This is a genomic window from uncultured Corynebacterium sp., from assembly GCF_902489365.1.
Classification (GTDB): Bacteria; Actinomycetota; Actinomycetes; order Mycobacteriales; family Mycobacteriaceae; genus Corynebacterium.
Genome location: NZ_CABTZR010000013.1, coordinates 1 through 44023, shown reverse-complemented (window position 1 = coordinate 44023; position 44023 = coordinate 1). Strand labels below are relative to the sequence as shown.

At 64.7% G+C, this 44023-nt stretch carries 40 protein-coding genes and 1 pseudogene; 16 read left to right on the top strand and 25 right to left on the bottom strand.

Going from position 1 to position 44023, the window contains the following annotated elements; translation table 11 throughout:
• From RDN59_RS03545 to guaA, 3 genes and pseudogenes are all read left to right on the top strand, one after another.
• The coding region (locus RDN59_RS03545; protein ID WP_308606635.1) for an IMP dehydrogenase at positions 1-739 on the top strand (739 nt) is incomplete at its 5' end.
• Between the two features lie 244 nt (positions 740-983).
• A pseudogene (locus RDN59_RS03540) lies at positions 984-1139 on the top strand (LysR family transcriptional regulator); the annotation flags it as partial.
• A 24-nt stretch (positions 1140-1163) separates the two neighbouring features.
• Positions 1164-2732: a glutamine-hydrolyzing GMP synthase gene (guaA, locus tag RDN59_RS03535; RefSeq protein WP_308606634.1), complete on the top strand. Its 1569-nt coding sequence runs from the start codon at positions 1164-1166 to the stop codon at positions 2730-2732.
• A gap of 327 nt (positions 2733-3059) precedes the next feature.
• Here guaA and RDN59_RS03530 read toward each other — a convergent pair whose 3' ends face one another.
• Genes RDN59_RS03530 through RDN59_RS03520 form a run of 3 tightly spaced genes read right to left on the bottom strand, consistent with a single transcriptional unit; the run spans position 3060 to position 6415 of the window.
• Positions 3060-4235 (bottom strand): HNH endonuclease signature motif containing protein, encoded by a 1176-nt coding sequence (locus RDN59_RS03530; RefSeq protein ID WP_308606633.1) that lies wholly within the window; start codon positions 4233-4235, stop codon positions 3060-3062.
• Positions 4236-4268: 33 nt separating this feature from the next.
• Positions 4269-5348 carry an aminotransferase class I/II-fold pyridoxal phosphate-dependent enzyme gene (locus RDN59_RS03525; protein ID WP_308606632.1) on the bottom strand — a complete coding sequence of 360 codons (1080 nt, stop codon included), beginning with the start codon at positions 5346-5348 and terminating at the stop codon, positions 4269-4271.
• Between the two features lie 11 nt (positions 5349-5359).
• Positions 5360-6415 carry a PspC domain-containing protein gene (locus tag RDN59_RS03520; protein ID WP_308606631.1) on the bottom strand — a complete coding sequence of 352 codons (1056 nt, stop codon included), beginning with the start codon at positions 6413-6415 and terminating at the stop codon, positions 5360-5362.
• Positions 6416-6528: 113 nt separating this feature from the next.
• Between RDN59_RS03520 and RDN59_RS03515 the strand changes: the two genes are divergently transcribed.
• Positions 6529-7677 (top strand): PspC domain-containing protein, encoded by a 1149-nt coding sequence (locus tag RDN59_RS03515; RefSeq protein WP_308606638.1) that lies wholly within the window; start codon positions 6529-6531, stop codon positions 7675-7677.
• A 2-nt stretch (positions 7678-7679) separates the two neighbouring features.
• Positions 7680-8333, top strand: coding sequence for a response regulator transcription factor (locus RDN59_RS03510; RefSeq protein ID WP_308606630.1), 654 nt, complete (start codon positions 7680-7682; stop codon positions 8331-8333).
• Positions 8334-8467: 134 nt separating this feature from the next.
• On the opposite strand, the gene RDN59_RS03505 is transcribed toward RDN59_RS03510, so the two are convergent.
• Positions 8468-8878: a hypothetical protein gene (locus RDN59_RS03505; RefSeq protein ID WP_308606629.1), complete on the bottom strand. Its 411-nt coding sequence runs from the start codon at positions 8876-8878 to the stop codon at positions 8468-8470.
• 59 nt (positions 8879-8937) lie between these two features.
• On the opposite strand from RDN59_RS03505, the gene RDN59_RS03500 reads away from it, so the two are divergent.
• Entirely contained in the window at positions 8938-9621 is a 684-nt protein-coding gene (locus RDN59_RS03500) for a hypothetical protein (RefSeq protein ID WP_308606627.1), read from the top strand.
• Positions 9618-11162, top strand: coding sequence for a DNA polymerase Y family protein (locus RDN59_RS03495; protein WP_308606625.1), 1545 nt, complete (start codon positions 9618-9620; stop codon positions 11160-11162). The genes RDN59_RS03500 and RDN59_RS03495 overlap by 4 nt, the downstream gene beginning before the upstream one ends.
• 5 nt (positions 11163-11167) lie before the next feature.
• Here the strand turns inward: RDN59_RS03495 and RDN59_RS03490 are convergent, their stop codons facing one another.
• Positions 11168-11821, bottom strand: a complete 654-nt coding sequence (locus RDN59_RS03490) for a hypothetical protein (RefSeq protein WP_308606624.1) — start codon at positions 11819-11821, stop codon at positions 11168-11170.
• Between the two features lie 98 nt (positions 11822-11919).
• On the opposite strand from RDN59_RS03490, the gene RDN59_RS03485 reads away from it, so the two are divergent.
• Positions 11920-12807 (top strand): sucrase ferredoxin, encoded by an 888-nt coding sequence (locus RDN59_RS03485; RefSeq protein WP_308606623.1) that lies wholly within the window; start codon positions 11920-11922, stop codon positions 12805-12807.
• On the opposite strand, the gene RDN59_RS03480 is transcribed toward RDN59_RS03485, so the two are convergent.
• Genes RDN59_RS03480 through RDN59_RS03470 form a run of 3 tightly spaced genes read right to left on the bottom strand, consistent with a single transcriptional unit; the run spans position 12794 to position 15516 of the window.
• On the bottom strand, positions 12794-13474 hold the full coding sequence (locus RDN59_RS03480; RefSeq protein WP_158381188.1) for a methionine ABC transporter permease: 681 nt from the start codon (positions 13472-13474) through the stop codon (positions 12794-12796). The genes RDN59_RS03485 and RDN59_RS03480 overlap by 14 nt on opposite strands.
• A complete protein-coding gene (locus RDN59_RS03475) occupies positions 13471-14610 on the bottom strand; it encodes a methionine ABC transporter ATP-binding protein (protein ID WP_374044577.1) in 1140 nt (379 codons plus the stop codon). Before RDN59_RS03475 ends, RDN59_RS03480 begins: the two co-directional genes overlap by 4 nt.
• A 15-nt stretch (positions 14611-14625) precedes the next feature.
• A complete protein-coding gene (locus tag RDN59_RS03470) occupies positions 14626-15516 on the bottom strand; it encodes a MetQ/NlpA family ABC transporter substrate-binding protein (protein WP_308606621.1) in 891 nt (296 codons plus the stop codon).
• A 164-nt stretch (positions 15517-15680) separates the two neighbouring features.
• Between RDN59_RS03470 and RDN59_RS03465 the strand changes: the two genes are divergently transcribed.
• A complete protein-coding gene (locus RDN59_RS03465; protein ID WP_308606620.1) occupies positions 15681-18818 on the top strand; it encodes an error-prone DNA polymerase in 3138 nt (1045 codons plus the stop codon).
• On the opposite strand, the gene RDN59_RS03460 is transcribed toward RDN59_RS03465, so the two are convergent.
• The 4 genes from RDN59_RS03460 to RDN59_RS03445 form a co-directional block, all read right to left on the bottom strand.
• On the bottom strand, positions 18815-19057 hold the full coding sequence (locus RDN59_RS03460) for a helix-turn-helix transcriptional regulator (RefSeq protein WP_308606619.1): 243 nt from the start codon (positions 19055-19057) through the stop codon (positions 18815-18817). The genes RDN59_RS03465 and RDN59_RS03460 overlap by 4 nt on opposite strands.
• Positions 19044-19592 carry a DUF2975 domain-containing protein gene (locus RDN59_RS03455; RefSeq protein ID WP_308606618.1) on the bottom strand — a complete coding sequence of 183 codons (549 nt, stop codon included), beginning with the start codon at positions 19590-19592 and terminating at the stop codon, positions 19044-19046. Before RDN59_RS03455 ends, RDN59_RS03460 begins: the two co-directional genes overlap by 14 nt.
• Positions 19593-19682: 90 nt before the next feature.
• The gene (locus RDN59_RS03450; protein WP_308606617.1) at positions 19683-20153 is read right to left on the bottom strand and encodes a hypothetical protein; all 471 of its coding nucleotides are present in this window, start codon (positions 20151-20153) and stop codon (positions 19683-19685) included.
• A 7-nt stretch (positions 20154-20160) separates the two neighbouring features.
• Complete coding sequence (locus tag RDN59_RS03445; protein WP_308606616.1) at positions 20161-20421, bottom strand: helix-turn-helix transcriptional regulator; 261 nt, start codon at positions 20419-20421, stop codon at positions 20161-20163.
• 58 nt (positions 20422-20479) lie between these two features.
• Between RDN59_RS03445 and RDN59_RS03440 the strand changes: the two genes are divergently transcribed.
• Both RDN59_RS03440 and RDN59_RS03435 read left to right on the top strand, forming a co-directional pair.
• Positions 20480-20929 (top strand): PH domain-containing protein, encoded by a 450-nt coding sequence (locus RDN59_RS03440; protein WP_308606615.1) that lies wholly within the window; start codon positions 20480-20482, stop codon positions 20927-20929.
• Positions 20926-22410 (top strand): PH domain-containing protein, encoded by a 1485-nt coding sequence (locus RDN59_RS03435; RefSeq protein ID WP_308606614.1) that lies wholly within the window; start codon positions 20926-20928, stop codon positions 22408-22410. The genes RDN59_RS03440 and RDN59_RS03435 overlap by 4 nt, the downstream gene beginning before the upstream one ends.
• Here the strand turns inward: RDN59_RS03435 and RDN59_RS03430 are convergent.
• The 5 genes from RDN59_RS03430 to RDN59_RS03410 all read right to left on the bottom strand — a co-directional run bounded on the left by RDN59_RS03430 (position 22388) and on the right by RDN59_RS03410 (position 27363).
• A complete protein-coding gene (locus RDN59_RS03430) occupies positions 22388-22651 on the bottom strand; it encodes a hypothetical protein (protein ID WP_308606613.1) in 264 nt (87 codons plus the stop codon). The genes RDN59_RS03435 and RDN59_RS03430 overlap by 23 nt on opposite strands.
• Positions 22651-24585, bottom strand: a complete 1935-nt coding sequence (gene feoB / locus RDN59_RS03425) for a ferrous iron transport protein B (protein WP_308606612.1) — start codon at positions 24583-24585, stop codon at positions 22651-22653. The genes RDN59_RS03430 and feoB overlap by 1 nt, the downstream gene beginning before the upstream one ends.
• A 3-nt stretch (positions 24586-24588) precedes the next feature.
• Positions 24589-24837 carry a FeoA family protein gene (locus RDN59_RS03420; RefSeq protein WP_308606611.1) on the bottom strand — a complete coding sequence of 83 codons (249 nt, stop codon included), beginning with the start codon at positions 24835-24837 and terminating at the stop codon, positions 24589-24591.
• Positions 24838-24973: 136 nt separating this feature from the next.
• Positions 24974-26845 (bottom strand): pyruvate kinase, encoded by a 1872-nt coding sequence (locus tag RDN59_RS03415; protein WP_308606610.1) that lies wholly within the window; start codon positions 26843-26845, stop codon positions 24974-24976.
• A gap of 47 nt (positions 26846-26892) precedes the next feature.
• Positions 26893-27363, bottom strand: coding sequence for a tRNA (cytidine(34)-2'-O)-methyltransferase (locus RDN59_RS03410; RefSeq protein WP_308606609.1), 471 nt, complete (start codon positions 27361-27363; stop codon positions 26893-26895).
• A gap of 24 nt (positions 27364-27387) precedes the next feature.
• On the opposite strand from RDN59_RS03410, the gene RDN59_RS03405 reads away from it, so the two are divergent.
• The gene (locus RDN59_RS03405) at positions 27388-28242 is read left to right on the top strand and encodes a bifunctional methylenetetrahydrofolate dehydrogenase/methenyltetrahydrofolate cyclohydrolase (RefSeq protein WP_308606608.1); all 855 of its coding nucleotides are present in this window, start codon (positions 27388-27390) and stop codon (positions 28240-28242) included.
• A gap of 132 nt (positions 28243-28374) precedes the next feature.
• A complete protein-coding gene (locus RDN59_RS03400; RefSeq protein WP_374044579.1) occupies positions 28375-28689 on the top strand; it encodes a DUF3017 domain-containing protein in 315 nt (104 codons plus the stop codon).
• A 10-nt stretch (positions 28690-28699) separates the two neighbouring features.
• Here RDN59_RS03400 and RDN59_RS03395 read toward each other — a convergent pair whose 3' ends face one another.
• The 4 genes from RDN59_RS03395 to RDN59_RS03380 all read right to left on the bottom strand — a co-directional run bounded on the left by RDN59_RS03395 (position 28700) and on the right by RDN59_RS03380 (position 33262).
• Positions 28700-29854: a homoserine O-acetyltransferase gene (locus RDN59_RS03395; protein ID WP_308606607.1), complete on the bottom strand. Its 1155-nt coding sequence runs from the start codon at positions 29852-29854 to the stop codon at positions 28700-28702.
• A complete protein-coding gene (locus RDN59_RS03390) occupies positions 29847-31166 on the bottom strand; it encodes an O-acetylhomoserine/O-acetylserine sulfhydrylase (protein WP_308606606.1) in 1320 nt (439 codons plus the stop codon). Before RDN59_RS03390 ends, RDN59_RS03395 begins: the two co-directional genes overlap by 8 nt.
• A 138-nt stretch (positions 31167-31304) precedes the next feature.
• Positions 31305-31919 carry an MBL fold metallo-hydrolase gene (locus RDN59_RS03385; RefSeq protein ID WP_308606605.1) on the bottom strand — a complete coding sequence of 205 codons (615 nt, stop codon included), beginning with the start codon at positions 31917-31919 and terminating at the stop codon, positions 31305-31307.
• Positions 31920-31963: 44 nt separating this feature from the next.
• Entirely contained in the window at positions 31964-33262 is a 1299-nt protein-coding gene (locus tag RDN59_RS03380; RefSeq protein ID WP_308606604.1) for a PLP-dependent aminotransferase family protein, read from the bottom strand.
• Positions 33263-33343: 81 nt separating this feature from the next.
• Here RDN59_RS03380 and pdxS point away from each other — a divergent pair, with 81 nt between their 5' ends.
• The 3 genes from pdxS (at position 33344) to ppc (ending at position 37789) form a co-directional block, all read left to right on the top strand.
• Positions 33344-34246, top strand: a complete 903-nt coding sequence (pdxS, locus tag RDN59_RS03375) for a pyridoxal 5'-phosphate synthase lyase subunit PdxS (RefSeq protein ID WP_308606603.1) — start codon at positions 33344-33346, stop codon at positions 34244-34246.
• 53 nt (positions 34247-34299) lie between these two features.
• Complete coding sequence (gene pdxT, locus RDN59_RS03370; RefSeq protein ID WP_374044578.1) at positions 34300-34989, top strand: pyridoxal 5'-phosphate synthase glutaminase subunit PdxT; 690 nt, start codon at positions 34300-34302, stop codon at positions 34987-34989.
• Between the two features lie 91 nt (positions 34990-35080).
• Complete coding sequence (ppc, locus tag RDN59_RS03365; protein ID WP_308606602.1) at positions 35081-37789, top strand: phosphoenolpyruvate carboxylase; 2709 nt, start codon at positions 35081-35083, stop codon at positions 37787-37789.
• Positions 37790-37932: 143 nt separating this feature from the next.
• On the opposite strand, the gene RDN59_RS03360 is transcribed toward ppc, so the two are convergent.
• From RDN59_RS03360 to RDN59_RS03345, 4 genes are all read right to left on the bottom strand, one after another.
• Positions 37933-38961: an HNH endonuclease signature motif containing protein gene (locus RDN59_RS03360; protein ID WP_308606598.1), complete on the bottom strand. Its 1029-nt coding sequence runs from the start codon at positions 38959-38961 to the stop codon at positions 37933-37935.
• An 82-nt stretch (positions 38962-39043) separates the two neighbouring features.
• Positions 39044-41077: a M3 family metallopeptidase gene (locus tag RDN59_RS03355; protein ID WP_308606596.1), complete on the bottom strand. Its 2034-nt coding sequence runs from the start codon at positions 41075-41077 to the stop codon at positions 39044-39046.
• A 30-nt stretch (positions 41078-41107) separates the two neighbouring features.
• Positions 41108-42478 carry a PepSY domain-containing protein gene (locus RDN59_RS03350; RefSeq protein WP_308606595.1) on the bottom strand — a complete coding sequence of 457 codons (1371 nt, stop codon included), beginning with the start codon at positions 42476-42478 and terminating at the stop codon, positions 41108-41110.
• Positions 42479-42869: 391 nt separating this feature from the next.
• Positions 42870-44023: NADP-dependent isocitrate dehydrogenase (locus RDN59_RS03345; RefSeq protein WP_308606594.1), on the bottom strand; the 1154-nt coding region annotated here is incomplete at its 5' end.

Here is a 44023-nt window from a genome sequence, read left to right as displayed (position 1 = left end):
CGCCCGGGAGCTGGCGCCCGTGGTTAGCAAGGCGGGGGCGGAGCTGCTGTTTACCCCCGGCCCCCTGTTTCCCGCCGAGCACGTGCAGACGGGCGGGGAGCCGCTCAACTTGAAGGAGTTCATCGGCTCGCTGGATACCCCGGTGGTGGCCGGCGGCGTGGCGGATTACACCACGGCGCTGCACCTCATGCGCGCGGGCGCGGCTGGCATCATCGTTGGCTCCGGCGTGAACACCAACCCGGAGACCGTGGGCATTGATATCCCCATGGCGACGACCATCGCGGATGTTGCGGCCGCACGCCGCGATTACCTGGATGAGACTGAGGGCCGCTACGTGCACGTGCTTGCCGACGGCGACATCTTCACCTCCGCAGACATCGCCAAGGCCATTGCCTGTGGCGCCGATGGCGTCGTCCTGGGACCAGTCTTGGCCCGCGCGGCGGAGGCTGGTGGCAAGGGCTGGTACTGGCCGTCCACGGCCGGCCACCCGCGTTTCCCGCGCGGCCTCATTGAGCCGATTGGCGTGGCCGATTCCCTCCTGGGCACCGGCACTTCCGGTGTTGACGCTTCTGGCACCGCCGAGGACGCTTCAGCGACCTCCCTCGAGGTCGTGCTCCACGGCCCGTCCAACGAGCCGCTGGGTGAGCTCAACTTGGTCGGTGGGCTTAAGCGCGCCATGGCCAAGTGCGGCTACACGGACCTGAAGTCCTTCCAGAAGGTGGGCCTGGCCGTTCGCTAGCTCCTGCTCGGCGCAGCTGCCCGTTGGAGCGCTACGCCGAGCATCACTTATTTTGCTGTTGCGTGGCTTGCGAGCCGGTGTTTTTTCTGACAGCGTGGGCGTAGTGCCACCTTGCGGAAAACCACGCACCCGCGCACAGCAAGAAGAAGACCCCTCGCAGGTCGAGGGGGTCTCCGTTTCCCAGCAGCTAGCACAGTGCGAGAAGGGCGTCGGCGTGGCGCTCTATGAAAAGGTCGGCCGGCGAGTGCGCGTAGATTTCTTGCCTGGTAATCCCACCCGCACGCTCTACACCGCGGTGCGCGCCGGGCGCGAGGGACACCCTGCCTTGCGGGCGTTTTGGGCGGCGTTGGGCAAGGCAGCTGCCACCGCTAAAGATTTTGGACCTCTCCCTGCGGTCTAGGGTTCGAGTTCTTGCGTTAAACTGATGACCGTGACTAACCCAAATACAACCCCGCGTCCTGTCCTCGTGGTGGACTTTGGCGCCCAGTACGCGCAGCTCATCGCCCGGCGCGTGCGTGAGGCCAACATCTACTCCGAGGTTGTCCCCAACTCTGCCTCGGTGGAGGACATCAAGGCCAAGAACCCGGCCGCGCTGATCCTCTCCGGTGGCCCGTCCTCCGTATATGCGGACGGCGCCCCCGCACTGAAGCCGGAGCTGCTCGAGCTCGGCGTCCCGGTCTTTGGCATCTGCTACGGTTTCCAGTCCATGACCCAAGCTCTGGGCGGCACCGTGGCCTCCACTGGTGCCCGCGAGTACGGCCGCACGGACATGACCGTGTCCGGCGGCGTGCTGCACAAGGGCCTCGAGGCCACGCACAAGGTGTGGATGTCCCACGGCGATTCGGTCTCTGAAGCTCCGGAGGGCTTTGAAGTCACCGCCTCTTCCGAGGGCGCTCCCGTGGCAGCCTTCGAGTGCCTGTCCAAGCAGATGGCCGGCGTGCAGTATCACCCGGAAGTTCTCCATTCGCCGCACGGCCAGGAGGTGCTCACGCGTTTCCTGACTGAGGTAGCAGGTTTGGAGCAGAACTGGACCGCAGAGAACATTGCGGAGCAGCTCATTAACGATGTGCGCGAGCAGATCGGCGAGGAAGGCCGCGCGATTTGTGGCCTGTCCGGTGGCGTGGATTCCGCCGTGGCCGCAGCCCTCGTGCAGCGTGCCATCGGTGACCGTTTGACCTGTGTTTTCGTCGACCACGGCCTGCTGCGCGCGGGTGAGCGTGAGCAGGTGGAGAAGGACTTCGTGGCGTCGACTGGCGCCAAGCTCATCACCGTGGATGAGCGCGAGGCCTTCCTTTCCAAGCTGGCCGGCGTGACCGAGCCGGAGGCTAAGCGTAAGGCCATCGGTGCGGAGTTCATCCGTTCCTTCGAGCGCGCCGTCGACCAGGCCCTGGACGGCCAGGATGCCGCGTTCTTGGTGCAGGGCACGCTGTACCCGGACGTGGTGGAGTCCGGCGGCGGTGACGGTACCGCGAACATTAAGTCCCACCACAACGTGGGCGGCCTGCCTGACGACGTCGAGTTCGAGCTCGTCGAGCCGCTGCGCCTGCTCTTCAAGGACGAGGTCCGTGCGGTAGGCCGTGAACTGGGCCTGCCGGAGGAGATTGTGGCGCGCCAGCCCTTCCCGGGCCCGGGCCTGGGTATCCGCATCATCGGTGAGGTCACCGAAGAGCGTCTTGAGACCTTGCGTCAGGCGGACCTCATCGCGCGTACGGAGCTGACCAACGCTGGCCTGGATGGCGAGATTTGGCAATGCCCGGTGGTGCTGCTTGCCGACGTCCACTCCGTCGGCGTCCAAGGCGATGGCCGCACCTACGGCCACCCAATCGTCCTGCGCCCAGTCTCCTCCGAGGACGCCATGACCGCGGACTGGACCCGCCTGCCGTACGACGTGCTGGAGAAGATCTCCACCCGCATCACCAACGAGGTCAAGGAAGTCAACCGCGTGGTGCTCGACGTGACGTCGAAGCCGCCGGGAACCATCGAGTGGGAGTAAACGCGAAGCAAAGCAAACTCCCAGACGCTGCGTAGCGCGGCCGTGCCCTAACTAACTGGGCGCGGCCGCGCTCCCGTTTTCCGCCCCTGGCACTCAGTTCCGCGGAATGGAGCTGAAGCTCCTGCGCGCCCGCCGCAGCCGCAGGCGTCAGCCGGCACCATACGGTTAACACGCATGCCGCTAGCGTGCCCGTTGCCAGTATCGACGGCGTTAGTACGCACGGCACAAGGGCACATACCTCTTTAACGCGCGCGCGAGTAGCCGCACGCCGAGCAAGTTTTCTCAGCGAGCGGCTGGTTAAAGCGGCTGTGTGATTAGGACGAAGCTCTACAGGTGGGATGAACCCGGTGGCGGGTCCGGAGGTTCGACGGAGGCCCCAGGGCCGTAGCCGTAAGGCGGTCCGGGCGAGCCGTATGTCGGCGGATCCGTGGATGTTCGAGCAGCCCTACTCTCTGGAGCATGATTAGCTGTACGTTTAGTAGCACGCGGCGGGTGGGCCGGGCTTTCGATGGGAATCGGCGGGCCCGCCCACGGCGGCAGGTAGTGCACGCGGCCATCGATGCGGTCGAGATGCCCGCGGCCGGTGGGCTTTTGCGGGTCATCGTCGTTGACCGCGTTGTGGTACGCGCACAGCGGCACCAAATTGGCCATGTTCGTCGGTCCGCCATCTTGGAAGCGGGTGAGGTGATGAATCTGCGAGTCCTCAGCAGGCGCGTTGCATCCCGGCCACGCGCACGTCGGGTGCTCCGCCGACAACGCGAGGCGCTGCTTTAAGTTGGCAAAGCGGCTCGCCATGTACAGGTTCACGGGGCCGTGATGGGGATGGACGAGGGTGATGAGGCCGACGTCGGCAAGCTTTTCGCGCACGAATTCCGCACCGGTCATCGTCGCCCCATTCGTCAGCTGCAGTTCGATCTCCTCGCCATCACCGTCGACGATGCGGTCGAGCTCATCTAAGCGCACGATGACGTTGGACTGCAGCTTCTGCCCGGAACCACCGCCGCCGCGGAACACGGTATGCGCCGCGGTGAGCAAGTCCTTGTCGGTGGTCTTCAGCACGGCCAGCAGCTTGGAAATATTGAGCGAGGAATCCGTAATACTCAGCGTGTGGTTGCGGCCCGCGCGCCGCGTCACCCGCACGCCCGGGGCGGGGTCCTTGGGCGGGCGCCACTCTTTGAGCTTTGCCTTCGCCACCATGGGGATTTTCTCCCGCGGGGTAGCGGCCAGCAGTTGGCGCAGCTCCCACGCTTTGCGGGCTTTGAGCCTGGAACAATAGCGCTCAATCTCAAGGAGCGTGAACACGTCGTGGCCCGTACGGCGTGCCTTGCGCTGCCGGGAGCGGAACATCGTGTCCCCGAAATACACCGCGTGTAGCCCCAGGAGCTTCTCCGCGAAATCCGGCCGCGCACCCATCTGAACCAGCTGCGCGCGCGTAACACCGGCGCATTGCTCGACCACGTCGAGCCCGCGCGCTAGTGCTTGAATGTAACCCCCCAGTTGCATAGCCCACAGCCTAAACCAGGTTGGGGAACCTCGCTACTTGAGCGCAGAAATCGCAGCGCAGAGCTTATCGACGTCCCCCTCCTCCGTCGACCACGCCGTACAGAATCGCACCACCCGCAGGCCTTTGTGCTCCTCGAAGAACTGGCACACGAAGTCCCGCGAGAGCTTCTCTTCCTGCTCGCGGGTTAGCAGAGCGAACTGCTGATTGGTGGGGGAGTCAAAGAGCATGTCGATACCGGCGGCGCGGAATGCCTCGGCGATGCGCTGGGCCTGGGCGTTGGCGCGGGCGCAGATCTGCTCGTAGAGGGTGATTTCTGCCGCGCTGGTTGCGTTTGATCCAGTCAACGCGCCGGTGGAGGGAGTAAGTGGGGTGCTGAAGAGGGCGGCGAATTGCGCGCCGAGCAGCCAACCTTTGGCCAGCAGGCCACCGTTTTGCTTCATCGCATTGCGAAAGCGCGGAGCACCCGCGGGGAAGACGATGGCTTCGCCGAAGAGGGCGCCGCATTTGGTGCCGCCGATGGTGAAGACGTCGACAAGCGCAGCCAGGTCCGGCAGGGTGATGTCCGCAGCGGACAGGCCGTAGCCGAGGCGGGCGCCGTCGACAAACAGGCCCAATTCGTACTCGTCGCAGACCGCGCGCAGGGCCACGAGCTCCGCGCGGGAGTAGGCGGTGCCGAACTCAGTGGGCTGCGTGATGTAGACCAGTGCGGGCTCCGGCATGTGTTCCTCCACCCCGGAGGAACGGTACTCCTCCATGCACGCGCGCACCTGCGCGGCGGTGATCTTTCCCAGCTGGTTCGGCAGCGTGATGACCTTGTGCCCGGTGTGCTCGATAGCACCCGTTTCATGGGTGGCGATGTGCCCGCTATCCGCCGCGATAACGCCCTCCCAGGGGCGCAGGCGGTGGGCGATGATGGTGGCATTGGCCTGCGTGCCACCGACCATAAAATGCACCTCGGCGTTCGGCGCCTGGCAGGCAGTGCGGATGTGTTCAGCAGCCGTGGCACAGAGCTCGTCGGCGCCATAGCCGGCATAAGCCCCACCCGCCTCCGCGATGGCTTCCAGGACGCGGGGGTGGGCGGTGCGGTGGTAGTCGTTGCCGAAGTGAATCATGGTGGGCCAGTTTAGCTGGTGACCGTGACTTCGCCGATGCCTGCGTCGATGTGAATGTTCAACAGCGCGTCAGGGTCCTGGCGTTCGGTGCAGTTGCTCTCGCCCAGGCCGTCATCGCAGGTCAGCGAGACAGGGACGTCCTTCGGGAGGATGACCTCGACGGCGCCGATTCCGGCGTCGACGGTGACGTCGTGCTCGTCTTTCAGGCCGTGAAGCTGGCTGAAGTCTACCGTCGATTCGCCGATGCCCAGGTCGTAGTATTCCTCGAGTTCATCTTCATGGGTAGGCGCGATGTCTTGCTCACCGACGTTAAAGCGGAAGCTGAAACCGGATTCGTCATCGGCCTCGGTAACGAAGGAGACCCCAAGGAAGGCGATCGTCAGGGCAGCGCCCACGGCGCCGAGGGCAATTGCACCCTCGATCCACTGCGAACCGCGCTTCTTTGTCGGTTCCTCCCGCGGGCCCGGCTCCGGCAGGTCCCAGGCATCGGGCACCACACCGAGCGGATCCCAGGACGGCGGGGTTCTACGCCCTGGCGGGAAGGGGTGGCCGTCTGCCGGGGTATAGGGGTTGAGGTTGACAGGTTCCTCGCGCACCGGCTGTTCGGCGGCCAACAGCCCGCTGGGCGGTAGTGGTTCGCGTTGGTGAAGGGCGTACCACGCCAGCGCCAACAGGCCGAAGGTGAGCGCAGCGGGCGGAAGGCCGGCGAGGAACTGTCCGCTCAAGAAAAGCGGGCCGGAGCTAAACGTAAGAAGGACGCCCACAATCAGAATCCAGCCGAGCTCTTGCTCCTCCTTGACACCATCCTTGCCCAAGGCCGCATCGAGCGGGCAGTAGGGCGAGCCGAAGCGCGGCATGAGCGCCCACGCGGCGAGGTAGGCGGCGATGCCGCCGCCGAAAGCGAGCGCTGCGACCACGAAGGCTACGCGCACAATCGTGGGGTCAAGCTGGTAGCGCACCGCGATGCCTTCGCAGACACCAGCGAGGTGAGCGTCACCGCCCTGTTTCTTGGGAAGGCGGACGGGGCGGGTCGTCCACATCTGGTTGAGTGTGCTGTTCTTCGTCATGCTTTTATGGTGCCGTGCGGGGCCTTGCGGCGGTATCGGTAATCGCCCTGATTTTTCGACCTCAGGGTTGTCCCTGATGTGCCCGAGGGGCGGTGCGTGGGACTATGGCTAGTATGACTTCGCCCTATGTCCCCGCCGAGAACGCGGCGCCTTATCCCGTGATGTCGCGCCCCCAGTCTGGCCGTGTGGTCGCCGGCGTGGCGGCGGGGCTGGCACAGAATCTTGGGGTCTCGGTGCTCTCGGTGCGCATCGCCTTGACCGCGTTGACCCTGCTGGGCGGGGTGGGGGCGATGGCCTATGCGGGGCTGTGGATCTTCACGCCCGCGCTTGACGACGCCCCCTCCGCCCGCCGCAGCCCCCTCTCCCTCGTTCTGGTGTTCCTGGCGCTGGCGGGTAGCGCGGTGGGTGTGCTGGGGGTGTCGGGGGCGTCGCTAAGCGTGGCGGTGCCGTTGGCGGTGGTGGCCATCGGCGCGGTGCTGGCGTGGTTGGCGTATGACCGCGGACTGAACACGCCGGTGGGCCTGGTTGCCGTGGCGGCGGGTGTCGTCTTGGTCATCGGTGGCGTCGTGGTGGCGGCGGTGACGTGGGAAAGCGGATCGGGTTCGGCGATCCTGGCCACGGCGCTGACGCTGGTGGGCTTTGGTGCGCTGGTGGTGCCGCTGGTGCTCAAGCTCTGGCGTTCGCTGTCGCAGGAGCAGGCGGCGAAGGCGGTTTCGGAGGAGCGCGCCGAGATTGCCGCCCGCTTGCACGATTCGGTGTTGCAGACGCTGGCGCTGATTCAGAAGCGGGCGGGGGATTCGCGTGAGGTGACGCGTTTGGCGCGCGCCCAGGAAAGGGAGCTGCGCGCCTGGCTTTTCGACGCCCCCTCCGCCGCCCCCACCACCTGCTTTGGTGCTCTCGAAGCTGCGTGCGGGGAGGTGGAGGACCTCTTTGACATGCGGGTATCCGCTGTGACGGTGGGTGAGGACACGGAGCTGACGGAGTCCGCGAAGCTGCTTATCCAGGCAGCGCGTGAGGCCATGGTGAATGCCGGCAAGCACGCAGGCGTGGACGTGGTGGATGTCTACGCGGAGTTGTTGGCGGGCGAGCTGAGTATCTTCGTGCGTGACCGCGGGGTGGGTTTCGATGTGGATCGCATTCCCGCTGATAGGCACGGGATTCGTGACAGTATTCGCGCGCGCGTAGAGGGATCTGGTGGGAGCGTGCGGATTTCCTCGACCCCGGGGGAGGGCACCGAGGTGGAGCTGGCGGTAGCGTTATGAGCATGGTGAAGGTCTTTTTGGTTGATGATCACTCCGTCTTTCGCGCGGGCGTGCGCGCCGAGTTGGCGGCGGCCCCGGAGATTGAGATTGTGGGCGATGCTGGCACTGTTGCGGAGGCGCTGGAGGGCATTGCGCGTACCTCGCCGGACGTGGTGCTTCTCGATGTCCACATGCCCGACGGTGGCGGTCTCGCCGTTATTAACGCGACGGCTAATCAGCCGTCGCGGCCGGTGTTTTTGGCGCTGAGCGTGTCGGATGCGGCGGAGGACGTGATTGCGCTGATTCGGGCGGGGGCGCGTGGCTACGTGACGAAAAATATTTCCGGCCCGGACCTAGCCGAGGCGGTGGTACAGGTCAATAGCGGGGATGCGTATTTCTCGCCGCGCCTAGCAGGCTTTGTCCTTGACGCTTTTGCCTCCGGCTCGCCCGCGCCGGAGCCGGAGGAGGGACAAGACCCAGCAGTGGATGCGCTCACGCGGCGCGAGCTAGAGGTCTTGCGGCTGCTCGCGCGCGGCTATACGTACCGCGAGATTGGCAAGCAGCTGTTTATTTCGGTGAAGACGGTGGAAACGCACGCCTCCAATATTTTGCGCAAGACCCAGCAGTCCAACCGCCATCAGCTCACGCGCTGGGCCACCTCGCGCGACCTGGCTTAAACAGCCTGGCCTAGGCGGGCCGGTAAGGCGCCGGCTCAGACGTCCCGGCACTAACCAGGAACGGGGGCCGGTAGAGGCAGTCGTCGTTCACACAGTTAGTCCGGCATAGGCGGGTTGGGTTTAGTCGGTTGGGTCTAGGCAGGGGGTGCGTAGGCGAGCTTGCGGGAGCCGTCGACGTGGGGAAAGAGCAGGAAGGCCGCGCCTGAAACGAGCACCCACACCAGCGCGCTGCCCCAGGCAGGCAGCGCGAGGAGCGGGGAGAGCATAACCATCAACCACAGCGCCATAAGCGGGATGAGCTGTGCGGCGTTGGGCAGCATGGTGACGTTGTGGCGCTGGGCATAATCGCGCAGGTCCGCGCGGTAGGGGTGCAGGAGTACGAGCGCGCAGGCCGCGAGGAGGAAGAGCAGGCTGAGCCCTAGCGCGAGGCCGAAGTGGATGCGGCTGGTCCCCACCGCCACGGCGGCGCCGGCCAAGGCGGATCCGCCGAGTCGCACCCACAGCGGGGTGGGGATTGGGGTGGTGTGCGCGCGGAGGGGATTCATGGCGCCTAACGCTACCAGCGCAATTGCGCGCGTCCGGAGAGAGGTTCATAATAGGAGCCATGAATCAAACAGGTGTTCGTGTGGTGGGCGGATCGCAGGCCGAGCAAATTGCGGTCCTGCGTGCCCAGATTCAACGCCTGGAAACCCCGGATGTTGCTGCGCAGGTGCAGCCGGAGGTGGAGCTTCTCGGCGTCCCCGAAGGGCTATCTGAGCTGCTCCCGGGCGGTGGACTGCCCCGCAAACAGGCAACCGTCTGCGCGGAATGCGCCGCGCTCGTGGTGGAGCTGATATCTCATGTTAGCGCGGCGGGCGGACACGTCGGGGTAGTGGGCTGGCCCGATCTCTCACTCGCACAGGTGGCCGAGGAGGGTGATGTCTCCCGGGTTATCACGGTGCCCGAACCGGGCGCGGAGCCTTGGGCAGTAACCAGCGTGCTGTGTGAGGGACTGGACCTAGTCGTGCACAAGGGAACAGGCGAGCTGAGCCCCACGCGGGCGCGCCCCGTGCTGGCGAGAGTGCGGGCAGGGCAGGCGGCCCTGCTCACCGTGGGAACTCGGCTGCCGGGCACGGCCGTGGAGATTGGCGCGGAAGTTATCGCAGTGCATGGCTTGGGCCGGGGCAGCGGGCGGATTCGGGGGGTTGATATAGGGGTGCGGGTGGCGTCGGCAAGCATGCGCCCGCGGCGTGGAGTGCTCACGTGCGGGCAGCGGCCGGACACACGTCCTCACCTGGAGGCGGTGTGAGGGTCGCGGCGCTGTGGTTCCCGGATTGGCCCATCCAAGCGCTGCAGGAGGATAGCAGGGAGGCGTGCGCCATCGTGTCCCAGCACCGCGTCGTTGTGTGCAACGCGGCGGCGCGTCGGGCGGGGGTGCGCCGCGGGATGCGGGTGCGCCAAGCCCAAGCCGTCCTGCCGGAGCTGCGCGTGGAGGAGGCCAACCCGGACCGGGACGGGGTGGTGTTCGCGGAGATTGCCGCGGGGCTGGACGCGGTGGCGTCGTCGGTGGAGGTGTTGCGCCCTGGGCTGGTCATCGTGGACGCGGGCGCGGCCGGGCGTTTCCACGGCAGTGAGGCGAAGGCGGTGGAGATGCTTGTCGACGCCACCTCCAGATCCCACCTCGACGCCACCGTCGGCGTCGCCGACGAGATTGCCACCGCGTTGATTGCCGCGCGCCACCGCAACCTGGGTGCGGTAGTCCCGGCAGGCGGCTCGCGCGACTTTCTGGCTCAGCAGCCGGTAGGAGTATTGGCCGCGGAGGTGGCGCTGGGGTGTTCGGCGGACGTGGTGCATGCCTTGGAGCAGCTGGGCGTGCGCACGTTAGGGGAGCTGGCGGGCCTGCCGCTGCGCCAAGTCACCACCCGTTTCGGCGAGGCTGGACGGCGGTGCCACGCGGTGGCCGCGGCCGCACCGGATCGGCGCGTGGCGCCGGAGCTTGCGCGCCCCGACTTGGGTGTGGAGCAGGGCTTCGAAGAACCCCTGGAGCGCGTGGACGCCGCGGCCTTTGCCGCGCGCCAGCTCGCGGCGCGCCTGCACGTGGTGCTCGATGAGGCCGGCGTGGTGTGCCTGCGTCTGCGCGTTGCCGCGGAGTTCGAGGGCGGCGAGCGCCTGGAGCGGCTCTGGCGTACCCAGGAAGCGCTCAGCGAGGCCGCTACGGCGGATCGCGTGCGCTGGCAGCTCGATGGCTGGCTGAGTGCTGCGCGGGCGGGGAGTGCGCCGGGTGAGGGAGGGGGCATCGCCAAGCTGGCGTTGGAGCCGGTGGAGGTCGCCCCGCCGGGGGATGGGCTCCTGTGGGGCGCGGGTGAATCCGCCGAGCAAGCTAAGCGCGTTATCGCGCGGGTGCAATCCCAGCTGGGCGTAGACCGCGTGTTGCAGCCCCGCCCGGCGGCCGGGCGCGGGGTGGCCGAGCGCATCGAGTACGTTCCCTACGGTGAGCAGCGCGATCCGCAGCCGGAGGGCACGTGGCCGGGGCGCATCCCGGCGCCGCTTCCGGCGAGCTTGGCCCACCCGGCTGCGCGGATTCGGCTTATCGACGTCTCTTCGAAGGACGTCATCGTCACCGCCGAGGCCCTCCTTTCCGGGGAGCCGGCGGGCCTGGGGTGGGGGCGCCACCGCTACCTGGTGACCGGCTGGGCCGGCCCGTGGCCCGTGGACGCCGGGTGGTGGGAAGCAGGTGCGGCGCAGCGCTGCGCGCGCCTGCAAGTCGTCGGAGAAAACGAGAAAGGCCAGCGCGCCTGGCTCCTCGTGTGGGCAGGCGGGCGCTGGTCTGTGGAGGCAACCTATGCTTGAACTGCTTAGTTCAAGATGTCGATAACCAGGCGCGTCGGCGCCTTGAGCACCTGGACCGAATACGGGTGGCGTTCATTAAGCCCGATAACGAATTGCGAGCGGGCTTCGAAGGTGCCGCCGCTGACCACCTGGGTAACTAGGCCGCCGGCGCCGTTTACGGTGCCGATATTCGGGTCTTCCATGTTGAGCTGGAAGGGGTAGGCGGTGCCGTCAATGCTGACGTCGAGCGCGGTGGAACCTTCGTAGGCAATCGGGTTACCGGAGCCTTGTTGGGCGGGGGAATCGGTGTAATCGATGAACCAGCCCGGCGAACCATCCCCGACGAACTCGAAGACCACGCGGTCAAATCCTTCGTGCTTGCCCACGCGGACATCAGTCACCACCAGTTCCGAGGGGGCCGGCGGGCGGAGGGTTTTCATCTCCAGGTTGGCGTCCCCCAGCGGGGTCAGCCCAGCCGGTGCGGCGGGGGAGGGCGCCGTGGGAGTGACGGTAGCGGTGGAGGTGGAGGCGCCGGACAGGGTGGCGTCGAGAGTCTTCGTGGGGTCGCCGGTCCTGTCATCCGGGGAGGAAGATGGAGCGCATCCCTGAAGCACGAGCGCACCCGAGACAACGAGTGCGGCCACGGGGGCGGCTGTGCGCAAGAGACTGTGTTTCGGCATAACTTCGAGCGTAGCGGCACCACACGGGATTATATGCATCGAGCTAGGCATCGTAACCACATTGTTGTGAAGAAAGTGATGCCAGTTAAGATGGCGCCATGACCTTCTGCTCCGACGTCCAGGTTGAGCCCCTGGCTGGTACCGCGAAACAAGAATCTGTGTACGTCCTCTTTGAGTGGCCCACGGCGTGGTCGCGCGACGTGCTCGACGGCCACACCTTTGGACCAGGTCTCACCGAGAAGCTCAAGTCCAAGCTCAAGGGCGTGGCGGGCCTGCAGCTCATTCGCCGCCCAGGGCGCGCCGGGCATGAGCGGGGGACGGGGCGCTTTCGTTGTTTCGTCGTGTGGGCGCGCGAGGGACTGGTGCAAGATTATGTCCTGAACGGCCCGGAGGACATTCTTGACTTGGATCTGGAGCACCCCACCGGCACGTGTCTGCCGCTGGTGCTTGTGTGCACCCACGCCAAGCGCGATGCCTGCTGCGCAATCAAGGGGCGCCCGCTGGCTGCCTCCCTGGCGTGTGAATTTGAGGAGACCGTGTGGGAAACCTCCCACACCAAAGGCCACCGCTTTGCGCCGTCGGTGCTGCTGATGCCGTGGGGCTATTCCTTTGGCCGCCTCAACGTGGAGGCCGGCCGTGAGCTCGTGGGCAAGGCACTGCACGGCGAGTATTTCTACCCCGCCAACCGTGGTTCCGGTCTCACCACGCCCCAAGGTCAGGTGGCGGAGCTTGCGGTGGCGCGCCAGCTTCTCGACGCCTCCGAGACCCTCCACTACGGCGACCTCACCGTCGACGTGTCGAACAACACCGCGGCGGACAACACCGCCGCGAAGAATAGCGTCGTGGTTGTCCGTCACCGCGACGGCCGCGCATGGGACGTGGAGTTGGAAGAAAAAGAGGCCTCCGGCGTCGTCTCCTCCTGTGGAGACGAACCGAAGACCTCTCGAATCTACGTCGCGCGTCGCGTCGCGGTTAGCGGCGCATAATCTTGGCCGAGAGCCAGTTGCCGAAGAACTGCGCTGCCTGCACCAGCACAATGATGATGAGGGTAGCCACCACGGTGACCTCCCACTCGAAGGCGCGGTAGCCGTAGACGATGGCAAAGTCACCCAAGCCACCGCCGCCGACGTAGCCGGCCATCGCGGACATGTCGACGATACCGATGAACAGGAAGGTGTAGCCCAGCACCAGCGGGCCGAGCGCCTCCGGAATGATGACCGTGGTGATGATCTTCCACGGCGAAGCACCCATCGCGCGGGCCGCCTCAATCACGCCCGGATCCAGCGCCACGAGGTTCTGCTCCACGATGCGCGCCACCGCGAACGTAGCCGCAATAACCATGACGAAGGTCGCCGGCTCGCGGCCGATAGAGCTGCCCAGCACCGCCACAGTCAGCGGCTGGACAAAAGCCAGCAAGATAATGAACGGAATCGGGCGAACAAAGTTCACCAGGATGTTGATGATGAAGTAGATGGGCTTGTTCTGCAGGATGCCGCCCGGGCGGGTGGTGTAGAGCAGGATGCCGAGAACCAAGCCGATGATGCCGGCCACCACCAGGGTGGTGGCGACCATGATGAGGGTGTCCTTGATGGCGTCGACAAGCGTGCCACCCAGTCGATCCCAATTGGCCTGCGCGAGGTAAGTGACGTTCATCGTTGGATCTCCTCAATGTCGGTGGTGCGTTGCATATGTGCGTAGAAGTCTTCGATGGCGGCATCCGGGCCGTTGAGGCGCACGGTGATCTTGCCAAAGGAATGCTTCTGCAGGGTGGTGATGCCGCCGTGGACCACGGCGATGGACACGCCCTTGTCTGCGAGCTTGCCGGCGGCGTCGAAGAAGCCCGACTTTTCCGTCAGGTTGATGGTGAACAAACGTCCCTCGTGGGCCAGCAGGTCATCGGCCTCAACGACGTCCGGGGTGTTGCGCAGTGAGGTGGCCACGAACTTCTCCGCCACCTTGGTCTGCGGATTGGAAAAGACCTCATAGACGCTGCCGGCCTCAATGACGCGGCCGTTTTCCATGACGGCTACCTTGTCGGCGATGGAGCGCACGACGTCCATCTCGTGGGTGATGACCACGATGGTGATGCCGAGGTCGCGGTTGACCTTGCGCAGCAGGTCGAGGACCTCGTGGGTGGTGGTGGGGTCGAGCGCCGAGGTAGCCTCGTCCGCCAGCAGCAGGGAAGGGTTATTAGCCAGGGCGCGGGCGATGCCCACGCGCTGCTTCTGGCCGCCGGAGAGCTGCTCCGGGTAGTTATCGCCCTTGTCCGCCAGGCCAACGAACTCCAGCAACTCCTGCACGCGCTTTTTACGCTCCTGCTTCTCGACGCCCTGCAGCTTCAGCGGGTACTCAATATTGCCCGCCGCGGTGCGCGAGGACATGAGGTTGAACTGCTGGAAGATCATGCCGATGTTGCGGCGGATGCCCCGCAGCTTGGATTCGGGGAGGGGGACGACATCGGTGCCGTCGAGAAGCAGCTGCCCCGAGGTCGGCTTATCCAGGCCGTTGATCATGCGCACCAGCGTGGACTTACCCGCGCCGGAGAAACCGATGATGCCGATGATTTCGCCGGGCTCGACGGTCAAAGAGACGTCGTCAAGCGCTTTCGTGGTGGTTTTCTTGTTTTTAAAGACTTTGGTGATGTTGCGGAATTCAATCCGGGTGCCCCGGTGGGCGCCAGTTTGTTCAGTCACGTGGGTTTCCTTTGTACGTGTCCGTGTAGTGAGTGAGGAGGGAGTAACGGGCAAAATCCCCCGGGTCACGCAATCAAGCGTGAACGCGGGGGACATGTGGATTACGCGGGCTTAGACCTGCTCTTCGAGGCGGTCCAGGATTTCCTGGAGCTCTTCCTGGGAGCGGTCCACGGCCACGGCGGTGTCGCCGGAGGACTTCAGGACCGCGTCGGTGACCTTCTGGTCCTTCCACAGCTTGGCCAGCTCGTGGAGGGTTTCGTTATCGGCGTCGTCGGCACGCACGGCCCAGACGTTGATGTAGGGCTCGGCTTCGGTGGAGTCCGGATCATCCTGAGCAACGGCGGACTGCGGGTCAATGCCGGCGCGCTCGAGGAAGGAGTTGTTGATAACGGCAGGCTTGCCCTCGCCGTAGGCGGCCGGGGTCTGCGCGGCGTCCACCGGGGTGACCGTGACCTTGGACTTCTTTTCATCGATGTCCAGCGGGGTCGGGGTCAGCGGGCTGTTCTCCTTGAGCGTGACCAGGCCTTCCTGGACCAGTAGGCCGATGGCGCGGCCCTGGTTGGTGGAGTCGTTCGGGATGGCGATTTCCTGGCCCTCGATGCCAGCGAGGTCCTTGTGGTCCTTCCAGTAGATAGCCAGCGGGTAGATCTCGGTGGCAGCCAGCGGGACCAGGTCGGTGCCGTTGCCCTTGTTGTACTCAGCCAGGAACTTCAGGTGCTGGAACTTGTTGGTGCTCAGCTGGCCCTGGTCCAGAGCCTGGTTCGGAGTGTTGTAGTCGGCGAAGTTCTCCAGCTTGATGTCGTAGCCGGCTTCCTTGGCCAGGTCCTGGAAGACGGCCCACTCTTCCATGTTGGCGTCGGTGGTACCGATGGTGATGGTGGAGTCTTTGGTGATGGCCTCGCCGGAGTTCTCGGACTCAGCGGAGTCTGAGGAGCACGCAACCAGGCCGGTTGCGGCGATGACGGCTGCCGAGGTGGCAGCAAGTACGCGACGGATGCTCATAGTGGGTTCCTAGTGTCCCTTCTTGGTTTGTGCGGTAAGTCGTATCACCGCAGGAGTATGCACTGCACGAAAAACTAGCAACGATTGAACCGCTTTGTCTATCCGGGTGTTTGTTCAACGAAAACCTTGACTGGAATACGTGTTCGAATATAGTGTGTGGGGCTATGAGATTCAATGGGGGTGAGGCGCTGCCGTGGTCCCGGGTGGAGAGGATTCTCTCTGGCCGCCCGGGGCCCATTCCGGTGTCGGTGGACCATCTGCCGCAGGCCACGGACGCGCCGAAAGTGGGGCATTCTTCCGTGCCTTTCGCGGAGCTGCACGCGGTAAGTTCCTATAGCTTCCTGCATGGCGCCTCCGAGCCGGAGGAGCTCGTGGCGCGCGCCGTCGAGCTGGGTTTGCGGGGGATTGCGCTGGTAGATCGGGATGGATTCTATGGCCTCATGAAGTTTGCGGAGGCCGCCGCCAAGGTTGGTCTGCCCGCAGTCTTTGGTGCGGAGCTTAGCCTCGGCCCGGCCCCGCTGACCGTCCTGGCGCGCACCCCGGAGGGCTATCGGCGGCTATCCCGGCTCATTTCCCGCGCCCACATGGAGGCGGGGGAGAAGGGGGTCGTGTCCTATCCTCCCCTGGCGGAGATTGGTGTGCAGCTGCAGGATGAGTGCCTCTTTCTGGTGGACTGGGAATGGGCGGAGCATTTCGATCTTCTGGTCGAGGGAATAAAAATAGACAGCATGGTTTTGGAGTATGCGTGTACCCAGCTCCCGGAGGATGCCGACCACCACCTACTGTTGGATTCTTTGCCGGTTCCGCGCGCCATTGCTACCGCCCACCCGGCTGCCGCTACGCGGGACCAGGCGCGGCTGGCCGGGGCCAAACAAGCCCTGTCTAGACGCCTCGCGCTTGCCGACGCCTCCCCCAACTCCCACCCCATGGGCTCGTCCTGGCTGCGCTCCGGGGAACAGATGGCGCGCCTGCTGCCTGAGCGTCCAGAACTCATCGCGGAAACCGTCCGAGTGTTGGAGGACTGCAGTTTCACCTGGGAAGCCTTGGCACCCAACCTGCCTGATTTCGACGTGCCGGAAGGGCATACCGAGATGTCCTGGCTGGAGCACCTCACCTTTGAGCGCGCGGCAGTTCGCTATGCCACGCGCCCCGCGGAGATTCAGCGCAGGGCGTGGGAGCAGATGTGGTATGAGCTGGGTGTGGTTAAGCAGCTGGGCTTTCCCGGCTACTTCCTCATCGTGTGTGATCTGGTGGATTTTTGTAAACAGGAAAACATCCTGTGTCAGGGGCGCGGGTCGGCGGCGAATTCGGCGGTGTGCTTCGCTTTGGGGATTACGAATGCGGAGCCGATTTCCGCGGGCCTGCTCTTTGAGCGTTTCCTCTCCCCGGATCGTGACGGCCCGCCGGATATTGACATTGATATTGAATCCGGGCGGCGTGAGGAGGTTATCCAGTACGTCTATGCCAAACACGGTCGCGAGAGGGCGGCGCAGGTGGCCAACGTGATTACGTACCGGCGCAAAGGGGCGCTGCGGGATGCCGCCCGCGCGTTGGGCTACCCACAGGGCTCGGCCGATGCCTGGTCGAAGGGCATTGCGCCCGCGCCTAGCGCCGTTGAATCTTTGGCCGAACAGTTCCTGGGCCAGCCGCGGCACCTGGGTATCCACTCCGGCGGCATGGTGCTGTGTGACCGGCCGATTGCGGATGTTGTGCCCGTGGAATGGGCGCGCATGGAAAACCGTTCGGTGCTGCAGTGGGATAAGGATGATTGTGCGGCGGCCGGGCTGGTGAAGTTCGACCTGCTGGGCCTGGGCATGCTCGAAGCCCTGCACCACATGATGGACTTGGTGGAGGAGAGCACCGGCCGGGTGGTCAACTTATGGGAGCTAGACCTAGCTGACGTGGAAGTCTATGACATGCTCTGCCGCGCGGATGCGGTGGGCGTGTTCCAGGTGGAATCGCGCGCGCAGCTGAGCACGCTGCCGAGGCTCAAACCGCGGGTCTTCTTCGACCTCGTCGTGGAGGTCGCACTCATCCGGCCGGGCCCCATCCAGGGTGGTTCGGTGCACCCTTATCTGCGCCGCCGCGATGGTAAGGAGCCGGTCACCTATGACCATCCGGTGCTAGAGAAGTCCCTGGGCAAGACACTGGGAATTCCGCTCTTTCAGGAGCAGCTCATGCAGATTGCAGTCGATGCCGCCGGGTTCAGCGGCGCGGAGGCGGACGACCTGCGGCGCGCGATGGGCTCGAAGCGCTCGCCGGCCAAGATGGCAGCGCTCAAGCAGCGCTTCTACGAGGGGCTAGAGGAGACCAACGGGATTACCGGGGAAATCGCGGACAAGCTGTGGGCCAAGATCGTGGCCTTCGCCGCCTATGGCTTCCCGGAGTCACACTCGCAGTCTTTTGCCTCCTTGGTGTACTTTTCGGCGTGGTTTAAGCGCTATTATCCGGCGCAGTTTTGTGTGGGCCTGCTGCGCGCGCAGCCGATGGGCTTCTATTCGCCGCAGTCCCTCATTCAGGATGCGCGCCGCCACGGCGTGGAGGTGCTGCCGGTCAGCGTCAACGAATCGGGCCGCGAGGCGCGCGTGGTGGTGGGCGCGGACGGCCAGGCGCGCATTCGGCTGGGCCTTAACCTCATCAAAGGCTTGGGTGATAAGGCCGCTGACCGCATTGAGGCAGCCGCGCCGTTTGCCGACGTCCCCGATCTCTCCCGCCGCGCCGATCTCACCGTTGATCACGTGGAGGCCCTCGCGGTGGCGGGTGCCTTGGATGTCTTTGGGGTGGACCGGCGCCAAGCCCTGTGGCAGGCGGGCGTGGCCGCGACAGAACGGGCAGGGATGCTGCCGGGGCTGTCTGCTATTGAGGCGCCGTCCTTGCCGGGTATGAGCGCCTTCGAGCTCATGGCGGCGGACGTGGCTAGCACCGGCGTGACCCACAACCAGCAGCCGATGGAGCAGGTCCGCGGGGAATTGCAGGCCCGCGGCATCCTATCGGCGGCGGATTTGCCGGGCGTGGAGGATGGCACCCGCGTGCGCATCGCCGGGGTGGTCACGCACCGCCAGCGCCCGCAGACCGCGGGCGGGGTGGTCTTCTTCGGTTTGGAGGATGAGACCGGGTTGATGAACGTGATGGTCTCGCCTGGCCTGTGGGCCCGGGATAAGGTGACGGCTCGGACGGCGCCCGCGCTCATCGTGCGCGGCATCGTGCAGAACGCTTCCGGCGCGGTCACCGTTGCCGCGGACCAGCTGGAGCCGCTGGCCTTCGGCGAGGCTCTCTCGCGCGGCTCGCGGGATTTCCGCTAGCTCTCGACGCTGAAGAGATCCCCGGGCTGGCACTCCAGAGCTGCGCAGAGGGCGGCGAGGGTGCTAAAGCGCACGGCCTTGGCGCGATTGTTTTTAAGGACTGAGAGGTTTACCGGGGTAATGCCGACTTGCTTGGCCAAATCGGTGCCGGTGATCTGACGCTGGGCCATCACCTCATCGAGGTGACAGGTCACGATAGGATCAGTGTTTTTAAGCTCATTACTTTTAGACAAGGCCATCCACATCCTCTTCGAGCGCGCTGCCACGTTTGATGGCAACGGAAAAGAGAATCAGCACGCAGACTGCGATATAGGGGATGGCCAGTTCTGCTAGGGGCGTGCCGGTGTGGTTGACCCACCAATCAATACCTAAGTCATTTGCGGCCCAGTTGTTGCCCATGCCCTCGATACCGAAGCGGGCGATGGCCCACACGAAGATACACACGGCGAGTCCATTCAGCGACCGCGTCGAGCGGGGGTCGAAGAGCTTGCCCTGTTGCATTGTCCGGGCAAGGGAGAAGATGAAGCCCGCGGCAGCAAAGATAGCCACGATCTTGAGGATGAGCGCGGTCATGAGCATCCAGTAGGCGCCGCCGTCCAGGTTGTGGGCGCCGAGCCCCTCTGGCACGGCTGCGCTGAGCGCGGTGTTAAACGTGCCGTCGAAGACGTCCCGGGCGTAGTTGGGCAGGATGAGCGCGATGGTAAGAGCGGCGAGGAAAATGGCCGCGCCGATGTCACTGCGCTCCTTTTTAGCTTTCTTTGCGGGGTCTGTCATGGTTGTCCCTTCCGCCGATTGCTTATCGACTATCGATATTGTCGTAATTCGATAATATCGATTAGCGATAAACATGGCAAGGGGTTGGGACTATTCCTTTGAAATAAGCTCGTCGCGGTTCATCTTTCCGGCGAGGGAACGCGCCACGGAGAAGGGCAGCCACACCAGCAGGAGCAAGATGAGCTTGAGGTAGAGCTGGGATACGAACACACCATCCATGACGGGCATGGTCCTTGCGCCCCAGCTGATGACGCCGGTGAGTAGCAGCAGGACGATAAGCGCGGCGAGGGAGAACTTGAGGCCATCGTCGCGTGCTTCGACGTGCAGCTGCATCTGGTACTCATCGAGTTCGGCTGTGGGAAGGTCTGCCGAGTTGATGGTTGTGCGTAGGCGCGCCGTCATCAGCGCGCACAGCAGTGTTCCGAGGGCGGCCACCATCAGTGAAGTGAACAGGTCCCAGAACTGCAGGGGGAGGGAGAGAATGATGAGGCCGGCGGACAGGTCGGCCAGGGTGCTGTAGCGCTTGCGGGCTTTTACTGAATCGGGAATAGAGGCGGACATGTGTGTCTTATCCTTTTCGGTAGATTTCGGAGGACATGGGGGTGAATTCAGTCCGGGAGAACACGGCTTCCACGGGTAGGTCAAAGACCTCGCAGATATTGAAGGCGAGATCCAGGCTGGGGGAGTGGTCGCCGCGCTCGAGGGCGCCGATGGTTTGGGGGTTGACCCCGATGGCGTCGGCAAGCTGTGCGCGCGTCATGTCCCGTTCAGCGCGGAGCACGCGTACCCGGTTAAATAGTGGGCGAGTGGGCTTTTTCTTTGGGGACATGCACCACAGTGTTGTATAAACCCAACGACTTGTCAAGGGTTCGTGTTAGAGTTGCGGCATGAATTCCGTATCCCCGTCGCTGACCACAGCCCGCTACATTTCGCGTTTGAGTTGGGACGTTATTCTTGCTGCCCTGGCGGCCGGAGCGGCGTTTTTATGGTGGGACTGGCTTTATTGGGTCGCCGGCGCGCTCATCGTGTGGGCGCTCTACGAACTCTGGCTCATCCCCGCGCAGGTAAAAAACTTAGGCTGGCAGGAAACCGCCGACGAACTCTTGGTTACGCGCGGCAAAATCTGGCACACCTTCACCGTCGTGCCCTATGGCCGCATTCAATTCGTCGACGTCACCGCCGGCCCCGTCGAGCGCGCGATGGGGCTGAAGAAGGTGAAGCTGCACACGGCGTCGCCCAGCAGCGACGCCACGATCCCCGGCCTCCCTGCAGCTGATGCCGACGCCCTGCGCGAGCGTCTCGCCGTCAAGGCCCGAGAGAGGATGAGCGGGCTGTGAAGGACCGCGCGCTTGTCGACGCCGACGGCTACACCCGCGTCCACCGCCTCACCCCGCTGCTGCGCTTCTGGTCGCTGATTCTGGCGCTGCTCGCCATTTTTGCGGTGAATATCAACGCCTCCATGATTTCTGATGTCCTGTCTTACCTGCAGAGCGGGCACTTGGGCGAGATCGGCCGCGGCACTCTGCTGGGTGCCGGCGGCTTCGTGCTCGTGTGCGCGGTGATTTGGCTGATGTCAGGAATCTGGTGGCGCAAGCTGGGCTATAAGCTCACCGAGGATGAAATTGCACTGCGCCACGGCGTTATCTCTACGTCTTTCCGTTCGGCGCGTTATGAGCGAATCCAAGCGGTGGACGTCGTGGAATCCATCATCGCGCGCCTGCTGGGCTTGGCAGCGGTGCGCGTGGAAACGGCCGGCGGTACGTCCTCAGTGATCAAGATTGAATACCTGCCCAAAGCGAAGGCGGAAGAATTACGCGTGGAATTGCTGCGGCGCACGAATAAAGGTCCTACCAGTGAGCCAGAACCAGAAGCGGAGGAAGCCGCCGCCCTGATCCCGGAAATCCCCATTCTGCGCACGATTGCTGCCGAGGCGCTGCGTCTGCCCACGCTGATTAGCGCGCTCGTTATTGGCGGTTTGCTCTTCATTCCGGGCATGTGGACCGCGCTGTTGCCCATCATCGTGGGTTACGTGGGAAGTGTGTGGGGTTTGGTGGATTCTTCCTGGAAATTCACCGCGCTTCACGACGCCCCCACCAACGCCCTCAACGTCTCCTATGGCCTTGCCGACCGCCGCCGCCAGACCATCCGCATCAGCCGCATCCACGGTGTGCGGGTAAGCCAGCCTTTCCTGTGGCGGCGCTTCGGCTGGTACGAAGTGAATGTGTCGGTGGCCGGCTATGGTGCGAAGGGCAGCGGCAAGCAATCTGGTTCTACGCGCATCCTGCCGGTGGGCACCCGCGAGCAGGCGCTGGAGCTTTTAGAGCTCATCTCCGATCTGGACCGTACGCAGATTGAGGATTTCGCACGCCCCGAAGGGCACACCCAGCCCACCTATACCTCGCCGCGCCGGGCGACGTGGATCAGCCCCATCGACCGCAAGCAGCAGTCGGTGACACTGGTGGATTCCCCGCTTCCCGTGACCATCGTGCACCGTGGCCGCATTAACCGCCGCGTCATGGTGATTGGAACCCCGCACATCCAGGAACTCACGCTGAAAGTGGGGCCGCTGGGGCACCTCGCGGGTGTGCGTACTGTGCGTTTTGACCTCGTGGCAGGCCCCGTGAAGATGGCTGGCCAAGACCTCACGCCTGCCGACGCCTCCGAACTCCTCACCCGCTTGCGCTCCCGCCCCCTCCCAGCCCTGGAGTCAGCGCTAAGTCCCATGGACTCATCCGTCAACATCTCACAGGTTGACCCGCGGCAGAACCCACGTGAGGACTCCCGTGACAGCGCGGCTAGGGGCGACGACGAAGCTTAAGCAGTACCGGCCCGCGGGTGCTGCTAGGGCCGGCACACGCCGAGGCGGCCGAACAGGAGCCGCATCCGCCTGCGGGACAGGAGCCGAGTGGCTCCATATCGAGTACCCCGCTGGCGGTGAGGTGATCCAGGATGACATCGACCGTGCCGGGCTCGAGCCCCGTCTCGGCGGCGATGCCCACGCGCGAGCGTACGCCGTTCTCTATGGCTTCCTGCACGGCCTGGATGGGGGAGGTAGGCATTAGATAAACACCTTCAACACTTGGAAGGCCGCCACGGCCAGCGCCCACGCCGTGGCCAGCTGGACGCCGAAGCCGAAGAGCGTCCAGCGCCAGCCAATCTCGCGGCGCTGCGCAGCAATCGTGGCCACGCAGGGAGTGTAGGCCAGTAGGAAGAGCATGTAGGCCCACACTGCCGCGAGGGGATGACCGCCAGAAGCCTGCTCGAAGTCCGCGCGCACGTGATCGCTGAGCGCGCTATGGGATTGCTCCTCCGCGGAGGCGTCGGTGACGTCCTCGACCGCGTAGGTCTGCGCCCACGTGGAAATCAGCGCCTCCTTGGCCACGAAACCCGTCACCAGCGGGCCCGCCAGGGACCACGAATCGAAGCCAGCCGGGGCAAAGGCCGGGGCGATGACGTGCGCAACCGCACCATAGGCCGAATCCTCCGGCGCCGGCGGTTCGCCCCACGACGAATCCTGCGCCGCAGCGCCAACCGGGATGGCCATGAGCAGCCACACCACGACCACGGTGCTCACGATGATGCCGCCGGCCGTCTGTAAGAAGCCCTTCAAGCGCGTCCACATCACGCTGAGCGCCAAGCGCACCGTGGGTAGCTGATACGTCGGCAGATCAATAACCAGCGCTTCTTCCGGAACCGCGCGCCACAAAGTCTTGCGCAGGGCTAGCCCCACCAGCACGAGCAGCGCGATGGAGATGACGTACATGATGAACACCACGCTGCCGGCATGCTCCGGGAAGAACGTAGCCGAGAGCATGACGAAGACCACCAAGCGCGCCGAGCACGAGGTAAACGGGATGAGCAGCGCGGTCATGATGCGATGCCGCGGGCTTCCCAGCACACGCGTGGCCGAAATCGCTGGCACGTTGCAGCCAAAGCCCACCACAATGGGGATGAAAGCCTTGCCCGGCAGTCCGATGGCCCGCATAAGACGATCCGTGACCACCGCCGCACGCGCCATGTAGCCGGAATCCTCCAACACCGCCAAGCACAAAAACATCAGAGCCATGAGTGGGGCGAAGGTGAGGACCATGCCGACGCCGCCGATGAGGCCGTCGACAAGCAAGCCCGTGATGAGGGGATGACCCAGGCCGATGGCCTCAAGCCCAGCCCGCGCCCAGTCACTCAACGGGCCGGAGACCAGCGCCTCCAAACCATCCTGCAGGGGAGCGGCCACGGTGGTGGTGATCTGGAAGACCGCCCACATCACGGCCAGAAACAGCAGCGGCCCGGCTACCGGGTGAAGGGCTACCGCATCGAGGCGGTGAGACAATGGCGTGGCGTGCTCGACCTCGCTCACCGAGGCCTTTGCTGCCGCATCCAACTCCGCGAAGCGGCCCTCCAAACCTGCGTCCTCGCGCAGCTGTACGGGCTCAGCCGCCAGAGAATCTACAACCACCTCTCGCAGCTTCTCGACGCCCTCCCTCCTGCGCCCATCAACCACCACCACGGGGATGGAGGTAGCTTCAGCGAGCGCGGCGGGATCGACCGCGTGGCCGTGGTTGAGGGCCACATCCGTCTTCGTCAGCGCGATGATGAGGCGGTAGGGCTGTTCTGCTAGCTGGAGCGCGACGTTGAGGCCGCGCGCTACCGCGCTGGCATCGACGACCACAACAACGGCATCGGGGCGCTCGTCCTCCGCGCACTCGATGAGCATGGCGCGAGTCAGAGCCTCATCGGGGCTGAGCGGGTCGAGCGAGTAGGTGCCGGGAAAATCGATGAGATCGGCGGTTGTTTCACCGATCTTCCACGCACCGCGGCTGACCTCAACCGTGGTTCCCGGCCAGTTGCCGGTTTGCGCCTTCGCGCCGGTCAGGGCGTTAAAGAGAGTGGACTTGCCAGAGTTAGGGGAGCCGACGAGCGCGATGATGGGAGCGCCAAGAGGAGCTACCGCGCCGCCCGGATCGCCGTGGCAGCTGGGTTTCGTGGCGGCCATGATTTAGACCTCGATGGCCTGCAGTGTCGCTTTATCGATGGCGTAGCGGCAGCTGCCCACCGAGACAACGCGCGCGCCGCCGGCCACGCGCGGGCCCATGGTTAGCGTGGCGCCGGGGCGGATTCCCAGCTCGCCGAGGCGCACCGCCAGTGCGGCATCACAGGTGCAGGAAATGCACTCTTTCCCCAAGGTGATGCTGCACCCCACGGGGATAGCGTCGGCGGTTTGCCGTGGGCACTGAGATAACTTCACGGTGAGCCCTCTTCCTTAAATAAGCACTACCGAATAAGCATTACCTTTATAGGTTACCCTTAGTAAACATAGGCCCGTCTAGGTTTGCAGCTATCTCTTAGGTGATCCTCACCACGCGGCGCAGGTGCGCCGCGTATTAAGCGTTTGGAGTGGACCAGCTGCTCACCTGGCGTAGCTTCTGGCGGTTCTTCAGCCGCGACTGGCCCAGCTTGCGGGACATGCGGTCCAGAATCTGGATGGCCTCCGTGATGTGCGGGCCCTTGTTGAGCATGACGCACTCCGCGCGCAGCGCATAGCCCGCGTCCGTGATTTCCGCGCGGGAGGGAAGCCCCGTCTTGGCCAGGGTCTCCAGAACTTGGGTGGCCATGATGACCGGGATGTGGGCCGCCTCCGCGACCTTCATGATGCGCCCCGGAACCTGGACCATTTCCTCGAATCCCAATTCCACGGCCAAGTCACCGCGCGCAATCATGATGCCGAACTTGGCGTGGCGCATGCCTTCCAGTAACACGTCGCCCAGCTGCTCATAGGCGGGAACCGTCTCAATCTTGAGCACGATGCCCACATTCCGCACGCGCTGCGCCATCTCCTCCGAGGCCTGCTCGGCGGCAATCGCCTCGAGCGTGTCATAGAGGAAGGACACATCAGCTGGAGTGCGGATGAAAGAAACCGCCGCGATATCGCAGTGCGTGGCCACAAAACGAAGCGCTTCGATGTCCTCTTCGGTGAGGCTGGGAAGCGGGATGTCGGTATCCGGCAGGTTGATTCCCTTATAGGCGGCCAGATTGGTGCCGGTAGGCCCGGCGTGCTCCACGGTGACGATGGCCTCGCGCGCCGCACCATTCTTCCGTACCTCGCGGACGCGGCCGGAGATCGCTCCATCATCGAAAATCACCCGGTGACCCACCTCGAGCGCACCGACCACCTCCGGCAGCGTGCACCCAATGGTGGTCACCTCGCCCTCGATAATGCGCGCCGGCTCCGCGGACGTGCTCAGCACCAACTCCTCGCCGCGGTGCAGGCGAATCTTCTGCTCCAGGGCCGGAACCCCATGCACCTGCGTGGCGTCCCCGCCGTGGCTCAACACCGTTCCCTCGGCGAGGTAGCAGTTGCGATCACCGTGCAGCACCGCCACGCCTGCTTCCGCGCTCTCCACCGTGAACACACGGGAGCGCCCCCGCGCTTCGGTGAAGCGCACCTCGCTGCCGGGGTGCAGGCGCGCCAACCACTCGCCATCCACCTCTAGTGCTACAGCCGGACGCGCCGCGCTTGGCGACGCCTCCCTTGCCACCCCGTGGGCGCGGGTAGTTGAGGGGGCGTCGTGAAGCACGAGCGTTGCCGGGCTCAGCAGCTCACCCGCCGCGGTCCGCTCGCCGCGCACGCGAATGACCTGCGGACCCGGCTCGATGCTGCCGGTGCGCACCTTGGGGCCAGCGATATCGCAGGAAATCAGGATCTCGCGCCCCACCTCCTCGGCGGCATGGTGGACGTGCTCCACCATCTTCTGCCAGGCCTCCTGGCCGTCGTGGGCGCAGTTGATGCGGGCTAGTTCCATGCCCGCGCGGGCGAAACCGAGGACCAGCTCATAGTCATCTGCGGCCTCGGTGGGAAGCGTCACCATGATGCGGGCGTGCGTGTCCTCCTGGGTGGGGCCGAGGAGGGCTTCCGTGTTGGCGTCGAGGATATCGTCCGCGTCCGCATAGGCCGTGGCGATGGGGTGCACGGGGTAGGTCGGTGCGTGGCCATCGAAGGCGTCGAGCACGTTGCGCGCGGCGTGGAGGCGCTCAAGCACTGCGGGCTCCGGGTGGCTGAGGCTCGTGGCGCCCAATGCCGTGAGGCCTTCCTGGATTTCGACGGCGTCCTGGGAGCGCAATTCCATGTAGCGCACGAGGTTGACCGCGCCGGGGCGGTGGACGGGATCCACGCGCGCGATCTGCGCAGCGTGCGCGGCAGACGAAGCTTCGACGCGAGTAGTGAGGGAATCAAGAAGTGGGCGCAGGCTAGGCAAGGTGTCTCCTTCGGTGTGAAAGTCCACCCATATTGTGCCGCGACTTGTTAGACCGCGCCACGGAAGCCGAGCTGGCGCCAGGCCTCGTACACGGCCGTCGACGCCGCGTTGGACAGATTCATCGAGCGCCTAGCCGGCATCATGGGGATGCGCACGCGCTCAGTTACCCGCGGGTGGAAGGCGTGTTCCTCCGGCAGGCCAGTGGGCTCGGTGCCGAAGAGGAGGACATCGCCTTCCTGGTATTCGATGTCCGTGAACCACTTATCTGTGTGGGTGGTGAAGGCGAAGACCCGCGCGCCAGGAAGTGCCTCCATACAGGCGTCGAAATCCTTGTGGATCTTGAGATCCGCCAGGTCGTGGTAGTCCAAGCCCGCACGCTTGAGGTGCTTGTCCTCGAAGTTGAAGCCGAGGGGCTCGATGAGGTGCAGGCTCGCGCCCGTGACGGCGGCGGTGCGGATGGCGTTGCCGGTGTTGGTCGGGATCACGGGGTTGTCGAAGACGATGTGCAAGCTGCTCATAGGCATCAGTCTAGGATGGTGGGCATGAGCGCTACCAAACTAGATGGCAACTTGTACCGCGACGAGATTTTCGAGGACCTGGCCCAGCGCGTGGCCGCCCTCAAGGAGAAGGGGATTACCCCGGGACTGGCTACGGTCCTGGTGGGCGATGATCCGGGCTCGCATTCCTACGTGAAGATGAAGCACCGCGATTGCGAGAAGCTCGGAATCAATTCGATTCGCAAGGACCTGCCTGGCGACGTTACCCAGGAAGAACTCGAGCGCGTCATCGAAGAGCTCAACCATGACGATGCCTGCACCGGCTATATCGTGCAGCTGCCGCTGCCGAAGCACCTGGATGAAAACCGCGTGCTTGAGCTCATCGATCCGGCCAAGGACGCCGATGGCCTGCACCCGATTAACCTGGGCAAGCTGGTGCTCAACGAGGAAGCCCCGCTGCCGTGCACGCCGAACGGTTGCATCCACCTGCTGCGCCGCTTTGGGGTGGAGCTTGATGGTGCGAAGGTCGTGGTTATTGGCCGCGGCGTGACCGTGGGTCGTCCGATTGGTCTGATGCTGACCCGCCGCAGCGAGAATTCCACGGTGACGCTGTGCCATACCGGGACCAAGGACCTCGCCGCAGAAACCCGTGGAGCCGATGTCATTATCGCGGCAGCCGGCAAGGCGCACATGCTCACCGCCGATATGGTCAAGGAAGGCGCCGCGGTTCTCGACGTCGGAGTGTCCCGCGTCGACGGCAAACTCGCCGGCGACGTGGCTGAGGACGTCTGGGAGAAGGCCGGCTACGTCTCCCCGAACCCGGGTGGCGTGGGCCCGCTGACGCGCGCGTTCCTGGTGAGCAACATTGTCGAGCGCGCCGAAAAGCTCGCCGCTCAATAACGGCGCAACACGAACACCCAAATAATGAACATGTCCCCGCAGTCAGAAGGAAGCCCGCAGCACCGGGCGCAACGAATGCCTCGGCGCCCGGCTCAGGGCCGAGCCAGTGCGCAGGCTAAGGTTGCGCCGCCGGTGTCCTTGGCCAATCCCCACGACGCGCACCTGAAGCCCTCGGCGCTGCCGCCGGCTCTTCAATGGTTGGCCATCGGCTTGTTCGTGGTGGCGGTTGTGGTATCGGGGTTTTATGCCGTGTCCGAGCACTGGCGCCGCGCCACCCTGCTTTTGGGCGGGGCGCTGGTGTGGCTGACAGTGGTCCGCCTGACCTGCGACTCCTCGCGGGTCGGCGTGCTCGCGGTGCGCTCCCGGCGCTTCGATGCCTGCTTTACAGGCATCTTGGGCGCGGCGATGGTGTTCACGGCCTTTTCCATCGATGCGCTTGGATCGTAATCAGGCAGGCTTAGATGTAATACTCATCGCCCACGTACGCAGGGCCCACATCGAGGCCATGTGGTGCGGAGAGTAGCAGGAAATTGCGCAGGATGCGGTTCATCTGCCGGGTCTCCGTTAGGAAGGCATCGTGGCCCACGGGGGAGACAATCTTGGCCATCGCCAGCAGGTGGTTGACGTTGCGGGAGATGTGCTCCTGCTGGTGATAGGGGTAGAGGATATCCGTGTCCACGCCCACCACCATCGTCGGCACCTGGGAGGCCGCCAGCGCCTTGATGAGCCCGCCGCGCCCGCGACCGACGTCGTGCCGGTTTAGCGCCTCCGTGAGAACCACGTAGGAGCCCGCATCGAAGCGCTCGGTGAGCTTAGCCCCCTGGTAATCCAGGTAAGAGTTCACCGCGAAACGCTGGTTGAGCTCTCGGTGCGGCCCCAGCGGGTTTTCGCCCTGCTGCGGCTGGGCGCCGAAGCGTTCATCGATCTCCTGCTCGCCGCGATACGTCAAATGCGCAATGCGGCGCGCTGCTGCCAGACCATCCCGCGGCGACTTATCGGTGAGGTAGTAGTTTCCGCCATGCCAAAACGGGTCGCGCTCGATGGCAGAAATCTGCGCGGATTGGATGCCAATCTGCCAGCCGGAAGCCCGGGCAGACACCGCAATCACGCACACCGCGGACACGCTTTCCGGGTGCAGCAGGCTCCACTCCAGAGTCCGCGCGCCGCCCATCGAGCCGCCGAGCACCGCGTGCACACGCGAAATGCCCAGCTCCTTCAAACAGTCGTGCTCAGCCTCCACCAAGTCCCGAATCGACAGCGCCGGGAAGCGCCCGCCCCACGGCTTTCCATCCGGGTGCAGTGACTTCGGCCCCGTCGATCCGTTGCAGCCGCCCAGCGCATTAGTCGCGATGACGCACCAGCGCGTGGTGTCCAGGGCTTTGCCGGGGCCGACTAGGTCGGACCACCAGTCCGCCACGTTGGAATCCCCGGTCAGCGCGTGCTCAACCACTACGACGTTGTTGACGCCGTCCGGGTCGCCGGCGAAAGCGCCCCAGCGTTGGTAGGCCACGTGGGCGTCGGCAAGCACGGCGCCTGCTTCGGTGGTGAAGTCACCGATGGGGACGACGGCGAGCTCGCCTTCGGGCGCGAGCTCCGGGACGGCGCTAACCAATGGCCGCAAACCCGCGCTCGAGGTCGGCGATGATGTCGTTGACGTCCTCAATACCGACAGACAGACGCACTGTGGCCTGCGTAATGCCCGCGGCCTTGAGCGCTGCCTCGTCGGACTGGGAGTGCGTGGTGGTCGCCGGGTGCACGACCAGGGAGCGGGTATCGCCGATGTTGGCCAGGTTGGAATGCAGCTTCAGCGCATCGATGAACGCCCACGCCTCCTCGCGGCCGCCGTCGATGTCGAAGGAGAGCACGGAGCCGGTGTAGTCGTATCCCAGCTTCTCCTTGGTGGCCTTGTACGGCGAGGTCTCCAGGCCGGCGTAGTTGACCTTCGTGACCTTGGCGTGGGACTCAAGGTACTCGGCCACGGCCTGGGCGTTGGCATTGTGCTTCTCGACGCGCAACTGCAACGTCTCAATGCCATTCAGCGTCAGCCAGGCGTTGAAGGGGGAGATGGCGGCACCTGTATCGCGCAGCAGGCCCGCGCGCGCCTTGACGGCGAAGGCCGGTGCGCCCAGGTCGGCGTACTTGAGTCCGTGGTAAGCCTCGTCCGGGGTAACGAAGTAGGGGAAGATGGGCTCGCCGTCGCGCTCGACGGTCCAGTCGAAGGAGCCGCCGTCGATGATGGCGCCACCGATGGCGGAGCCGTTGCCGCTGTAGAACTTGGTGGTGGACACCACGACGACGTCCGCGCCCAGCTCCAGCGGGCGGGCGAGTGCGCCGGTGGCGATGGTGTTGTCCACGATGAGCGGGACCTGGTTCTTGTGCGCAACCTCCGCGATGGCGGGGATGTCGAGGACATCGGCGACTGGGTTGCCGAAGGTCTCGCCGTAGAAAGCCTTGGTGTTCGGCTGCACGGCGTCCTGCCAGGAGGCCGGGTCATCGGGGTTCTCAACGAGGGTGACGTCGATTCCCAGGCGCTTCAGCGTCACGGTAAACAGCGTGGAGGTGCCGCCGTAGAGGCGCGGGGAGGTAACAATGTGGTCGCCGGCGGAGGCCAGGTTTAAAATGGCGGCGGTTTCGGCGGCCTGGCCGGAGGCAAAAGCCACGGCGGCGACGCCGCCCTCGAGGGAGGCGAGGCGCTCCTCCAACGCGTCCTGCGTGGGGTTGGTCAGGCGGGTATAAATCGGGCCGGCATCCGAAAGGTTAAAGCGGTTGGCGGCGTGCTCGGCATCGTTGAAGACATAGGAGGTGGTCTGGTAAATCGGCACGTTGCGTGCGTTGGTGGAGCCGTCCAGGTTCTGGCCGGCGTGGAGGGCGCGGGTGGCAAAGGACCACTCGTCAACTGCGGAATTATCGTATTTGGTGCTCATGTCACAAAAGGGTAGACCAAGCGGTTCAGTGCCGTTAGTAGTTTTCTAGAAACCGCAGGCAGGACCGAGAATAAAAATAGACCGAGCGGTTGGTTCGGTGGCCTGTGCGCGCTGTAGATCTCCCTGCAGCGCGAAGGCTCAAGGCCGCTGTTGGATGTCGATGGATTCCCCCGGGGCTAGGCGCTGATAGCCAGTCACGCCGGCACGTTGGAGCATGCCGTCGGTGATCTGCTTGCCGGCGTCGGAAAGCACGGCGTCGTGGATGGGCACCGTCACGCGCGCGCCGATGCGCATGGCGTAGTCCGCGGCATCCGCCCCGCGCACCCACGGCCCGGCGATGGGGAGCAGGAGGACGTCAACCGTGCGTCCTTCCGAGGCAACCCACTGGTCGCCGGGGTGCAGCACTCCATTGAAGAAATAGCCCAGGTTCTCCGGGCGCGGAATGTTGGGGTGGATTTCCTCGTGGAGTCCACCCACCGCGCGGATTCTCAGGCCTAGGACTTCGAACTCCTCGCCTGTGTGGACTGCGGTGCCGGAACCGATGGCGTCGACGGCCTCGCGCGTTCCCCACACCGGTAGGCCGCTCGCGCGCACGGCGTCGACGTCGAGGTGATCGCCGTGCGCGTGCGTGAGGAGCACCGCGTTGGCGTCCTCGAGGCAACTGAGGTCTGAAAGGGGGCCGGGGTCGATGACGATGCGGCCCTGGGGTGCCTCGACGGCTACGGCGGACTGTCCATGCAGAAAAAGCTTCATGCTGCCAACGCTAGCGTGGCGCAGAGTGGCTGCGCCACGGATTATTACGCTAGGGCCTGCTTGACCAGCTCGAGGGCGGCGGCGAGTTCGACGTCGCTCAAATGCCCGAACCCCAAGACCACGCCTTCCTCGGCGGGCGCGCCGCCCCAATAATCGCGCAGCGGGGTCAGCGTGAGTCCCAGATCGGCCGCGCGCTTGACGACGCCCTCCTCACACAACAACACCGCATGGAGCCCACCATGGATGGGCAGGAGGGTGGCGGGGGAATCAGCAAGCGCCGCTTGCACGAGGTCGCGGCGGCGCTTGTAGGCGCGGCGCATCCTGCCCGTATGCCGTCGCAGCGCGCCGCTGGCCAGGTAGTTCGCCAGCGCTGCTTGGGGGATAGCGCCGACGGGTTGGCCGAAGACCTCCCGCACGCGGTCCACGCTTGCGCGCAGGTGGGGAGGTGTCACGAGGTAGCCGCACGCGATCGACGGGGAAATCACCGAGGAAAACGTGCCCAACAAGACAGTGCGTTCCGGGCCGAGCGCGGCCAGCGCGGGCAGTGGCTGGCCGACGTAGCGCAGCTCGGAATCGAAATCATCCTCGATGATGAGCACGTCGTTGCCCCGCGCCCACTCGACAAGCTCCGCGCGCCGGGCAGCCGGCAGGGAACCGCCATAAGGGTGCTGATGGGAGGGAGTGACGATGAGAACGTCGAGGTCGACGGTGGGGACGGTGACGCCGTGGGTGTCGGTGGGGACGTCGACAAGCGTGTGGCCCAAGGCCTGGGGGATGCGGCGCAGACTGGGGTAGCCCGGCGATTCCACGCCCACGCGAAGCTCGCCGCCCAGCGCGCGCAGCAACACCGACAGCCCGTCGCGGGCGCCGGCGGTGATGACAACATAGGCAGGGTCGACCGTCAGCCCGCGCATGTGGCGCAGGTGCGCGGCCACCTCGCGGGGGAGGTCGCTGGAAGGGTCCACCGCGGCCTTGCGCCATGCCGCCCTCCATTCGGGGGTGATGATTCCGGCGGTATCGGGCAGACCGGGAGTCAACTCCACGCGCTGTGGAGTGGGGGTCGGCCGCGGCGCCGGAGAGGGCTGCGGGGCGCGCCCGTGCGGCAGGTGCGGGTTGATGACGGTGCCCGAGCCAACCTCCGCGGTGAGGTAACCCTCGGCGGTGAGCTGCTCATAGGCGGTAACCACGCTGCCTCGGGAAATGCCCAAGTCGCGGGCTAGCGATCGCGTCGACGGAACCTGCTCGCCGGGCAGCAGAATTCCGGCGGCAACGTGGGCGCGGAGGGCTTCGGCGATCTGCACCGGCAGCGCGCGCGTATCAGATGGGTCGAGGCGGAAAGACACGGCCCCATCATAAGTGGTCTAATTCAACACTCGGGAAATGGCTCTTGTCTTGGACCATTTTTCTGCGCCACTATGTGAGCCATGACTGAACAGAAGAATGAACAGGGACGCGCCACGACGCGCGTCAAGCGTGGACTAGCTGACATGCTCAAGGGTGGCGTCATCATGGACGTCGTCACCCCGGAGCAGGCACGAATTGCTGAAGACGCGGGTGCGTCCGCCGTCATGGCGCTGGAGCGCGTGCCGGCCGATATTCGCGCCCAGGGTGGTGTGGCCCGCATGTCTGACCCGGACCTCATCGAGGGAATCGTCAATGCCGTGGACATCCCGGTGATGGCGAAGACCCGCATCGGCCACTTCGTAGAGGCGCAGATTCTCGGCGAGCTGGGCGTGGACTTCATCGACGAGTCCGAGGTGCTCAGCCCGGCCGATTACGTCAACCACATCAACAAGTGGGATTTCGACGTGCCCTTCGTCTGCGGTGCTACCAACCTGGGAGAGGCCCTGCGCCGCATCACCGAGGGCGCGGCCATGATCCGCTCCAAGGGCGAGGCCGGTACTGGCGACGTCTCCGAGGCCGTCAAGCACCTGCGCACCATCAAGGGTGAAATCGCGCGCCTTCAGAACCTGGATCGCGACGAGCTCTACGTTGCAGCCAAGGAATTGCAGGCGCCGTATGACCTGGTTGCTGAGGTCGCGGAGACCGGCAAGCTGCCGGTCGTGCTGTTTGTCGCTGGCGGTGTGGCCACGCCTGCCGACGCCGCCCTCGTCCGCCAGATGGGCGCCGAAGGCGTCTTCGTCGGCTCCGGCATCTTCAAGTCCGGCGAGCCTGCGAAACGTGCGGAGGCCATCGTGAAGGCCGCGACCCTCTACGATCAGCCGGCCGAGCTGGCCAAGATCAGCCGCGGCCTGGGCGAGGCCATGGTGGGCATCAACGTCAACGACATCCCCGCCCCGCACCGCCTGGCCGAGCGCGGCTGGTAAACGCGGTGCGCGCAATGAACCGCGCGATGAACACAGAGCGTGCAAAGGGAATGATGACGGCGGCGGAGACAGCGCGCCCGCTCGTCGGCGTGCTCGCGCTGCAGGGTGGAGTGGAAGAGCACATCGCTGTGTTGGAGAGCCTCGGCGCTGCAACGCGCCGGGTGCGTCTGCCGCAGGATCTCGAGGGGCTGGACGGAATCATTCTGCCGGGCGGAGAGTCGAGCGCCATCGATAAGCTGGCGCGCTCCTTCGGCGTCGCGGAGCCGTTGCGCCGCGCCGTCGAGGGTGGGCTGCCGGTTCTGGCCACCTGCGCGGGGCTCATCTACAGCGCCCGCGAGCTGGAAAACCCCGCGCCGGGCCAACAGACGCTGGGGCTTATCGACGTCACCGTGCGTCGCAACGCCTTCGGCAACCAGCGCTTCTCCGAGGAGCGTACCGTGCCGGTCGCGATGGAAGGCCAGAGGTCCGGCGAGCCTCTAGCCATCGAAGCGAGCTTTATCCGCGCGCCCATCGTTACCCGCGCGGGCGAGGGCGTCGAGGTCATCGCCACCGTGCCCCTGCCCGTCCATGACATTGTTTCCAGTGGTGAGGGAAGTGACGTTCGCACACGAACTCGTCCTGTCGCGGGGCGCGAGGCTATTGTGGGCGTGCGTCAAGGGTACGTCACGGCGTTGAGCTTTCATCCGGAAGAAAACGGCGATTCGCGTCTCCATTCCGCGTGGCTCGCTTCCGTTGCCCATTAGCTCTTTCGGAAAATAACTATCGCCCAATAGTGATCTGGGATACATTGAGATGTGCTAGCTGAACACATCACGCCCAGAAAGGCTCCTCGTCGTGAGCACACCCGCCCCAGAACAAGTCCGCGAAGACATCCGCTTCCTCGGCCGGGTGCTCGGCCGGGTCATCGCGCAGCAGGAAGGCGAAGACGTCTTCGAGCTCGTCGAATCGACCCGCCGCATGGCCTTCGACGTGGCGCACGGCGATGCCAAGCCAGAGGACCTCGTCGCCATCTTCCGCGATCTCGACATCACCAAGGTCAACCTCGTGGCCCGCGCATTCAGCTATTTCGCGCTCATCGCTAACCTCGTAGAGGATCTGGATGACGAGTCCGTCGAGGCGCCGGTTTCCCTGCGCAAGACCTTCGCCAAGCTCAAGGAAGAAGGCGTCACACCAACCGACGCCTCCTCCGTCATCCGCGGTGCTCACGTCGCCCCCGTTCTCACCGCGCACCCCACCGAAACCCGCCGCCGCACTGTCTTTGATACACAGACCCGCATCAAGACTCTCCTTAAGGAAGCGCACCGCGGCGGCGACATGGCGGCAATCGAGAAGGAAATGTACCTGCGCATGACGCTGCTGTGGCAGACAGCGCTGATCCGCATCGCCCGCCCCACCCTCGAAGACGAGATCGATGTCGGCCTGCGCTACTACAAACTCTCGCTGCTCGACCAGGTCCCCGCCCTCAACCGCGCCATCCGCCACGCCATGCGCGAGACCTTTGGTCAGCAGCTTCCCGATTCCCCCGTCGTCCGCCCTGGCTCCTGGATTGGCGGCGACCATGACGGCAACCCGTACGTCGACGAGCACACCCTGACCTATGCCACCCGCAAGGCCGCGGCGACGGTGCTGCAGTACTACGCCGACGAACTCGGTGAGCTGGAACGCGAGCTCTCCCTGTCGGATCGCTATTCCTCCAGCTCCAAAGAGCTGGGCGCGCTTGCCGACGCCTCCCGCAACGACGAAAAATCCCGCGTCGACGAGCCCTACCGCCGGGCCATCTTCGGCATCCGGAAGAAGGTGCTGGCGAGGTTGGAGGGGGAGACGTCGCCAAGCGCATATGCGTCGCCGGAAGAGCTCAAGCGGGACCTGGACGTGATCGACCGTTCGCTGCGCCAGTTCAATGACGACATCATCGCCGATGACCGCTTGGCTCGATTGCGCTCGGCGGTGACCACGTTTGGATTCCACCTTTCGACGCTGGACATGCGCCAGAACTCGGAGTCCTTCGAGAACGTCCTCACCGAGATTTTCGCCGCGGCTACCATCACCCCGGAGTACCGCGCGCTGGGGGAGGAGGAGAAGGTTGCGCTGCTCGTGCGCGAGCTGCAGACCAATCGGCCGCTGCTCTTCCCGGGTACTGAGAAGGAATTCAGCGAGGATACCGCGAAGGAATTGGGCATCTTCCGTGCGGCGGCGCGCGCTGTGCGGGACTTTGGGCCGGAGTCGGTGTCGCACTGCATTATTTCTATGACGGGAACGGTCTCCGACATTCTGGAGCCGATGGTCTTGCTCAAGGAGGTGGGCCTGAGCCAGGTGGATGTAGTGCCGCTCTTTGAGACCATCGAGGATCTGAAGGCGGGGGCCGGCATTCTGGAGAAGCTCTGGCAGGTGCCCGTCTACCGCGAGCATCTGCGCTCGCGCGGGGATATTCAAGAGGTGATGTTGGGGTACTCGGATTCTAATAAGGACGGTGGTTACCTGCAGGCGAACTGGGCGCTGTACGACGCCGAACTGGCCCTCGTTGAGCTCTGCGCGCGCCACGGCGTGGAGTTGCGGCTGGCGCATGGCCGCGGTGGTGCGGTGGGCCGCGGCGGTGGTCCGACGTATGATGCGATTTTGGCTCAGCCGAAAGGTGCGGTGTCGGGTTCGGTGCGCATCACCGAGCAAGGAGAGGTGATTTCTGCGAAGTATGGAGCTCCGGAAACCGCGCGCCGCCACTTGGAGGCCTTCGTTTCCGGTGCGTTGGAAGCATCGTTGTTGGATACCGAGCCGATTGCGGATCCCGAGCTCGCCTACGACATCATGCGCGAGCTGGCGGCGCTCAGTGGCGTGGCCTACCGCCAGCTTGTCGACGACCCCGGGTTCATCACCTACTTCACCCAGTCCACCCCGCTGCACGAGATTGGCGAGCTTAACCTGGGCTCACGCCCGACCTCGCGCAAGCAGACCACCGCGATTACGGATTTGCGTGCGATCCCCTGGGTGCTGTCGTGGTCACAGTCCCGCACCAACATTCCGGGCTGGTTCGGCGTGGGCAGCGCGGTGACGGCGTGGGTACAGAAATCCTCCGGAGGTGCATGTGGAGTAGGACCGGCCAGCGAAGAAGAAGTAAATAGCGGCGATGGAGAGGTGGAGAAGCGCTGGGAAGAGCTGCGCGAGCTGTACCGTACGTGGCCCTTCTTCCGCTCCGTGTTCGCCAACATGGCGCAGGTCATGGCGAAGGCGGAGATGCAGCTAGCACGCCTGTATGCCAACTTGGTCGACGACAAGGAGACCGCGGACCGTATCTTCAGCCTGATTTCCGAGGAGTTTGAGCGCACCCGCGAGGTCTACCTCAAGGTCACTGGTAACGCGGATCTGGTGAGCGAGAATCAGCGCCAGGCGCGTTCGCTTAAGCGGCGCTATCCTTACCTGCTCCCGCTCAACGCCGTCCAGTTGGAGTTGCTGCGGCGCTACCGTCGCGGCGACGATCAGTTCCTAGTGTCGAAGACCATCCAGGTCACGATGAACGGGTTAGCCACCGCGCTGCGCAACGCCGGCTAGAACCCACGGCCAACCGACCCGCACGCCGAATGCCCCGCGAGGAGGTGGTTTCCTACGGGGTTCGGGACAATCATGCACCCTGACCGGCTTTAGGCTGCCAAGATGAGTCCTGCCAAGGGGCGCGGTGGTTAGTTGAAGGCTGGCTAATTGAAAGCGCTGGTGAAGACTGGTGCGGCGTCGTATGGCGGAATCCATGCCACCCGCCCGCCGATGCGATCCATGTGGCCGCGTGAGGGCGGGGCGTCGGGGTCGTCGTCGTTGACCCCGTTGTGGTACGGGCACAGTGGTACCAGATTGAGGATGTTGGTGGGCCCACCCCGTGCCCAGGCCTTGATGTGGTGGATCTGGCACTTCTCAAAAGGAACCTTGCAGCCCTCCCACGCACAGCAAGGATTCTCCGCAGCCAAGGCGAGGCGCTGTTTGGCGGTGGCGAAGCGCTGGAAGCGGAAGACATCGAGCGGACCGTGCTCGCGACTGACCGCCACGATAATCCCCTTGTCCAGTAAAGCACGCTCCACCAGCTGCGAGCCGGTCATCGTCGCGCCACTGGTGGTGCGGACGATGAACTCTTCGCCGTCCTTGTCGGTATTGCCCTTGAGTAGCTCGGCATAGTCATCGAGCTGCAGGACCGCCATGGTGGCAACCTCAGTCTTGACGCCACCGCCGTCCAGATTCTCCAAGAAACTCTCGCCGGGGCGTTCCTGGTCGATGCCCTCGAATACGCCGGTCAGCTGGAGCGAGTCCGCCGTCACGGTGAGCGTGGCCAGGCCATTGCCGTGCTGGGTGAGCTTGGCGCGCTCGGCATACGTGCGGGGCTTGCGCATCTGACGCAGTCTCTTGCGCGCTACCTTTTCCACCAGCTCCGCGCTGGTCTGGCACAGCTCTACGCGCAAATCCCACGCTTTGTTGTGGTCCCGGACTTTGGCCACGAAGTGCTCGATAAGCTGCAAGGTCACCAGCCCGTGCCCGCGGCGGCGCGCGGCTTCGACCGCCGTGCGCTGCTTCTTCGTCGAGGATGTTTGCCCGAAGTAGGTGTGGTGGAGGGAGAGGAACACGGTGGCGTCGGCAGGCGTGGCGCCAAGGGACACCAAGTCAGATTCAGACAGGCCCGCGCACTCGGCCACCAGGTCAATGGCGCGGCCGAGTGCGGCGAAGTATGTCTGCAATCTCATACCCCGCAGCCTAAAAGCACCCCACCCTGCCGCCAAGCGCCGGACTAGCCATCCGACGAAATCTGTGGATAACTAGTCGGCACTAGGCGCCGGCGAGGCCGCGGCGCTTGAGCAGCGGCGCAACGTCCTTGTCGCGGCCGCGGAACTCGCGGTAGGCCTCCGTGAAGTCGCGGGACGCGCCCTTCGACAGGATCACGTCGCGGAACTTTTGGCCGGCCTCGCGAAGGTCGCTCTGCTCCTTGAACCACTCGAAACCATCGGCATCGAGGGCCTCGGCCCACAGGTAGGAGTAGTAGCCCGCGGAGTAGCCACCGGCGAAGATGTGATTGAAGTAGGTTGAGCGATAGCGCGGCGCAATGAGTTCGTTGTCCAGCCCGGCCGCGCGCAGGGCCTCGGCCTCAAACTCGGCGACGGCCTCCGGAGTAGTCTCCAGCTTGGCGGCCTCGGCAGCACTCAAGGAATGCCACGCGAGATCGATAATCGACGCCCCCAGATACTCCGAGGTGGCGAATCCCTGGCCGAACTCGGAGGCGGCAGTGATGGCGTCGAGAAGCTCGTCGGGGATTGGCTCGCCGGTGTCGACGTGGTGCGCATACTCCTTGACTAGAGACCTATCGAGCGCCCAGTTCTCGTTGATCTGTGAGGGGAATTCCACCCAATCGCGCGGTACGTTGGTGCCGGCGAAGGTGGGGTAGCGGACGTCGGAAAGCAGGCCGTGCAGGGCGTGGCCGAATTCGTGGAAGACGGTGCGGACCTCGTCCATGCTCAGCAGCGGCTGCGAGCCGTCGGCGGGCTTGGTGATGCCCATGACGTTGACGATGACCGGCTTGCGCTCCAGCAGCCGGGACTGCCCCACGAACTCGCTCATCCATGCGCCGCCGCGCTTGGTGGGGCGCCCGAAGTAGTCGGTAAGGAGAAGACCGATTCCTTTGTCCCCGTGATTGACGTCTCCGTCAATCACCTCCCAGATACGAACCCCCTCCGCGTAGCCCTCGAGGTCATCGCGCGGGATAACGGTGATGCCGTAGAGGCGCTCGGCGGCGGCGAAGACGCCCTTCTCTAGGACCTGGTCCAGCGGGAAGTACTTGCGCAGTTCTTCCTCATCGAGGGAGAAGTCGCGGGCGCGGACCTTGGATTCCCAATAAGGCCAGTCGGCGGCGCTAAAACCTTGGCCGTTGAGCGTTGCTTCCTCCGCGAGGAGCTTCTGCTCGCCTTCGGCGTTGGCCGCGGCGGCGGGGGCGAGGTCGAAGAGCATGGTGCGGGCGGCGTCGGCAGTCGCGGCGGTTTCCTCGGCGATGACGTAGTCGGCATGCGTGGCGTATCCCAGAAGCTCGGCACGCTCGGCGCGCAGCTGGACGGCCTCGATGAGCCCCGGGATGTTGTTTTCGGAGCCCCTGCTTGCCGACGCCCCATACAACCTCCCCCTCGCATCCTCCCGCGCCAGACGACTCAGCTCCGATTGCACGGTCGGCAGCTCTAGCGGGATGACGAAGCCCTCGCGGCCCAATGCTTCGGCATCGGCCTTGGCGGAGGCGATGCGCTCGGCGGGCAGACCCTCGAGTTCCTCTTCGGTGAAAGAGACTGCGCGCTCGCGGGTAGATGCCATGAGGTTGCGGCCGAATTCTTCAGAGAGCGCAGAGAGGCGCTGGTTGATCTCGGAGAGGCGGGCCTTGCCGGCCGCGTCGAGGTCGGCGCCCTTGCGAGCAAAGGTGCGCAGGAGGTGGTCGTGGAGGCGCTGGCCTTCCGCGTCGTCGGCAGGCGGGGTGGCCTCCTTGATGCGCGCGTAGAGCACCTCGTTCTGGTACATCGCGTCGTAGTGCGCGGACAGGCGCGGGTAGATGTCGGCGGCGATCTCCTCCATCTCCTCGGTGACATCCGTGCCGGAGAGGTTGCCAAAGACCGCCATGACGCGGTCAAGGTCCTGGCCGGAGCGCTCGAGCGCCTCCACGGTGTTCTCCCACGTGGGGGCGGCGGGGTTGTCGGTGATGGAGGCGATTTCGGCGTCGTGAAGCGCGAGTGCTTCGTCGAAGGCGGGGCGGTAGTGCTCTACCTTGATCTCCGCAAACGGAGGGAGCTGGTAGGGCAGCGTGGAGGGTGTCAGAAGTGGGTTAGTCATAAGAAACTACCGTACCTAATAAGCTCCGCCCTATGTGATGGCTTTCACTAGATTCGTCTGACGTGGCGCGCGATTGCGGTGAATGAGGATGACATCGAGAACTAGGAACGCCGCCAAGGTGATTCCTAAGAGCGGCAGGAAGACGCCGACGGTGGCGGCGAAGAGCGCACCCAGTCCTGTGGTGGCCCAGGAGAAGTGGGCGGTCGGGAGGAAGCGTGGGCGGCGCTTCCACCACATGTAGTACCCCAGCGCTACGAGAGCGGCGGTGGCGAGGCCCAGTGCGAGGAGCGCAATCTGCAGCGGCAGCCCGAACATGATGCCCATGTGCAGGTAGATGCCCCAGCTGCTGAGCTTGCTAAACAGCGGCAGGCTGGAGAAAGGCTGGCGGTCGATGACGTCGCCGGTGGCGCCATCTACCGAAGTTGCATCGGAGGTGGTGCGCCATTCCACCCAGCGTTCGCTGACCTGCCAGGCGGAGTGGGCGTCCTCCGGCGGGTACAGGCGCAGCGGTCCAGTCAGCCCCTCGGCGCGGCCGGTGGCGAGGACGCGTTCGGCCTCGGTAGCTACGCTGGCGCTTTCCGACGCCCCGCTTATGTGGCTGCCATGTCCTTCGTGCCCTTCATGTCCGGTGTACTCATGCGTTTCGGCGGTGGTGCCGGGAAGGGCAGTTTCGATGGGGGTGGCCTTCCAATGCATGCGCTCCACCAGGGAATCGACGTTCCCGCCGGCCAGTCCCGACCAGGTGATGCCGGTGGCCGACAGTCCAAGCAGGCCGATGAAGATCCAGGCTCCGATGGTGGAGTGCAGGCGGGTGGCCTTCCAGCGGGCAGAGCGCTTGGGCTGCTGAGCGGCGTTCGCGGTTGCCTTGTTCTTCGGACGACGGCGAATCCACCACATGTACAGGCCACCGCAGGCCATGACCCACAACCACGAAGCCGCCAGCTCTGAGTAAAGCTCACCGACCTTGCCCAAATGGAAGCTTTCGTGCAGGGAGGAAATCCAGCGGCGCAGCGGCATCTCACCCAGGCCGGAATAGGTGGGGTAGTCCCCGATGACCTCGGCGTTGGCGGGGTTGATGAAGACGGTGCGCTGGAGGCTTTCGTCGATGCTGTCATCGGAGACCAGCACGCGCGTGGAATCCGTGGGGCTGGTTGCCGGCCAGACCTGGGACACGGGCATGTCTGGGTGCTCGTGCTGTGCAGCCTGGATTTGCTCTTCCAAGCTCACGGGGTGCTCGACCGCCGGAACGGTTATGACGTCGCGGTACACCACCTTCTCCAGGGTGGGTGCCACGGCATAGAGGCAGCCAGTCAATGCCGCAACGAGGATGAAGGGGCCGACGAACATACCGCCATAAAAGTGAATGCGCTGAATGAAAGATCGCAGAGCCGTCCGACTCATAGGTAGTGCTCTTTTCAGGGTCTATGGGTAAGTGCCCATTCTGAACGTTCGCGGGGCGTTCAGGAGGGACGATGGACAGGTGCTGATATCAACTGCACTACTAGTCGGAGGTGATGGTTTCTCGGTTCCCAAGTATTGAAAAACTTTTTAACTAACTAGGGTCCTCGGTGTGAAAAGGATGAAAGCCCCGCGAGATAAGGCGCGAGAAGCAAGAAACAGTCAAGAAAAAGTCTTCGCAGATCAACGGGTATAAATAGCGTCGCTGAGTACTGTTTCAGGCCTGTTTGTGGTTAATGAAGCAAGAAAAGGCTCGACCCACTCATCGTGGATCGAGCCTTTGCGGTGGCCTAGCCTTAGTCTAAGACTCCGGGGCTAGGGAAGAAGCACAGAATTACTTCTTCAGGCCATCAATGATGTCGTTGAAGGCAGCAACCGGGCGCATGGTCTGGTTGAGCTTCTCCTCGTTCGGGGCGTAGTAGCCGCCGAGGTCGACGGGGGAGCCCTGGACGTCGAGAAGCGCCTGCTCAATCTCGCCAGCCTTGGCCTCGAGGGCCTCAGCAACCGGCTTGAAGGCCTCGGCCAGGTCGGCGTCGTCAGTCTGCGCAGCCAGCTCCTTGGCCCAGTTAAGGGTCAGGAAGAAGTGGGAGCCGCGGTTGTCGTTCTCGCCCACCTTGCGGGACGGGGACTTGCCCTCATCCAGCAGGGTCTCGGTGGCCTTGTCCAGTGCAGCGGCCAGCACGCCAGCCTTGGCGTTGCCGTTGGTGTTGTGCTCGTGGCGGAAGGACTCAGCCAGAGCCAGGAACTCACCGAGGGAGTCCCAGCGCAGGTGGTTCTCCTCCTGAACCTGCTGGACGTGCTTCGGGGCGGAGCCGCCGGCACCGGTCTCGAACAGGCCGCCGCCAGCCATCAGCGGAACCACGGAGAGCATCTTCGCGGAGGTGCCCAGCTCGAGGATGGGGAAGAGGTCGGTGTTGTAGTCACGCAGGACGTTACCGGTCACGGAGATGGTGTCCTCGCCCTTGCGGATGCGCTCGACGGAGATCTTGGTCGCGGTGACCGGGTCCTCGATGGAGATGTCGAGGCCCTCGGTATCGTGATCCTGCAGGTACTTCTTGACCAGCTCGATGAGGTTGGCATCGTGGCCGCGCTCCGGATCGAGCCAGAAGATGGCCTTCATGCCGGACAGGCGGGCACGGTTGACGGCCAGCTTGACCCAGTCCTGGATCGGGGCGTCCTTGGTCTGGGTGGCGCGCCAGATGTCGCCGGCCTCGACGTCGTGCTCGATCAGCACCTCGCCTGCGGAGTTAACCACCTGGACGGTGCCGTCGGCCGGGATCTTGAAGGTCTTGTCGTGGGAGCCGTACTCCTCAGCCTTCTGCGCCATGAGGCCGACGTTCGGGACGGTACCCATGGTGGTCGGGTCGAAGGCACCGTTCTCACGGCAGTCGTCGATAACGGCCTGGTAGACGCCTGCGTAGGAGGAGTCCGGGATGACGGCCAGGGTGTCCTGCTCCTGGTCGTCGGCGTTCCACATGTGGCCGGAGG

Excerpts from the sequence above, each read along its gene's own strand:
- guaA (WP_308606634.1), top strand. The coding sequence starts at position 1,164 with ATGACCGTGACTAACCCAAATACAACCCCGCGTCCTGTCCTCGTGGTG.
- RDN59_RS03530 (WP_308606633.1), bottom strand. The coding sequence starts at position 4,235 with ATGCAACTGGGGGGTTACATTCAAGCACTAGCGCGCGGGCTCGACGTG.
- RDN59_RS03525 (WP_308606632.1), bottom strand. The coding sequence starts at position 5,348 with ATGATTCACTTCGGCAACGACTACCACCGCACCGCCCACCCCCGCGTC.
- RDN59_RS03520 (WP_308606631.1), bottom strand. The coding sequence starts at position 6,415 with ATGACGAAGAACAGCACACTCAACCAGATGTGGACGACCCGCCCCGTC.
- RDN59_RS03515 (WP_308606638.1), top strand. The coding sequence starts at position 6,529 with ATGACTTCGCCCTATGTCCCCGCCGAGAACGCGGCGCCTTATCCCGTG.
- RDN59_RS03510 (WP_308606630.1), top strand. The coding sequence starts at position 7,680 with ATGGTGAAGGTCTTTTTGGTTGATGATCACTCCGTCTTTCGCGCGGGC.
- RDN59_RS03505 (WP_308606629.1), bottom strand. The coding sequence starts at position 8,878 with ATGAATCCCCTCCGCGCGCACACCACCCCAATCCCCACCCCGCTGTGG.
- RDN59_RS03500 (WP_308606627.1), top strand. The coding sequence starts at position 8,938 with ATGAATCAAACAGGTGTTCGTGTGGTGGGCGGATCGCAGGCCGAGCAA.
- RDN59_RS03490 (WP_308606624.1), bottom strand. The coding sequence starts at position 11,821 with ATGCCGAAACACAGTCTCTTGCGCACAGCCGCCCCCGTGGCCGCACTC.
- RDN59_RS03485 (WP_308606623.1), top strand. The coding sequence starts at position 11,920 with ATGACCTTCTGCTCCGACGTCCAGGTTGAGCCCCTGGCTGGTACCGCG.
- RDN59_RS03480 (WP_158381188.1), bottom strand. The coding sequence starts at position 13,474 with ATGAACGTCACTTACCTCGCGCAGGCCAATTGGGATCGACTGGGTGGC.
- RDN59_RS03475 (WP_374044577.1), bottom strand. The coding sequence starts at position 14,610 with ATGTCCCCCGCGTTCACGCTTGATTGCGTGACCCGGGGGATTTTGCCC.
- RDN59_RS03470 (WP_308606621.1), bottom strand. The coding sequence starts at position 15,516 with ATGAGCATCCGTCGCGTACTTGCTGCCACCTCGGCAGCCGTCATCGCC.
- RDN59_RS03465 (WP_308606620.1), top strand. The coding sequence starts at position 15,681 with ATGAGATTCAATGGGGGTGAGGCGCTGCCGTGGTCCCGGGTGGAGAGG.
- RDN59_RS03460 (WP_308606619.1), bottom strand. The coding sequence starts at position 19,057 with ATGGCCTTGTCTAAAAGTAATGAGCTTAAAAACACTGATCCTATCGTG.
- RDN59_RS03455 (WP_308606618.1), bottom strand. The coding sequence starts at position 19,592 with ATGACAGACCCCGCAAAGAAAGCTAAAAAGGAGCGCAGTGACATCGGC.
- RDN59_RS03450 (WP_308606617.1), bottom strand. The coding sequence starts at position 20,153 with ATGTCCGCCTCTATTCCCGATTCAGTAAAAGCCCGCAAGCGCTACAGC.
- RDN59_RS03445 (WP_308606616.1), bottom strand. The coding sequence starts at position 20,421 with ATGTCCCCAAAGAAAAAGCCCACTCGCCCACTATTTAACCGGGTACGC.
- RDN59_RS03440 (WP_308606615.1), top strand. The coding sequence starts at position 20,480 with ATGAATTCCGTATCCCCGTCGCTGACCACAGCCCGCTACATTTCGCGT.
- RDN59_RS03430 (WP_308606613.1), bottom strand. The coding sequence starts at position 22,651 with ATGCCTACCTCCCCCATCCAGGCCGTGCAGGAAGCCATAGAGAACGGC.
- feoB (WP_308606612.1), bottom strand. The coding sequence starts at position 24,585 with ATGGCCGCCACGAAACCCAGCTGCCACGGCGATCCGGGCGGCGCGGTA.
- RDN59_RS03410 (WP_308606609.1), bottom strand. The coding sequence starts at position 27,363 with ATGAGCAGCTTGCACATCGTCTTCGACAACCCCGTGATCCCGACCAAC.
- RDN59_RS03405 (WP_308606608.1), top strand. The coding sequence starts at position 27,388 with ATGAGCGCTACCAAACTAGATGGCAACTTGTACCGCGACGAGATTTTC.
- RDN59_RS03390 (WP_308606606.1), bottom strand. The coding sequence starts at position 31,166 with ATGAGCACCAAATACGATAATTCCGCAGTTGACGAGTGGTCCTTTGCC.
- RDN59_RS03385 (WP_308606605.1), bottom strand. The coding sequence starts at position 31,919 with ATGAAGCTTTTTCTGCATGGACAGTCCGCCGTAGCCGTCGAGGCACCC.
- pdxS (WP_308606603.1), top strand. The coding sequence starts at position 33,344 with ATGACTGAACAGAAGAATGAACAGGGACGCGCCACGACGCGCGTCAAG.
- pdxT (WP_374044578.1), top strand. The coding sequence starts at position 34,300 with ATGACGGCGGCGGAGACAGCGCGCCCGCTCGTCGGCGTGCTCGCGCTG.
- RDN59_RS03360 (WP_308606598.1), bottom strand. The coding sequence starts at position 38,961 with ATGAGATTGCAGACATACTTCGCCGCACTCGGCCGCGCCATTGACCTG.
- RDN59_RS03355 (WP_308606596.1), bottom strand. The coding sequence starts at position 41,077 with ATGACTAACCCACTTCTGACACCCTCCACGCTGCCCTACCAGCTCCCT.
- RDN59_RS03350 (WP_308606595.1), bottom strand. The coding sequence starts at position 42,478 with ATGAGTCGGACGGCTCTGCGATCTTTCATTCAGCGCATTCACTTTTAT.